This window comes from Jiella avicenniae, assembly GCF_021390325.1.
Lineage (GTDB): Bacteria > Pseudomonadota > Alphaproteobacteria > Rhizobiales > Rhizobiaceae > Jiella > Jiella avicenniae.
In genome coordinates this window covers 1-55,098 of record NZ_JAJUWU010000015.1, presented here as the reverse complement: position 1 = coordinate 55,098, position 55,098 = coordinate 1, and the positions used below count along the sequence as shown (strand labels likewise).

Genomic DNA, 55,098 nt, shown 5'->3' with positions numbered 1-55,098 from the left:
ATCCTGGACCAGCGTCTCGATCTCCCGTTCCTGACCGACTGTCGTCGCCATGGTGGCCTCCTCGCTTGGACGTCTCGACAGTCAATCACCAGTCGAGACGACCGTTCCCTTCGCCGCCCGATGTATTGCTTCGCCGTCTACCCGTCATCCTTTCGTCACAACTGTCTTCCGGCAGATATTCACCTGGATTGCTTTTTCGAAATCTTGCTTCTCGCCGGCCGCAGCCCGGCAATCGCGGGGCGATCGCGCGAACGGGAGGGCATTCCGGCATGCGGCTTGCCGTGATTCCCGGGGGGGCCTCGAATCCGTGAGGTTTGCCATGACCGGCTCGTCGCTTCTCGGTCATGTCTCCGCACTCGAAGATCCACGCCAATCCCGGAAGGTGGTCCATCCGCCGCCGGAGATCCTGCTGACCTTGCTTTGCGCTTCCTGCGCCGGCTTCTGCCCTTCCAGACGAACATTCCTTCCCACGAGACGCTCAACGACGCGGGGCACATCCCGGCCGGTCGAGGTCCAGGACGACGAGGGGCATCCATAGCGGAGATCATCGCGTCTCGACGGTGCCCGGCCACTTCCCCGTCTCGACCAGCTCGCGGCAGGTCTCGACGACGAGTTGCGCAACGACGAGACTTGCGCGTGGCCGATTGACGTCGTAGCGGGCCGCCAGATGCGCGGTCCACTCCATCTGCGGCTTGGTGATCTCGATGGCAACGATGCTGCCGTCGGCGATCTGCTCGGCCACGCGGTATGTCGACATGATGGTGGCACCGCCGGAACTGACGAGACTGACGATCCCCGAAAGGCTGTCCACGTCGGCGACGACGTTCAGCCTCAGTCCCTCGGCGAGGCAGGCGGCGTCGACGTGCTGGCGGATGGAATGACGGTCGCCCGGCATGACCACCGGATGGTTGGCGATGTCCATGAGGCTGACCTCCGTCCTGCCGGCGAGCGGATGATCGGGATGAGCCAGAAACTTGAGCTTCTCCCTGAGGATCGCTTCGCTGCGGAGCCCGGCCATGGGCTCGACGTCGTAGAGGATGGCGAGGTCGAGATGTCCCAGATGCAGGTGTTCGGCGAGAGCGCCGCTCATTGCCTCGAGGACGTATAGCTTCACTTGCGGGTAGCGGTCCCTGACCCGCTTCAGCAGGTCCGGAACCAGACCGCCGGCCACCGTGGTGGGAAGGCCGAGCCGGACCTTTCCGACAGGCGACTGCGCGAGGTCCGAGGCGACGGAGGCGATCTCCGCCATCTTGTGAGTGATCTCGTAGGCCCGTTCGACGACGAGACGTCCTTCGTCCGTCAATTCGGCTCCGCGCGAGTGGCGCTTGACGAGCTGCACCTTCAGCTCGTCCTCGAGCCGACGAAGTCCGGCGCTGAGGGCCGGCTGCGTCATGTGCAGCTTGCGGGCGGCAGCCGAGATGCTCCCCACCTCGGCGATGCAGATCAGCGCCTTGAGCTCTCGCAGCTCCATTCGAACCCCGCCCATAACCGCAGTCTATAGCATCTATACATTTTTTCCCGGTTGTGCTTGCCAGGGATATGCAAAAATATCGTTCACAAATGACGACTGATTATATCTTCATCACAAGGAGAATCGGATGCCTCGTTCCCTCGCATCGACACTGATCGTGTCGGCAAGTGTCGCCGCCCTCTCGACGTCTCTCGCCCGGGCCGACGAGTTCACGCTCCGGATGGGATCGGGCCATCCGATCGGACTTCTCGCCTACACCGAAACCGCCCATGAATGGTTTGCGCCCGAACTCAAGAAGCGGGTGGAGGAGCGCACCGATCACACGATCAACATTCAGGAATTCCACGCCGGACAGGTCGCCAAGGTGACCGAGGTCCTCGAGGCGACGCAGGACGGCGTTCTCGACGTCGGCTTCATGAGCCTGATCTTCGAGCCGTCGAAGGCCTTCCTTCAGACCTTCACTCTCTACCTGCCCTTCGGCTCTCCCGACGCCGTCGAGACCACGAAAGCGGCAAAGGCGACCTTCGCCGAGTTTCCGGAGATGGCGGAGGCGTTCGAGAGCCAGTACAATCAGGTCTATCTCGGTGGAGCCTGCGCCGAAAACTACGGGCTCGGCACGAATTTCGGCTGGGAAAACTTCTCCGACCTCGAAGGACACAAGATCGCCGGGGCCGGTACGAACCTCGAATGGATCGTCGGCGCGACCCCCGTCGCCTCGAACCTCAACGAGGCCTATCAGTCGATCCAGTCGGGCGTCTACGAAGGCTACATCAGCGCCTCGGCCTGGTGGCACACCTTCAAGCTCAACGAGGTGGCCCCCTTCTTCAAGAGCGTCGATTTCGGCGTCCAGTATGTCAGCGCCGTGACCATCAACAAGCAGACCTACGATGCGCTTCCCCCCGAGATCCAGGAGATCCTGGTCGAGATGGGCGAAGAGTGGGGCATGGTCACCGCCGAGGTCTGCGACCGCAACAACCGCGAGGGCCTCGACAAGCTGAGGGAACTGGGTGTCGAGGTCAGCGAGGTGTCAGGCGCCGCTCAGAAGGAATGGGCGGGCGCGCTCGCCGACTTTCCGCAGCGCATGGCCGAAGAGCTGAACTCGCGCGGCCTTCCCGGCTCCAAGGTCCTGAACTTCTACATGGATGCGCTGGCCGAGGGCGGCCACGAATGGCCGCTGCGCTATCAGGTCAAGTAATCAGCCTCCCCGCCACGAAATCGATCGGACGCCGGACATGCGGACCTTGTTCGTCATGGAGCGGATCGTCGACGGCATCAGCCAACTGCTGAAATACGCCGCCGCCGTCCTCCTCATCCTCGTCTCGCTGCTGATTGCGGCGGATGTGGTCCTCCGCTTCTTCTTCAACAGCCCGATCGACGGCGTGGCGGAAATCGTCGCGAACGGCATCGTGGTCATCGCTTTCATGCAGCTGGCCTATGCCGTTCGCATCAACGGGATGCTGCGCTCCGAATTCGTTCTGGATCGCCTGGGTCCGCTGGGCCGGCGCATGCTCGAAAGCCTCAACGCCCTTCTCGGTGTCCTGCTGTTCGCGCTGATCGCCTGGGCTTCCTGGTCGCCCATGGCGCGGTCGATCGCGACCGGGGAATTCGCCGGTTACGCCGGCTTCCAGATGCCGGTCTGGCCCATCCGCCTGGCCATCGAGGCCTGCTCGATCCTGGCGGTCGTGGCCTATCTGCTCATCGCCCTGCGCAGTCTGCTCGTCGGTGTCGACCACCCCGAGCGGCCGGTCGTCGGCTGATCCAACTCCAAGTCAGGAGGCGTCCCGTGGGCGGACCCGAATTCGCTTTCGCCATCATCGCGCTGCTGCTGACCATGGTCGTGCTCAGCGTGCCGGTGGTCATCGCACTCGGCCTTTGCAGCTTCTTCGGGCTCGCCTATCTGACGGGCAGTTGGGGCGTACCGGGATCGCTTCTCTCCAACACGGCCTATGAGGCGATCCGGGACTACGTTTTCGCCGTCATTCCGCTTTTCGTGCTGATGGGCGAACTGATTTCCAGGTCGGGCGCGGCCGACGATCTCTATGCCGTCATCAACCGCTCTCTGCGGCATCTCCCCGGACGGCTCGCTCTCGCGACCGTCGGCGGCAACGCCGTCTTCGGCGCGGTCACCGGGGTCAGCATCGCATCCGCCGCGGCGTTCTCGCGCATCGCCTACCCCCAGATGGTGCGGCACGGATACGACAAGTCGGCGGCGCTGGGCTCGATCGCCGGAAGCGCCTCCCTTGGCATGCTGCTGCCGCCGAGCGTGCTCATGATCGTGTGGGGGGTGATTTCGGAGCAGTCGATCGGCCGCCTCTTCGTGGCGGGCATCCTGCCCGGCATCCTTCTGGCGACGATGTTCTTCCTCTTCATCGTCGGCTACGGGCTGCTCCGCCCGGCGATCTTCGGCGGACACGGCCCGGCGAGCGAATTCGACGACGCGTCCGAAGGCACGAGGCGGGAAACGCTCGGCGCGATTTCCGTCGGCTGCCTCATCCTCGTCGTTCTCGGCGGGATCTGGCTCGGGGCCTTCACGCCGACCGAGGCCGCGGGCGTGGGCGTGCTCTTTGCCGTCGCCCTGGCCGTGGCGAAGGGCGTCGGCCTGCGTGGGCTTGGCGACGCCGTCCTGGAAACCGGCCGGGTGTCCGCGCCCCTGCTGTTCCTCCTCATCACCGCGCAGATGTACTCTCGTCTGCTGGCGCTCGGCGGCATCATCGACATCATCCAGGATCTGTTCCTGGCCGTGGGCGATACGCCGATCCTCATCCTCTCGATGATGATCGCGATCTGGTTCGTCCTCGGCATGATCATCGACTCGACCTCGATCATCCTGCTCACCGTGCCGATCTTCGCGCCCCTGTCGCCGACCATCGGCTACGACCCGATCGCCTTCGCGATCATCGGCATCGTGGCGATCGAGGCCGGCCTTCTGACCCCGCCCCTCGGACTGTGCGTCTACACGGTGAAGGGATGCGTCACCGATCCGGATGCGACGCTCACCCGGATCTTCAAAGGATCGATCCCCTACTGGATCATCTTGCTTCTCCTGGTCGCGCTCATCGCGCTGTTTCCGCAGATCGCCACCTGGCTGCCCTCACGAATGTGAGCCGCCGCCGTTTCCCAAGCATGAAGAAGGAACTGACGATGTCCAAGCGTATTGTCGATCTCAGCCTTGCGATCGAAGACAACATGCCCGCCCACAAGCTGTTTCAGAGCCCGATCTACCTGAATGCGCTGACGCACGAGAGGACGAAATCCTTCGGCCTCGGCGTCGAAGGCGACCCCATGACCTTCCAGACCAACTATATCGGCATGCTGGATCACGTCGGCACCCATGTCGATGCCTTCCTCCACGTCAATCCGAACGGCGCTCCGATCGACGAGATGCCTCTCGACATGTTCATGGGCAAGGCCGTCTGCTTCGACCTGCGCCACATCGGCGACCTGGAAGACATCACGGCGGACCACATGGCCGAGGCAGAGGAGAAGGCCGGCGTCAAGGTGGATGGACACATCGTGCTTCTGTGCACCGGCTTCCACCAGCGCAACATCGACGATCCGAAGCAGCTCGTCTGGGGCAATCCGGGGCTGACGGTCGAGGCCACGCAGTGGCTCTACGACAGGGGCTCGAGGATGCACGGCGTCGAGGGCCCCTCCACCGACAAGCCGTCGAACGACATCTTCGCCCAGCACCGGCTGTGCCGCGATCTCGGCATCTCTCACTACGAATGGCTGGTCAACCTGGAATCCCTGATCGGCTCGAAGGAGTTCGAGTTCTACGGGTTGCCGATCAAGTTCAAGGGCGGCTCCGGCTCGCCCGTTCGCGCGATCGCGATCGTCGACGCGTGACGGACCGGGCGCCCGTTCGCCGGACCGGCGCCCTCACCTCGTTGCATTCAGTGTGAAAGCGCCACGATCCCTTCGGCCCGTGCGGCGCCATGCGAGCGGGAGAACGAGCCGATGTCGACCGACCTTGCCTATAGGACGATCCGCGACCTTCAACGGGCCTTCTCCCGTCGAGAGCTGTCGCCCGTGGAGCTTCTGGACGATGTGATCGCTCGCTACGAACGGCTGGAACCCAGGCTGAACATGTTCGTCCATGTCGATTTCGAGACAGCCCGCCAGCAGGCGAAGGCGGCCGAACAGCGGGCGATGCGCAATGAGATGCTCGGACCGATCGACGGGATTCCAACCGCCATCAAGGATCTGATCGCGGCGAAGGGCATGCCTCAGCGGTCGGGCTCCAAGGCTTCATCAGCCGAGCTGGTAAACGTCGATGCGCCGTCGTCCGCGCGGCTTCGAGCCTCCGGAGCCGTGATACTCGGCAAGTCGACGACGAGCGAGTTCGGCTGCAAGCCGGTCGGCGACTCGCCCCTGAGCGGGGTGACGCGCAATCCCTGGAATCCGCAGCTCACGCCCGGTGGCTCCAGCGCCGGTGCCGCGGCCATGGTCGCGGCGGGCCTGGTGCCCTACAGCATCGGGACCGATGGCGGAGGCTCCGTGCGTATTCCCTCCGCCCTGACCGGCCTGTTCGGCATCAAGGCGCATTTCGGTCGTGTCGGGGTCTATCCGGTTTCGGCGACGCCCACGCTCGCGCATGTCGGGCCCCTCGCCCGAACGGTGGAGGACGCGGCGATCGCTCTCTCCGTCATCGGCGGCGTCGACAAACGCGATCCCTTCACGATCGTCGCGACGCAGCCGGACTATGTAGAATCCATGCGGCGCCAGCGGACGCTGAAGATCGCCTGGAGTCCGACGCTCGGCTACGGCCGGGTGGATCCGGAAGTCGCGCACATCGTCGCAAAGGCGGTCGATCGCATCGTCGAACTCGGCTACGAGGTCGACCTCGTCGAGACCGTCATGGACGATCCCATCGGTCTTTGGATGGCGGAATTCTACGCCGGCGTCGGCACCCGGCTGCGCGACACCATCGAGAGCAATCCGGAGCTCATCGATCCCTCGGTGCTTGCCGTCCTCGAGCCTGCGCTCGCTCAGTCCATGCGAGACTATTACGAGACGGTGTTCCAGCGCTACGCGTTCCGCGATCGGATGCGCCAGTTCTTCGATCGTTACGACATCCTGCTGACGCCGACGCTCCCGGTGGCGGCCTTTCCAACGGGACAGGACAAGCCGGTCGGCTACGAAGACAAGACCATCGTCTCCTGGGCGACCTTCACCTATCCCTTCAACCTGACCGGCCAACCGGCCGCCTCCATGCCGGCCGGCTTCACCAAGGACGGACGCCCGGTCGGGCTCCAGGCGGTGGCGCCGGTCTACGAGGAACTTTCCATCTTTTCCCTGGCGGCCGCCTATTCCGACGCTTCCAGGGACGTCTGGTCGAGACGTCCGGACATGGCCGAGACAGCGGCTTGATCACCCCCCCATCTGCCGAGCAAAGGAACGAGACAGACGGTGTCGTCCTTGAAGAAAGCCCGCCAAATGGCGGCGGGGCTCTGGCTGCAGCAGATGGGCTGATGATCGCTGGTTCATGAAGGGGGCGCGTTCGGACGCGACGGCTTCATCGTTGCGCAGACAGTATCGGCGTTCCCGATTCCCGTGCCGCCATCAGGGCATAGTCGAAGAGCCTGTTGCGTTCCTCGGCGCTTTCCGATTGGCCGAGATTGGTGACGGTCGTCATGACGCAGGCGATCTCGGCTTGTGCGTCCAGTATCGCCACGGCCCGTCCCGTGACGTCGGGGAGGAGATGGCTGTTCAGCTCCGCGCGGCCGCTGGCCCGGATCTCCGCCAGCCGCTCTTGCGAAGGCGGACGGCCGCGGAACTGATCCGGCTGCAGCGCCCGCGCATGTTCGATCCGGCTTGCCGGCAGGAAGGCCTGGAAAACCAGCCCGCAAGCGCTGTTGTCCAGCGGCAGGACATCGCCGAGCCCGACGGACGAGATTGAGAAGACGGCACTGCGATACCATCTGACGACAGTGGGGCCGCGCTCTGTCCAGATGGCTACGCCGCCACTCGCAGACGAAACGCTGGCGAGATTCTTCATATGCCTCGCAGCGATATCGACCGGCTCGATCCGCCTGAGCGCGGCGATCCCGATGCTCAGCGCCGCCGGCCCCAGATCGTACATCCCGGTCCCTGAATCCTGGGCCGCCAGACCCTCCTTGACCAAGCTTTGCATGTACCGATGAGCCGTCGAGCTGCCGGCATCGGCACGCCGCGCGACGGCACCCAGGGTCAGCGGTCCCTCGGCATTGGCGAGGATCTCGAGAAACCGCGCAGCGAGGGAAACCGATTGGATCGTCGCGGTGCGTTTTTCGCGACCTGGCTGCGAACTGTCATCCGACTCCATCGTCATCCTCGAAACACTCGTCCTTTTCCTTCGACTTCTTCTCGCGGTGGCAAAGCCGGACGCTGGGAACTTCCGCGCCCCCACGCGCAGATGGGAGCCGCGTGACGGTCGGCGAGAGACGCTCAGGCGGGGCGATGCTTGCCACGGTTAACAATGGGTACTCGACGGCAGGTTCATCAGCGAGGGAGGCGATTCAACAAGTTACCGAGAAGAAGAGAGTCTTTCGAACGACATATATGTGGCGATTTTGCAACAAATCCTCATCGCACCCTCTGCTTGATATTGCATCGTGGAGAGCGCTCTGTAATGTGGAAAATTATGACATTTTCGATCATGTTTGGGGGCAAGGATGAGATCGCGTAGGCTTCTCAGGCTGCAGGGGGGCGTCAGCGCCGTATCGATTTCGGCAGCGTTGATGTTCGGGGCGCATGCGCAGGACGCCACGCCCGGCGAAACACTGCCGATCGAACTGGACACCGTGGTGATCACCGGCGAGAACTTCACCCGCAGCCTTGCCAGCACGTCGAGCTCGGTGTCGGTGCTCACCGAGGACGAGATCGACCAGAAAGTCGAGGCCGCGACGGTCGACGAAGCGATCGTCAATCTCCCCAACGTCGTCATTCCGGCCGAATACGGTCAGGGCTCGGCACCGAGCATCCGCGGCCAGGACAGCGAGGGGCCGAACTCCGGCGCCAGCGCCTTCTTCGGCGGGACGACGCCGCGCGCGACCGTCAGTCTCGACGGTCACAATCTGAGCTATTACGAACTCGTCTACTCCTCGACGCCGATCTGGGACGTCGAGTCCATCGAGGTGTTTCGCGGCCCGCAGACGATCAATCAGGGCGCAAACAGCATCGCCGGCGCGATCGTCATCAACACCAAGGATCCGGTCTTCGAACGCGAGGCCGCCGCGCAGGTCGAGTATTCGAGCCTCGAGACGCGCCGCGGGTCGATGATGCTGAATTCGCCGCTGCTCCAGGACATGGCCGCGCGCGTGGCCATCGACTACTATGCCCGCGACAACTTCATCGACTATACCAATCCGGCATTCGCAAGCAGCGGCGACCAGGATCTCGAAACCCGAAACGCCCGCGCCAAGCTGCTCTTCCGGCCTTCGGAGATCCCGGGTCTGGAGGCCAAGCTGACCTATCAGCACATCGGTTCGGACCGCCCCACCTGGGAAGCCGCGACCGAACCCTTCGAAGACCGCGACAGTGAAACGCTGACCAACCCGACCTGGGACCAGTCCACGAATACGGTGATCGGCGACATCACATATGATTTCGGCAACGAGCTCGTCTTCACCAACCAGATCCAGTATTCCGATCTCGAAACCTCGCGCTTAACCGAGCCGCTGAATGGCGGCTCCGCCGATATCACGTCGCAAGATTTCTCCAACGAGTCGCGGCTGACCTTCGGCACCGAGGATTCCGCGTGGAGCGGCGTCGCCGGGGTCTATTATCGCAACACCGAAGAATCGGACACGCTGTACCTGTCGGATCGGACGTCCGTGCCTACCTATGTCAGCGAGTTCGACGACCAGCGGAACAGTCTCGGTGTCTTCGCCGAGGTCAATTACCGGTTCTGGGACCGCTGGGTTCTGACCGGTGGTCTGCGCTACCAGCGCGACGAGCTGCAGCGCAACGGCTATGCGGAACTCGCTTCGCGCATCCCGGGCGCATCCGTCACCACGCCGATCGACTACGACGAATCCTTCGACGCCCTTCTGCCGAAGCTGTCGCTTGCCTACGAGGTCACCGAAGACGTCACCGTCGGCGGCCTGATCAGCCGCGGCTACAATCCCGGCGGCGTGACGCTGAACCTCGTGACCAACACCTTCGTGCCCTACGACAAGGAAATGGCCTGGAACTACGAGCTGTTCACCAGGGCGAATCTCATCGATGACACGCTTTCGGTCAACGCCAACGTCTTCTACACCGATTTGACGGACGCCCAGCGCTATCTCGTCAGCGACATCGATCCATTCTTCGCGCAGACGGTCAATGTCGACGATGCCCATTCCTACGGCATGGAGTTCGGCGCCGAATACAAGCCCCTGGATTATCTGACGCTCAACGGGTCGGTCGGCCTTCTCAAGACCGAGATCGACACGGTCACCGACCCGGCGGCCGCCAGTCTCCAGGGCAAGGAGTTCGGCCGCGCGCCGGACTACACTCTCGCCTTCGGCGCGCGATGGGACGTTCTCGACAACCTTGCATTGACCGCCGACGTCCGTCATACCGACGGATACTTCTCCGATGACGTGAACGACCGGGCGGCGTTCGTCGACTCTTTCACGGTCGCCAACGCCAAGATCCAGTTCAAGCCGCGTGAGGAGGTCGAAATGTTCGGTTACGTCAAGAACATCTTCGACGAAGAAGGACCGACCTTCTTGCGCTACAGCCGAACCATCCTGGGATATGAAGGCCCCGTCGTCCCGCCGCGCGAGTTCGGCGGCGGTCTGAAGGTCTCTTTCTGAGCCCCAGCCACCAGTGGCCCTCCAGCCTTCGTGCCGCGCGATCTGGTGATTGCGCGGCACATTTCGTTTGCGGGTCTGCGACCCGGTCCGAACCACGAGTGATGCAAGGGAAATATCTCGATGCGCTTTGCGACCTTCGTCTGCCTTCTGATCGTCAGCGCTTGGAGCGCCACGGCCGCCGAGCGAACGGTGACCGATGATACGGGACGGACAGTCGTGATACCGGACGAGCCGCGACGAGTCGTCGTCATGCACGAACCGCTGCTCGGCCTGCCACTGATCGATCTCGGGCTCATGCCGGTCGGCAGCTACGGGCGCGGCGACGACGGCTCTGTCCTTTCGGCAGTCGATTTCATCGACACCGTCATCGGCGCGGACCGGGACAAGCCGCGAGGCATCGGCCCCTTCGGCCGCATCGACCTGGAAAAACTGCGGGCGCTCGATCCCGATCTCATCATCGGCACCGAACGGGATGTGGACAAGGTCGAGCGGCTCTCGACCGTCGCACCGACCTATCTGCAGAGTGTCAGCGCGGAGCGCGTCGGCGGCTTCGGCGTCGAAGCGGAACTTGCCGAACTCGTCGGCAGGCGGGACGCCTATGCCGAGCGCCTCGAGACCTATGACAGGCGCCTGGCGGAAGTTGCGGCTCTGTTGCCGGATCAAGGGAACGAGACCTATCTCGCCGTCGTCACCAATGATCAGCTCAATCTCGTGGGAGGATTGTCCGGCGCGATCCAGGCGATCGAGGATCTCGGCTACGAGCGTGCTGCGCTCGAAGGTTCCAAGCTGGGATCGGGTCCGGGCTCGATGTTCTCGGCTCCGCTCAGCTCCGAACTTCTGGGAACGGTCGATCCCGACCTCTTCGTGATCATGAACAGCTACGCGGTCGATGACCGATCGGCGGAAGCGACCATGATGCGCCTCGACATGATCATGCCAGGCTGGCGAACGTTTCTGAAGCCGGCGCGCGAGGGCCGCGTTCTTTTCATCGACTCCGCCCGCGTCGCCACCCCGACGATCGCCAGCGCACTGCATATGCTGGATGCGATCGAGGCGTGGGCTCGAGCCCGCTGAACGGCCGCGTCGTCCTTGCTCAGGGCGCCCGCAACCGGCGCAGGCTTCGCAGGCGCAGCGTGACCATGAACAGCGGCACGCCAATGAGCGTCAGTGCCAGGCCAATCGGCAGCGAGACCGTCGCGGGAAGCCCCCGGATGAGGCAATCGGACGCGATCACGAGGCAACCTCCCGTCAGGCCGGCGAGGATCAGCCTGGCCCTCCCCGTCGCCGGAGAGGCAAACGCCGCCAGATGCGGGGCAAGAACGCCGAGAAAGCTCAATGGCCCGACCGCGCTGACGGCGGTGGCGCTCATCAGGACGGCGAAGACCAGCAGCAATGGGCGTGTCCGTGCGACCGGTTCGCCGATCGCGCGCGCCATGTCGTCACCGAGTTCGTAGCTCGTCAGGCTTCGACCGAGGATCGCGGTGCCGACCAGCCCGATCGCAAACCACGGCGCGTAGTTCGCCGCAGCGGCCCAACTCGCCTGGAAAAGCGACCCGGCCAGCCAGTCCGACACGGCGTAGGAGGTTTCGCTCGGCGTATAGAGGACGAGGATCGAGGTGACGGCGGAGAGGATCGTCTCGACGGCGATGCCCATCAGAAGGATCGCCAGCCCGCTCGAGCGGGCCGCGCCGACGAGCCGGATCAGCAGAAGACCGACACCGAGCCCGCCGAAGAGCGCCGCGAGCGGCACGATCTCGCGCGGCGCCGCCGGCCAGAAGACGAGAAGCAGCATGATCGTCACCATGGAGCCCTGATTGATCCCGAAGAGGCCCGGGTCCGCGAGCGGATTGCGAGCGAGCGACTGAAGGACCGCGCCGGAGAGGCCGACCGCCCAACCCGCCAGGAACCCGATGACGACACGCGGAAGGCGAACCGTCCAAAGCGCATAAGCGTCGGCCGCGTCGAGCGACCCACCGAGAACAGCCCGGACGAGATCTCCGGCATCCGTCGCCTGAGTGCCGATGCTCGCCGCGAGCCCGGCCAGACCGATCGCGGCGAGTGCCAGCAATGTGGCGGTGACCAGATTGCCGAGGCGGATCTGCAGTCCCCCCTGAAAGCGCAGGACCGGTTTACCGTCGCTCGCGCGACCGCGCTCCATCATCCGGTCCTTTCAGCCGTGCCGAGATAGTATCGCTTGACGATGACGAAGAAGGCCAGACCACCAACGAGGTCCAGAAGGATGCCGGTGTTGAGCACGTAGGGTTGAAAGGCCTGACGCGCCGCGAGATCGGCGACCAGACAGGCCGACGCTCCCGCGAGCGCGCAGGCGGGAAGTCCGGCGATCTGCCCCTGCCCGACGAATGGGCGGACGAGATGCGGCACGACCAGGCCGACGAAGGCGACCGGCCCGCAGATCGCGACGGCCGATCCCGAGCCGAGCATCACCGCAGCAAGGGAGAGACGCGTGACCCGCTTGACGTCCACACCGGCCGAGGCCGCCTGTTCCGGACCGAGGGACATCAGCGTGAGCGGCCGCGCCAGCACGGCGAGAACGAAAAGCGACAGGACGCCGATCCACCAGAAACTCGTCAGGCGGTCGGCATAGACATGGTTGATGTTGCCGCTCATCCAGCTCAACAGGTCCGTGCGACGCGAAGGGTCTGCGAGGAGAAAGGCGTTCGCGATCCCGACCAGCAGCATCGAGACCAGCGCGCCGGACAGGATCAGCGACAAGCCGCGCGGATCGCGTGACAATCCGGCGAAGCGCGCGACCGCGACGCAGACGAGGAAACCGAGAACCGCACCGGCCAGCGCGGCGGCACCCTGCGCTGCGAGCCCGAGATCGAGGAGATGGATGCCGCCAACGACGAAGGCGGCGGCCCCCGCATTGATGCCGAGGGTCGACGGTGCGGCCAGCGGATTGCGGGTGAGGCCCTGGAGGACGGTGCCGCCACAGGCCATCAGCGCGCCGACATAGACCGCGATCAGCGCCCGCGGCAGACGCTGGTACAAGACGACATTGTGCTCGTAATTCTGCGGATCGAAGCTCCAGAATGCCGCGAAGACGTTGCCCATCGGGACCGTGATCGCTCCGATCGAAAGCTGAGCCAGGAAAGCCACGACGAGCAGAAGGGTCGCCGCGCCGAGAAAGACGACGCGGCGCGTCATGCCGCGATCGTCTCGCGGCCTTTCGCGCCCGGCAGGCAGACGAGCCGACCGTCGCGCTCGAAGATGTCGGCATCGAGATCGAAGACCTGCGCGACCGTGTCTTGCGTGACGGTCTCACGAACGGAACCGGACGCCACGATCCGCCCGTCGCGCATCATGACGACGTCGTCGGCAAAGGCGGTCGTCAGATTGAGGTCGTGGAGAACGGTGACGACGGTCTTTCCCCGGTTCCGCGTGAGGTTTCCGATGAGGTCCAGCGTCGCGTATTGGTACTTCATGTCGAGATGGTTCACCGGCTCGTCCATCAGCACGATCTCGGCGTCCTGGGCGAGAATCATGGCGATGAAGGCGCGCTGGCGCTGGCCGCCCGAAAGACGATTGACCTGGCGATGGGCCATGCCGGCGAGGCCCACGATGTCGAGGGCGTCGTGGAAGAGTTCGCGGTCCTTCGCCGAAGGCCCGCCGAAGAGCGAGTAGCGCGCGAAACCGGCCAGTTCGACGAGTTCGCCGAGGGTCATGTAGTCCGGACAGTGACTCTCCTGCGGCAGATAGGCGACGCGTCTGGCGAGCTTGCGTCGCCCGATCGACCTGATTTCCTCGCCATCGAGCGTTATCGTCCCGCCGGTCAGCGGCACGAAATCCATGATCGCCTTCAGCAAGGTCGACTTGCCGCAACCGTTTGGCCCGACGAGTGCCGTCAGCCTTCTCGGCGTAAAACGGGCCGTGACGTCAAAGAGGATTGGCGTGTGGCCATAGGCGACACTGACGCGCGATGCTTCGATCATGGGTCTGTCGTCCCTGCCTCGAAATCCATGCATAGGGCGCGGGGATTCACCTCGCCGGCCACGGCTTCGAGCAGTACGGAAACGGACTTTAAAAGTCGACTATTCTTGTCATAAATATACCCCCAGGGCGAGAGGCTCACCAAAGAGAACGGGACACTTTCCAGCATGCGGACGAAAACGCGCTTTCATATCGGCCTGTCGCTCTCGCCGACGTGGCTGGGTGGCGATGCATGGCGGCGCTCGGACAGCGCGATCGAGGATATGTTCGAGAGCGGCTTTTCTATCGACGTCGCGAAACGCGCGGAAGCCGCCAAGCTGGATTTCGTCTTCCGCCCCGACAATCTCTATCTCGATCGCGCCGCGCTCGAAAAAGGGCCGGGTTTCGCGAGCCTCGATCCGACGATCCTTCTTGCCTCGATCGCCCGCGAAACCTCGCATATCGGGCTTCTGACGACGGCCTCGACGACGTTCTATCCACCGTTTTTGATCGCGCGGCAGCTGCAGTCGCTGAACTGGCTGAGCCGGGGCCGCGCCGGATGGAACGTGGTGACCTCGCTCGACGGCAATCAGAATTTCGGCCTCGACGAAATGCCCTCGACGGACGAGCGCTACGCCCGCGCTTCAGAGGCTGTCACAGCCGTGAAGAGCCTCTGGAGAAGCTTTCCGAACGAGGCCCTCGAATATGATCGCGCGTCCGGCCGTTTCGCCGATCCGGAGCGCATCGAGCCGATCAATTTCGAAGGCAGCTACTACGAGATCGCCGGCCCCTTGAACACGCCGGAATTTGCCGCCTCCCGCATTCCCATCGTACAGGCCGGCGCCTCGCCGACGGGTCGGGACTTCGCCGCTTCGATCGCCGATGCGGTCTTCGCGTCGACGCCCGACAAAGACGCCGCGATTGAACTCAGGAGCGATCTGAAACGCCGGGCGGAAGTTCACGGCCGGGGAGCAGACGCGGTGCGGGTTCTCCCCGGGCTCAGCCTGTTTCTCGCCGAAAGCCGAGCCGAAGCGGAGGACCTGTTTGCGGAGACGCATGCGAGGGTCGACGGTGTCCGCAAGCTGGCTTCCATCCGCGAGATGACAGGCCTCGACCTCGCCGAATGGCCGAAAGAGAGGCAAATCAAGGCGAGCGACCTGCCGCCGCCGTCGAGCACGGTGCGCAGCCGCACGCACTCCGATCTTCTTCGTCGCCTCATCGCGCGGGACGAGCCGACCTTGTCAGATCTCCTGCGGCGCCCGGAAGTCATCGGCTCGGCACATTGGCGCATCGTCGGAACGGTCACGGATGCTGCGGCCGAGATCGCGGAATGGGCCGATGCCGGCGCGATCGACGGCTTCGTCGCCGTACCAGGCGGCTCGGTCGGCTCGATGCATCTCTTCCTCGAAGGCCTCGTTCCCAGGCTTGCCGAGAGCGGACTCTTCCGGCGAGACTATTGCGGACCGCACTTCGCCGACCATCTCGGTCTGTGACGGTGCTCGAACCATCTCCCGTAGCCGAGAATCACGGCAAGCCGCATTCCGGCGTCCCCCTTTCGTTCGAGCGATCGCCCTGGCCGGCAACCCGGAGGCTTGCGTTGCAACGCGATTTCGGCAAGGACATCGCCATGACCCGGACGCACGCGCTCTTCCGTTCCATCCTCTACGTCCCCGGTGCCAATGCCCGCGCGCTGGAGAAGTCGGACGGTCTTGCCGCCGACGGCATCGTCTACGACCTCAAGGACGCCGTCGCTCCCGAAGCGAAGGGCGCGGCCCGGGAAAAGCTGCGGGAACATCTTGCGGTCTCACGGTTCGCCGGCCAGAGGATCGTCCGCGTCAATCCGATCGAGACCGGCGACGGCACTGAAGACCTCCTGATGGCGCGTGGTGCGGGGGTGGATGCCGTACTCCTGCCCAAGGTCGAGGACACCGATACGCTGAAGGACGCGGCCCGCGCCCTCGACGAGATGGACGCGCCGGCCCGCTTGCGGCTCTGGGCGATGATCGAGACGCCGCGCGGCATCGCCCGGGCGGAAAAGCTCGCCAGGAAGGGCGTGAGCGGCCGGCTCTCGTCGCTCGTCGTCGGGACCAACGACATTCGTCTCGCCACCGGCATCCGGCCGGACGCGGCCCGCACCGAATTGCTGCCGTGGCTGATGCAGATCGTCCTTGCCGCGAAGGCGAATGGCCTCTTTGTTCTCGACGGCGTCTACGGCGATTTCCGAGACGTCGACGGGTTCGAGCGGGAATGCGCCGCCGGCCGGCGCATGGGCTTCGACGGCAAGACGCTGATCCACCCCGCCCAGATCGCTCCGGCCAACGCCGCCTTCGGTCCCGGCGAGGCCGAGATCCGCGACGCCGAAGCGATCGTCTCGGCCTTCGCCCGGCCGGAAAACGCCGCCGCCGGCGTCATCCAGATCGACGGCCGGATGGTCGAGCGGCTGCATCTGACCGAGGCGCGACGGGTCCTCGCCATGCGCGAGGCGATCGCCGCGCGATCGTCCGAACCGTCCTCCAGAGACCCGTGACCGATGAAACTCTACCGCATGCTCACCGGGCCGGACGATGCCGGCTTCTGCCACAAGGTCTCGCTCGCCCTGTCGAAGGGCTGGGAACTCCATGGCTCGCCGACCTATGCCTTCGACGCGGAGACGAAGACCATGCGCTGCGGCCAGGCGGTGACCAAACAGGTGCCGGGCAAGGACTACCATCCGGACATGAAGCTCGGCGAGCAGTAACCGAGGCCCTGCGCCTGCCGTGCTTCCACCGCGGCGGCGTGCCGATGTCGCGGGAAGATGCCAAACGGCCGCGTCCCCCTCGTCGGCGGACCGGGCCGCCATCCGATCGTGGCGGGCGAGCCGCCGCGTTCCGGGCAGACCGGACACCTGCCGTGACACCTGGGACCCGCTGCGATGATCCGCCCGCGGTCAGGTCCATCGGCGGCACCAAGCCGAACGAGGAGCCATGCTGAAGCGACGCCCGCGACGTCTCTTTCGTGGTCTGCGCGTCGCCGGGCTGCTCCTGCTCCTCGGGCTCGGCAGTCTCGTGCTCGGCGTCGCGGTTCCACGCGGCGATGCGCCCGCCTCCGGCGGGACCACCACCGCCGAGCCTCGCCGGATCCTGCTTCTTGCGGGACCGATCCACAGCGACATCGCCCTTCCTGCCGACACACAGACGCGCCGCGACTTCGCGTTTCTCGCAAAGGCCGGACTGCCCGTCGATCGGCCGGACGTCCGCTGGATCATCGTCGGCTGGGGCGGCCGGAGCTTTTATACCGAGACGCCGACATGGGCGGATCTGAAGCCGATGCCGCTTCTTCGGACGCTCACCGGCGACGCTGCGGCGCTGCACGTCGGTCTGGCCGGATCGATCGACGCGACGAGCCCCGACGTCGAGGCGCTCGAGCTGACGCAACGAGGCTATGCCGACCTGCGATCGTCGGTGATGGCAAGCTTTTCACGGGGTGCGGACGGCCGGCCCGTCGAGATCGCCGGCACGGCCTATGGCGCGTTCGACCGGTTCTACGAAGCGGACGGCCGCTTCCACATCATCGGCAACTGCAATGGCTGGGCCGCGGCGATGCTGCGTCGCGCGGGCATCACGACCGGTTGGTGGACGCCGCTGCCGCAGCTCCTTTTCCTGTCGCTCGACCTGCATCACGGGTCATGACCGGCGCCGGCTCGCCTCACTCGGCCTCGCGCTCCAGCTCTTCCATGTCGTCGTCCGACAGGCCGAAATGGTGGCCGATCTCGTGGATCAGCACGTGCCGGACGATCGCCTCCAGCGTCTCGTCGTGTTCGGCCCAATAGTCGAGGATCGGCCGGCGATAGAGCAGGATGCGGTTGGTCATCTCGCCGGTGATCGGCACGCCCATGTCGCCGACCGGCCGCCCCTCGAACAGGCCGAGAATGTCGAACTCGCTTTCGAGCTCCATCGCATCCATAACGTCCTCGTCGGGAAAATCCGCGACGATGAAGCGGATGTCGCCGCAGAGCGTCCGGAATTCCTCCGGCAGGTCGCCATAGGCGGCGACCGCCATCTCCTCGATCTGTTCGAGGCTCGGCGCCCGGCCCTGCCCCGGCGCTCCATTCGGCGTCCCGCTCATGTCGATCCTTCCTCGCCCGGTCGTCGTCGGCGGATGGCAGATAGGATCGGTGCGCGATGGATGAAAGAGCCCGGCACGACGTCGGTGCCACGCGAGCGGCTCGGGGCCCGCGGCCTCGTCGCGGAACAAAAAACGCCGCCTGGGCGGTCGGCCCGGCAGCGTTCCTTGAAACGATCGTCGCACCATGGGTATCCGAGGCCGACGTCACCTGAGGGTCAGGGCAGAACGCCTCGCGAGCTTCAGCCGCGCGGCGCCAGCACCATCATCATCTGACGGCCTTCGAGCTTCGGTTCGGCCTCGACCTTCGAATATTCCGCCGTCTCTTCGCGGACGCGATTGAGCAGCTGCATGCCGAGTTCCTGGTGCGCCATCTCGCGGCCGCGGAAGCGGAGCGTGACCTTCACCTTGTCGCCCTCGTCGAAGAAGCGCCGCACGGACTTCATCTTCGTCTCGTAGTCGTGCTCGTCGATGTTCGGCCGCATCTTGATCTCTTTGACCTCGATGGTCTTCTGGCGCTTGCGCGCCTCGGCCGCCTTCTTCTGGCTCTCGTATTTCAGCTTGCCGAGATCGAGGATCTTGCAGACGGGCGGATTGGCGTTCGGCACGATCTCGACGAGATCGAGACCGGCCTCTTCTGCCATCGAAAGAGCGTCCTGCGTCGAGATCTGACCGCGATTCTGCCCTTCGTGATCGATGAGCTGAACCTCCGGGACACGGATTTCACGATTCGAGCGGGGGCCCTCCTTTTGAGCCGGCGGTGCGCGGAATGGTCTGCGAATGGTCGTATTCTCCAGTTGTTGACGACAGGTTTGATCGCTCCGGAACGCACGAGGTCGAGGATCGGTTCGATCGTCGGCCACCCCGCACGCTCGAAGCGGCGGAAGGCACGTCGGTCCGTCTTATAGCACCGATCGTCGGGCTTGACACCTGCGCAAGCCGCATTCGGCGCGAAGTCCTCCGATCGGCGACATCCGCCGGACCGACGAATCGTGCCTCCGAAAGGACACATGGTGAACCGGATCCGGATTTTCACCCCCTCCTTCCCGGTCGAGCGCTCCCGTCGCCCCTGCGGCATGCGCAGGCCGCGGCGTGGCGCCGGGAGACCGCGCGGACTTGCATTGGCGTCCCCGCCATGAGACCCCATCCCGACGCGAGATTTCGGTGATCGACATGGCCCAAGACGTCACATCCACGGAACAGGCCGCCGGCGCGGCAGACGAGATCGCCGGGCGGCTCGCCGTCGGCGAAGGCACGGCCGGGCGCGAGATCGCCTATCGTCTTCGTCGGAGCCGGACACGTCCGAACGCCCCGACGATCGTCTGGCTGGGAGGCTACCGTTCCGACATGCGCGGCACCAAGGCCGAGCATCTTCTCGCCTTCGCGGCCCGGCACGACTACGGATATTGCCGCCTCGACTATTCCGGCCATGGCGAATCCGGGGGCGCCTTCGAAGACGGCACGATCGGGCGCTGGACGGAGGAGGTCGCCAGCGTTCTCGAGGAAATCGGCGACGGCCCGCTCGTTCTCGTCGGCTCGTCCATGGGGGCCTGGATTGCGCTCAACCTCGCGCGGCAGGCGGGCCGTTTCGCCGTCGCCGGCCGGATCCGTGCCCTGCTGCTTCTGGCGCCGGCGCCGGATTTCACCGAGCGTCTGCTCCTGCCGAAGCTTTCCGCCGAGCAGCGCGCGGAAATCGAGACGAAGGGCCGCCTCCTCGCACCGTCCGACTATTCGGACGAGCCGGACGTCTACACGAAGGCGCTCATCGAGAACGGCCGGGCCAACCTCGTGCTCGACGGGCTGATCGACCCGAAATGCCCGGTCACCATCGTCCAGGGCATGGCGGATCCGGACGTACCCTACGAACACGCGCTGACCCTCGTCGAACACCTGCCGCACCATGCGGTGATCCTCAGCCTGGTCAGGGACGGCGACCACCGTCTTTCCCGCCCGCAGGACCTCGATCTGATCGCCCGCAGCCTCTCCGAACTCCTCGGAGCGGCTGACGAGATGGGCTGAAGCCGGCCGCCGTCGAGGCGTCGTCCCCCGTCTTTGCCGTCGGTGTGACCGGATCGTCACACCTTTCGAGCCGACACTGAAAATCCCTTTTTATCCAACCCCTTGCGTGGGCTGACAGATCGGCTTCCGCGCCACCTGTCCGCGCAACTTGCGCCGGGCCGTCGCCAATCTTGTGTCTGGCTATCGGCAGCCCCCGTTCGGCACTGCACAAGCAATTGACTCACCCGGCCATTGCATAGAACATCGGCAGATCAGCAAAATTAACCTGCGATCGAGGGGACGCATGGTGGGATTTCGCGCAATTGGCGCCACGCTCGTGCTTTGCCTGACGGCAGCTTTCGGGCCCGGCAGTGCCCAGGCCATCGAGGCCCGCGGGCCGTTCATGCAGATCGGCGTCGAGGCGCCCCGTCCGATCGGGCAGCAGGGCCTGTGCAAACGCGATCCCGCCGAATGCCGCCCCGTCGCGAAGCGGAGCCCGAGCGCGCCCGTGGCGCTGAACCCGAAGCTGATCCACGCCATCGCCACCATCAACGTCTCGGTCAATTCCCAGATCAAGCCGGAATCGGACGAAGACCTCTACGGCGTCGAGGAATACTGGACCTATCCGAAGACCGCCGGCGACTGCGAGGATTTCGTGCTGCGCAAGCGCAAGCGGCTGCATGACGAGGCCAGGATCGACCTCGGCAATCTGCTGATCACGGTGGTGAAGAAGACCAATGGCGAGGGCCACGCGGTCCTGACGCTCCATACCACCGACGGCGACTTCATCCTCGACAACCTCAACTGGCGCGTCCTGCCCTGGAACCAGACGCCCTATGCGTTCCTGAAGCGCCAGAGCACGGCCGATCCCGGCAAATGGAACCGCATCGCCAACGGACGGGACGTTCTGGTCGGCTCTCTCGATCGTTAGATCCGCGCCCTTTCCATCGAGCGATCCGAAGCCTCTGCCGCCCCTGCGGCGTAGGCATTTCGTGCCGGCAGGTCACCTCTGAACCAGCGAGGTTTGCCGAGTTCTTCTGCCATGGCGAGTATTCCCCCAGCGAAGATTTTGGCGGTTGTTTAAATGATTGATATTCGCCCGAGCCAAGGCGGTCTAGATTGACGCGTGGAGGAGACGGAGAATTGCCGCTCACCGCCGCAGTGCATGCGACAGCCGCAAACCGACCCGGCGTCGCGACCAGCGGATATTTCTCGGATGAGCCCGGCTCCGTCGCATCGGACGGTCGCGCCCAAGCGATCGAAGCTGGCTGGTCCATCCCCAACGTCGTTCCAACATCGAGGCATTCATGCAGATCGATGACGACAGAGACCTGGCAGAACAAGTGGAGAGCGCGCTTCGTGCGCTCGGCATCGCGACGACGCGATCGAATTCCGAGCCTGCGCCACGCATGGTCGATGTCGTGTCGGCCCTGCGCCACGACGGCAGCCTGCCGCGGATCGAAACGCGCCACGCCACGCTGCAGGAAGGCGACGAGCGGCGTTGACCCGCTCGGTCGCCACGGCGGCGGCGCTTCCGCCTGGGGATGCACGGCTTTTGTCGACGTCGGGGCCCTGATCAGGCCACGTCGATCACCAGCTTCCCCGTAACGTGTCCCTCGGCGCTGAGCGCCTGCGCCTCGCCGACCTGCGTGAGTGGGAATCGCCGCTCCACCCGCAGGCGCAAGGTGCCTTCGGAATAGAGCCGGGCCGCCTCCGCCAGGGCCTGCTCCGGATCGTCCTGCGGTTTGGTCGAGAACTGCGCACCGTGGTCTGGCGCCGAGAAGTCGGCGATGGAGAGCACTCGCGACGGATCGCCGACGATCCCGATCAGCTCCGGCAATATGCCCGAGCCGACAATGTCGAGGGCGGCGTCGATGCCCTGAGGGGCGAGTGCCTCGACGCGCTCTGCCAGCCCCGGCCCGTAGGTCGTCGGGATGGCGCCGAGACCGCGCAGATAGTCGTGCTTTCGTTCGCTCGCCGTGCCGATGACCGTCATCCCGCGATGGCGGGCCAACTGGATCGCCGTAGAGCCGACACCGCCCGCAGCGCCGCTCACCAGAAGCGTCTCGCCGGCTTTCGTGCCGAGCTGATCGAGGCATCGCGTCGCCGTCTCGACGACGACCGGAAGGCCGCCCGCCACTTCGAAGGGCATTGTTTCCGGCTTTCGGGCCCAGCTCGTGAGCACCGCATATTCGGCCATCGTGCCGGTACCGAGGCCGAAGACGGCGTCTCCGACCGACACGCCGGATACCCCCTCGCCGACTTCGTCCACGACCCCGGACGCCTCGAAGCCGAAGGTGAAAGGAAATTCGAGCGGCATGAAATCGCGGAAATACCCGTCGCGTCGCTTCCAGTCCGCAGGATTGACTCCCGCCGTCCGGACGGCGATCCGCACCTGTCCGGGGCCGGCATGCGGCTCGTCGATCTCCGCCACCTTCAGGACCTCCAGTCCCCCGTATTCGCTGAACTGAACCGCTTTCATGGCGTTCCCCTTTTGCTTCCGCCCTGGTGATCCCGAACCCGGCCCACACTGCTGCGACTTGCCGGAGAATGGCTGCCGCCGACGCTCCGTCACGACGTCATTGCGGATAAACGCCGAGCTTTTGCAGGGTCTTCAGCATCTGGCTCTTGTCCATGCTGACGTAGTCCTCGTGCGCCGCATGGGGATCGGCGGCGATGCCGACCGTGACCAGCCCGACCTCCTCGTTCGAAACCCAGTTGGGGTCGACGCGGCGCCGTGCCCGAGTGGCGACCGGCCCCAGGATCTGCGCGGCGACACGGTGCCGATCGCTGGCTTCGGCGGACAGGACACGGCGCATCATCAGAAGCGCCGCCTGCTGCATGTTGATGATCGAAGCGCCGGGAACGGGCTCCACGGCGCTGCCGCCGAGGATCAGCTGATAGCTGCCCGTGCGAGGCAGGCGCGGAATCCACGCCCTCGCCGTCGCGGCATGCGCCGTCGTCATGTCGACGAAATAGCGCTGCCACTCCTCTGGCGTCACCTCCCACAGGGACTTGCCCTGCCACCATCCGCCGATCGAGGCGACGACATCCGTCACGGGGCCATGATCCGCGGTGATGCGCTCGGCCATCGCCTGGGCCTCGTCGAAACCGGCGTAGCTGCCGACCACGAAATGCAGGGCCTGCGGCTGGCCGAGATCGGACAGAACCTGCCGAAACTCCTCGACCTTGCTTTCCGTGCGCGATGGCACGATCACCTGCGCGCCGGCTTTCAGCCATGCGCGGACGATGCCTTCGCCGACGTCTCCCGTCCCCCCGGCGATGACGACACGCCGATCATGAAGATCGGGATGGCGGGCCTTCTCGAGGTCGATGATCTCGCTCATGTCCGTATTCCTCACTCATGGCCGACGGGTTTGCGCTCTGCTCACCTCGGCAAGCCGGAACGCCTCACAGTCCTTCGCTGCGGACATAGTCGGCGACGGTCATCGGCTCGACGTGCGGATACCGGTCGTTGGCGATCGAACGAAGCTTGCCCTTCCCGGAGAGCATCGCGCGCCAGTACATGAGCGGCAGCCACGCGACCATGTTCCCCGGCTCTGCCCGTCGGCGTTTGTCGATCTCGGCGTCGAGGTCGGACAGCGATCCCAGCTTGACGACCGTGATCGCCTTGCCCGAGGCATCTTCATAGGCCTTGACGAGGTCGTGAAAGGTCAGGCTGTCGCCGGCGACTTCGAACACGCTCGGCACGGGCGCATCGTCGACCGCCGCCTCGGCCGTGAACCGGGCCGCGTCGGCATAGGTCGTGAAATCCATCACCGCGTCGCCGTCGCCCCACAGGAATGCGCGGCTCTCGCCGAGATCGAAGGCGCCGAGAAAGCCGAACAGGACCTTGCGATCGAGGAAGGCGCCGATCTGGATCTGGACCACCTCCACGTCGCCTCGAGCCCCTTCGGCCTTGCGGGCGAAGGCGCGGCGGGCGTCCGAGTTGATGTTGTCGCCCTCGTCGAGACCGAAGATGTCGTAGGAGAAATTCGAGGGGATGAACCGCTTTACGCCCGCCGCACGGGCGGCTTCGAGCATGCGAAGCTGGGCGTCGACGATCATGTCGGGACCGCCCTGGACCGCAGAGACGACCGAGAAGGCGCCTTTCATGGCCGCTCCCAGGCGTTCGGCCTGACCCGGATCCGCCAGGTCGACTTCCACGATCTCCGCGCCCCGGTCCTGCAGGGCTTGCGTCTTCCCGACGCTTTCGGGACGCACGAGCAGCCGAAGCCGCACCCCCGCCTTGTCGAGAAGGGATTGCGCGATCAATGATCCCAGATCGCCTGTCGCGCCCGCCAACACGACCACCTTGCTTGATTCGGACATGGTCTATCCTCTTCCGTCTGTGGGTTGTTTCGCCGAGAGTGACGGACACCATCCGTCAGGACGCGCGATCGGCACGGCAAGCGTTCCGAGGGACGAAGTCGACGTCTTCGAAGGCGCAAGCGCCGGGACTTCGTTCCCTATCGGAACTTGGTTTTGGTTCGTAACCTCGAGCGACATATGAATCCGCCCCCGGACGCGGCAAGACGGCACAGCCCTGATACCGAGGTCACATCGAGGGAACCGTTCCGACGGACCCGTCACACGCACGGCGACGCCATCGATCCCGCCGGGGATCGACGACGAACCGACCGCTTTTCGGGAAAATCGCCGGAGGGCACCGTTCAGGGCGCCGGTCTATGGGCGTTCGACCATCTGCGGGAGGCCGAGGCTGCGCAGGCCCGTCACCATGCAAAAGCGGAACGCATCGGCATCGTCCGGCAGGCTGCGGCGCGGCCCATGCCTTCACCGAGGACGGTCAGGCGAGAGGACGCATCTGGTGGCTCTGGAGGCGCGGGGCCGGTCTTCCTGCGATTTCGCACGCCCTTCGGCGGCGGTTCGGGGTCCGGACTTCACGGGTGATCGTCGCCCGTGAAGGCTGGTCCCGACCGGCCGACGACGTCAGCGCTCGCCGTCCTCCGAGGCTTCGTCGAGCGGTGGGCCGGGAATGACGTACCGCCCCGAGAGCCAGCGGTTGAGGTCGACCGCCTGGCAGCGCGGCGAGCAGAACGGAAAGGTCTCGCGCCGCGAAGGCCGGCCGCATTCGGGGCATTTCCGGGTCGGGCGCATCGGGGTCGGAGGCGTCGCCTCGCTTGTCATCGCGCCTCTCCTCCGGTTTCGTCCTCGCGCTTCCCCCTGGTTGGGAGCCTGCCGTCGTCCGAGGCTTCCTCGGCGCGCGAGGCCGCCGCATCCGGGTCACCCGACGCGTTGTCACCTCCGGTCTCGTCGCGGCGCACGGCTTCGGTAAAGCCGGCCTCAGTCTCGTCAGCCGGGCCGGCCGGCTGCCGAGAGGGCTGCATGTCGGGCGCCGGCGGCCGAGCACTGGTCGTCGTCTCCGGCTCCGAGGCCGGGGCGGCCTTGGGTAGCGACGTCACGGGGAATCGGCGACGCGCGTCGTTCTGCGCCCCGCCGCGCCGCTCGGCACGCTCCGCGTCGTCGAAGCGGTCGTCATCCTCCGCAGGCGTTTCGGTCTCCGCCGCCAGAAGCTCGTCGGCGTCGATCAGAGGCGCGTCCGCGTCTTCGCGCAGAGAACGCCGATCATCCGCCGAGTTCATCTCGCCGTCGTCGTCTTCCGGCTCGCTCTCCTCGTCCCCGACGCGCATTTGCGGCGCCCGCCAGGAGGCGTGGATGTCGTAGCCCTCGCCCGACAAGAGGGCCAGCGTCTCCGCCAGCGGCAGGCCGACGACGTTGGTATAGGAACCGACGAGGCGGACGACGAAGGCGCCGGCGAGCCCCTGGATGGCATAACCGCCGGCCTTGCCGCGCCATTCGTCGGAGGCGAGATAGCTCTGGATGTCGAGCCGGGAGAGCCGCTTGAACCTGACGCGCGTCTCGATCAGACGCTGGCGCAGGGCGCCGGTCGGGCCGATGACGCAGACGCCGGTATAGACCCGGTGGGTGCGGCCGGAGAGCGTCCGGAGATTGGCGAGCGCATCCTCTTCCAGTTCGGCCTTCGGCATGATCTGGCGGCCGACGGAGACGACCGTATCGGCGGCGAGCACGGTCGCCGGGCCGTAAACAAGCTCGCGCAGCCGCCGGGCGGCGACCTCGGCCTTGCCCTTCGACAGACGCTTGGCCAGCGAGCGCGGATGCTCGCTCTTCTGCGGCGTCTCGTCGATGTCGGCCGGCATCAGCCGGTTCGGCTCGACGCCCGCCTGCTGGAGGAGCGCCAGACGCCGCGGCGAAGCGGAGGCGAGAACCAGGCGTTGGGGGAACGACATTCCGGCGCGGCTGCGGGCTTACTTGAAACGGTAGGTGATACGACCCTTGGTCAGGTCGTAGGGTGTCATCTCGACGAGCACCTTGTCGCCGGTCAGGACGCGGATGCGGTTCTTGCGCATCCGGCCGGCGGTGTGGGCGATGATTTCGTGATCGTTCTCGAGCTTGATCCGAAATGTCGCATTCGGCAGGAGCTCGGTCACGACGCCCGGAAATTCGAGAACTTCTTCTTTTGCCATACGCTGTTCGATCCTAGACTTCGTTCTGAGGCGGCCCGCTTGCGGCGGCCGCGCTTCGTTTGGATGCTCGCCATCGGCGAAGGCGTCGCCGTGTCGATCGTTCATTTCGTTTGGACGGCAGGCGATCTCGGCGACGGATCGTCCCTTTGAACTGTCCTTGCGGCAGGCTGCCGTTCGGCCAGGCGCGCGCCGCGCCGGGCGCGATCGGCTGGAAAGCGCCCCTTAAATCGGCGCAAACGCCGCAAAATGCAAGCCTGCCTGCGCGCAATCGCCGGCCGGCCGAAGGCCGATGCCGCCGGCCTTTGCGATCAGCCGGAGATGCGCTCGATCTCGGCGCCGCAATTGCCGAGCTTTTCCTCGAGCCGCTCGAAGCCGCGATCGAGGTGATAGACGCGGCTGACCAGGGTGTCGCCCTCGGCGGCCAGCCCGGCGATGACGAGCGAGACCGAGGCCCGAAGATCCGTCGCCATCACCGGCGCGCCCTTCAGCTTCTCGACGCCCTCGATCCGCGCCACCTGCCCGGACAGGTGGATGTCGGCGCCGAGCCGCGCCAGTTCCTGAACGTGCATGAAGCGGTTCTCGAAGATCGTCTCGGTAATCTCGGCGGTGCCGTTGGCCCGGGTCATCAACGCCATGAACTGCGCCTGCAGATCGGTCGGAAAGCCGGGGAACGGATCGGTCCTGACGTCGACCGGCGCGATGCCGCCGCCGTTGCGATAGACCCGGATGCCGCCCTCGACCGGCGTCAGCGTGGCGCCGGCCCGTGCCAGCGTCTCCACTGCGGTCGGCAAGAGATCCGCGCTCGTGCCGGTCAGCGTCACGTCGCCGCCGGTCATGGCGACGGCCATGGCGTAGGTGCCCGTTTCGATCCGATCCGGCAGCACCCGGTGGCGGGCGCCCGACAGCGAACGCACGCCGTCGATGCGGATCGTCGACGTGCCGGCGCCCTCGATCTTCGCCCCCATGGCGGTGAGGCACTCGGCGAGGTCGACGATCTCAGGCTCGCGCGCGGCGTTTTCGAGGATCGTCTCGCCCTTTGCCAGCGTCGCCGCCATCATCAGCGTATGGGTCGCCCCGACCGAGACCTTCGGCATGCGGTAACGGTCGCCGACAAGGCCGCCCTTTGCCCTCGCGACGACATAGCCGGCCTCGATGTCGATGTCGGCGCCGAGCGCCCGCAGCCCGTCGATGAAGATGTCGACCGGCCTCGTGCCGATGGCGCAGCCGCCGGGCAGCGACACCTTGGCCTCGTGCATGCGGGCGAGCAGCGGCCCGACCACCCAGAAGCTCGCCCGCATCTTGGAGACGAGTTCATAGGGCGCGGTCGTATCGACGATGTTGCGGGCGTTGAAATGGATGGTCCGGCCGATGCCGGCATCCTGGCCGAAACGCTTGCCGGCGACCGAGAAGTCGACGCCGTGATTGCCGAGAATGCGCGTCAGAAGCTCGACGTCGGCCAGATGCGGCACGTTTTCGAGCGTCAGCGTGTCGTCGGTCAGGAGCGAGGCGATCATCAGCGGCAGCGTGGCGTTCTTCGCCCCGGAGATCGGGATGATGCCGTTGAGTTCGTTACCGCCTCTGATGCGAATGCGATCCATGAGCGCTCCTGATGGCCGGTCGTCGGCCGAGTTCGTCGGGTTCGGGTGGGGATCCGTGCGGGGAACCGTTTCTCGCCACTGTGGCGGCAGGAAGACGCGGCCCCTCCCGACGAGCGATCCGCAACGCCGTCATTTCTTCGCGGGTGTCTCTACACCAGCGAGTGCAACCTTACAAATCGGTCGACAAACGAGCGCTCGGCGGCGGCTGTGGTCGGCGGACGCCGACTCGGCCGCCTGCCCATCGGGCGCCCCGGCGGTGGCCTACCCCCCTCTGCCCTGCCGGGCATCTCCCCCGCAAGGGGGGAGATCGGGCTGGCGTCAACGCCCCGCCACACCCATCAATCGATCGTCTCGCCCATATCGTCGCGCCTGCCGCTCATCGGCATCCGATCGTGCCACTCGTCAGCAGGAGAGGTAGCGGCCCGCCCAGCTGCCGATCTCCCCCCTTGCGGGGGAGATGTCCGGCAGGACAGAGGGGGTGCCTCGCGCAACCCGTCCGCCTTTGCACCTGCAGCCTCAGCGCTTGACCTCCCACGTCGTCACCCGCTCGCCCGTCGCGGGATCCTTGCCGTCCTTCAACTGGATACCCTTCGCGGCGAGGTCGTCGCGGATGCGGTCGGCTTCGGCCCAGTTCTTGTCGCGGATGAGGGCGAGGCGATTGGCGACGGCGGCCTCGACTTCGGCAGGATCGATGCCCGCGTCTCCTTCGGCTGCGGTTTCCGCCAGCCGCGTCTCGAAGCCCGCGAGATCGACCCCGATGAGATCCAGGCAGGCGACCAGCGCCGCCGGGTCGGAGCGGCGCAGCGCGTGCAGTTCGGCGATGGCCGCGGCGCTGGCAAGATCGTCCAGAAGAGCGGCGACGAAGGTTTCGCTCGGTGCGCTGGCCGCGACGTTCCGGCCGGCCCGGGCAAAGCCCGTCAGCGCTTCTTCCGCCTCCTCCAGCCGCTTCACGGAAAAGTCGATCGGCTCGCGATAATGCGTCATCAGCATGGCAAGCCGCAGCACTTCGCCCGGCCATTTGCGGCCGCCGAACTTTTCCGTCTCCAGAAGCTCGCGGATGGTGACGAAGTTGCCTTCCGACTTCGCCATCTTCTTCCCCTCGACCTGGAGGAAGCCGTTGTGCATCCAGACTTCCGCCATCGACCCGCTGCCATGGGCGCAGCGCGACTGGGCGATCTCGTTCTCGTGGTGCGGGAAGATCAGGTCGAGCCCGCCGCCATGGATGTCGAAGGTCTCGCCGAGCAGCGCTTCCGACATCACCGAGCATTCCAGATGCCAGCCCGGCCGGCCCCGACCCCAGGGCGAGTCCCAGCCCGGCTCCTCGGGAGACGAAAGCTTCCACAGGACGAAATCGGCCGGCTTCTTCTTATGGGCATCCACCGCGACGCGGGCGCCGGCCTTCTGGTCGTCGAGCCGGCGGTTCGACAGCCGGCCGTAGTCGGACATCGAGGTGACGTCGAACAGCACTTCGCCACCGGCCCGATAGGCGTGGCCCTTGTCGATCAGCGCGGTGATCATCGCGATCATGTCGTGGCCGTCGCCGCGGCTGACATAGGCGGTGGCGCGCGGTTCGAAGGTCGGCTCGAGGCAGCCGAGCGCCGCGACGTCGGCGTGGAACTGTTCGGCGGTCCAGGCCGTCAGCCGGCCGATCGCCTCGTTCAGCGGCACGCCCGGATAGTCCCGCGCCGCCCGCGCGTTGATCTTGTCGTCGACGTCGGTGATGTTGCGGGCATAGGCGACGTGCTCGGCGCCATAGAGATGGCGGAGCAGCCGAAACAGGACGTCGAAGACGATGACCGGCCGGGCATTGCCGATATGGGCATAGTCGTAGGCCGTCGGACCGCAGACATACATGCGCACCCGCCGGTCCTTTTCGGCAACCGCGCCGTTCCGCCAGTCGAGAGGCCGGAACGCCTCCTTCGTCCGCGTCATGGTGTTGTAGAGTTTCAGCCCGCGAAAGCCGTCGTCTTCGCTCATGTCCTGCCCCATTCCGCGACGGTTTCGCCGCAGCCGGTTCGCCGTTTTCGGTTTCGCCACGCCTTACAGGATGTCGCTCGCGATGGCGATTCCGACCATCACCGGCGACACCCGGGATGCACCAGCAAGCCACGCCACGTCCCGTTCGCACTCCCGATCCGCATTTCACCAAACCGTCACACGGGATCCTCGCGGGCCTGACGATTCGTGTCGGTTCGACACAGAAATTGAGTCCGAAAGGCCCTGCGAAACGAAACCCTCATCTCAGCCGATTCAGTGGAAAATTCTGCTCGTTTTCAGCGCCTTGGCTGTCGCAGCGAGGTCACGTTCGCAGCCTCCGTCGCGCCGCTGGAATCAGCGGCAAGAAAGTGTAAGCGAATGTCTTCAATCTGGCGCAATCGACGGTCTGAGATTGACCGGTCAACCCCGAAGATGCGAGCAGCATGACATGACGACCCAGGACAACCTGCAATTTCGCTCCAAGCGAGAACGCGAGAACGAGATCGACCTCGCCCGCAACTACCGCGCCATCGCGATCCCGGCGATCGCCGCCGCCAGCCATGCCAGCCGCAAGGTCGCTCCGGCGAAACGCCGCCCCGTCGAGGCCGAGACCGTTTCGCTGATCGCGGCGGAATAGCCGCGTTAGAGCGATCCGCCACCGATCGGGCGCCCGACGTCTTCGGCGCCCTACGACGACAGGCGGCGGACCGCGAGATCGGTCGTCGCTCCTACCCCGCCGTTTCGACGGAGAAATCGGCCGCGCAAAACGGCCGGAAGAGGTCGGCGACGTCCCCCGGCTCCCGGTGCCGGCAGTCCAGCCAGCGGCCGAAATCCTCCGGCCGCAGGATGACCGGCAGCCGGTCGACGAGCCCCGCGTCCGGCGCGCGGGCCGGCACGGTGAGGATCGCCGCCGTGTCGATCTCGCTTCCGTCCGGTGCCATGTAGGGCTCCATCAGCCCCGCCATCGCAAACACCGGCATGTCCTCGATGCTGAAGCGGGACAACGGTCCCGTCCGGCTCCTGCCGCCCGTCCGGCGATAGAACGCGGTCGCCGGAACGAGGCAGCGGCGATGGCGCATCGCACCGCGAAACGCCGGGTTGCCTGCCGCCGTCTCCGCCGGGGCGTTGAACATGGCCGGCAACCGGTCCGTCGCCTTGAACCAACCCGGGATCAGCCCCCAGCGCACCAGTTGAGCCGCCGGCCCGTCGGCAAAAGCTTCGGCCCTTTCCGCCCTGCCGCCGAGCACCACCATGATCGGCTGCGTCGGCAGGATCGCCGGGCGCGGCGGAAAATCGTCGATCGCCGCAAGGCCGAAGCATCGGGCCACGCTTTCCGGCGCCGCGGTCAGCGCGAAACGGCCGGGCATCCGTCAGGTCCTCCGTTCGTCGCGTCGCCGCCCGAGCGGGCGACCTCGCGGCAACGAGCATGGAGAAAGCCGGTATGGAAGGCCACGAAAGACCATTGCTGGGCGTTTCCGTCTGTTTGTCGAAGGACGACGCCGTCCTTCTCGTCAGGCGCGGCAAGGCGCCCTATCGTGGCCTGTGGAGCCTGCCCGGCGGCGGGGTGCGCTTCGGCGAGGCGCTGCAGGCGGCGGCCCGGCGCGAACTCGCCGAGGAAACCCGAATCGTCGCCCACGACCTCGACTTTATCACATGGCACGAAGCGATCGGGGAGCGGTCGCATGTCGTCATCGCGGTATTCGGCGGAGATCTCGCCGCGGACGCGATGCCTTGCGCCGGCGACGACGCCGAGGATCTGGAGATCATGAGCCTCACGGAAATCGCCCGGCGCGAGGCGGCCGGCGGGACGACGCCGGGTCTCGTCGCCGTCATCGAGCGCTGCCTCGCCCTGCGCCGCGACCGATCCGGCGAGACCTGAGCCGTTCAGCACAAGGCGCGTTAGCCCTGTTGGCGCATCGGCTGTTGCCATCGGGACGCAGGGCTGGGAATAACGCCTCTCTCCGATGGCTCGCGCTTGCAGCAAGGTTAGCGAATGGTGAATTCTGCCGTCATGTCCGCGCTCCGAATCTTCGCCGTCGCATTCCTGGCCCTGCTGGTGCCGACCCTGGTTTCGGCCGCGGCCGCGCAGTCGGCGACCGAGGCGGCTCCGGAACCGCCGGGCGAGGCCGCCTACATGCAGCCCCTCGGCCGGCTGGCGATGATCCTCGGCTCGATGCACTTCCTGCGCAAGCTCTGCGGCGATCCGCAGGCCGACGTCTGGCGCCAGAAGATGCAGGAGCTGATCGCGGCCCAGGATCCGGCGGAAGCCGAACGCAAGCAGCTCATCGCCAGCTTCAACAACGGCTACCGCACCTTCGCGGCGACCTACCGCAGCTGCACCGGCGCGGCCCGGATCGCCGTCAACCGCTACCAGCAGGAAGGCGCCTCCCTCGCGCGGGAGATCGGCTCAAGGTACGGCAGTTAACCTTCGATTAACGATCGCTTGGGTTTCGCCCGCTCCAGCGCGTCGGATCATGCTAGGTCTTAACGACTGGTGAAAACGGGGCCGGAAGTTTTATGGGGGTCACATGATCGATGTACAAGGCGCCGAGCTGGACGAGATGATCCAGGCGGAAAAGAAGCAGGTTGCCCTCGAATATCACAACGAGGCCTGGGCCGACGGCATGTCGGACGGCATCGAGGCGGAGATCCTCGCCGAGACCGCCATCACCACGGCCCTGACCGAACTCGTGCGCCTGCATGGGGAGGACGACGTCGTCGTCATGATGGACAGTTTGAGGAAGCGCCTGGAATACGGCGAATTCCGCCCCGACCGGACAATCCAGTAACGAGACGCGCGCCGCTCGGCACTTTTCCGGCAGGCAAGATGTTCGGGGCGCATTTTGCCATCAAGACCCGTTCGCAGCAGAGGCAGCCGCAACGATGCGCCCTTCCCTGAACCGGCTCTTACACGTCGCCGCGATCTGCCTGTCGCTCCCGGCAGCCGATCGGGCTGCGGCGTTTTCGCAGTTCGAGGGTGACAGCGGCCGGTTCGGCGGCAGCAAGGATGGAATCATCGCCGTGCCGCTTCCGCCGCTGCCGGGGACGGTGCGGCAGCGTTCCGGCCCGAACCTGCCTGCCGACGATCCGAAGAACGATGCGGCCCCGCCGCAGGATCGGCACCGGGGCGGTCCGGCACCGGCGAACGGTGCCACACCCGGCAATGGCGAGACCGAAGGCACCGATCAGGGTGAGGTGCCGATCTCTCCGGAGGACGAGGAAACAGGCGGCACGACGCGACCGCGGCCCGAAGCGCCCAAAGAGGCCCCCGAGGGCGACGCCCCACCCTCCTCGCCGGTGCGCTATCAGGCAGAGCCGGCAGCGCCGCTGCGCGACGGAACCGGACCGCGCGTCGGCAAGCCTTCGCTCGAAGAGGGCTCCGCAGCCGCCGGAGATGCCGATTCGGCGGTTCCGCTCGCCGCCGAGATCGGCCATGGCGAGGAGAAGCTGCCCGCAGCCGTGAAGGCCGCCCGTCAGAAGCTGATCGAGGCGGCCCGGACCGGCGACGTCGAGCGGCTGCGTCCGCTGATCGAGACCGGCGACGACGGCACGGTGCTCAGCTTCGGCGATGCCCCGACGGACCCGATCGCGTTTCTCAAACAGAATTCGGGCGACGGCGAAGGCGTCGAGATCCTCGCGATCATCCTCGATCTGCTTCATTCGGGCTATGCCCGGATCGAACCGGATTCGTCCGACGAAATCTACGTCTGGCCCTACTTCACGCAGGTCGACGTGGCCAAGCTGACCAAGCCGCAGCTCGTCGAGCTGTTGCAGATCGTCACCGCCGGCGACTACCAGTCGATGGTGGAGTTCGGCGCCTACAATTTCTACCGCATCGGCATCACGCCCGACGGAAAGCTGCAGTTCTTCGTCGCCGGCGACTGACGAGGGCCCGACGGGTGGCGACCGGCTTCGTTCGACCGGTCACACCGTTGCCGGCGCTCTGACGGCGAGAGCCTCACCCAGCACCGGTCCGATCCGTCCACGGCCGGCCAGCTTCGCCTCGTAAAGCGCGGCGTCCGCCTGCGCGACGACGTCCGCCTCGCGCAGACCGGTTCCCCGATCGACATGGGCCACGCCGGCGCTGACGGTCACGCGCCGCTCCCCATCGGGCCGCGCCGCATGCGGGATCGACAGCGCGCCGATGGCGGCGACGAGATCGTTCGCCCGCTGCAGCGCGACGGGCCGGCCGACCCCCCGCAGCAAGACGACGAATTCCTCGCCGCCGTAGCGGGCGACGACGTCGGTCTCCTGCCGGGCAAACCCGGCAAGGGCGGCGCCGATCTGCCGCAGGCACACGTCGCCCGCCTGATGACCGTAGCGGTCGTTATAGGCCTTGAAGTGGTCGACATCGATCATGACGAGGGCGAACGGCATGCGGCCCGACCGGGCCTCCGCCAGCCAATGGGGCAGCACGTCGTCGAGGCAGCGCCGGTTGCCGAGTCCCGTCAATGCGTCGGTCATGGACAGTTCGGCAAAGCTCTGCCGCGCCAATTCGAGGCCATGGGAGCGTTCCGTTTCGCGCAATTTGGCCAGATAGGCGCGGCGATGGCTGCGCTGCATCAGCCAGCTGCTCAGGAGCAGGAAACAGCTCGCCATCATGAGCTGCATGGAAAGGGCGAGACGCGCGTCGAAGGTCAGTTCCGGCCGAAATGCCACGACCGATTGACCGGCCGCCCAGCACACCGCCATCATCACGATGGCGGCGGGAAAGCGGAGCTGCAGGATCGCGATGCCGAAGACGATGGTCAACAGGAAGTCGATGAAGCTGAGCGCACCGTTCGGCGCCCGCGTCGCCGCGAACAGATAGAGCGGCACGGAACAGGCCGCCAACATCGCGCCGAGAAGCAGCATTTCGCGCCCGAAGGCTGTCATGCGCGGAAGCCAGAACCAGACGGCGCCGGCAAGCGCCGTGATGACGAGGCGAAGGACGATCGCCTGCTTGGCGACGTCCGGGAAGGTGAAGAAGCTGATCAGATCGTAGCTGTTGTAGCTGATGATCCCCGCCAGGATGGCGATGCGCAGGTGGCGCACCCGCTCCGGCCGCGATTCCGCTTCGTAGCGCCAGGCGACCTCGGCCGGGAACCCGAGAAGCGGATCGAGCCTCTCCTCGTCTTCCCGCGGCGCCGCTGGCGCTCGATCGTCAAAGATTTGGGAATCCCGATACAAGCCCGACCCGCAGCCCATGAAACTCTTCGGCCATTGGTACATCCGGATGCTTTAAAATTCGGCAATATTCGCCTGTACTTCTTCGGCAGCCAACAATAAGTGAGAAGGACTTATCTTCTGCCAGATCGCGCAAGGCGAGGTGCCGACGCGGCAATCACTCATCTGTCCGCGGGTCTCGCATCTCCGCGAGTCTCGCAGCGGTCAGGATGTCGCCGCCCTCGCAGCATTCAACGAAACCGCAATGCCGCCCGGCCATGGGCCTCGCGCAGCGCCTCGAGGTCGATGCCGAGGGGCACGCCGCTCTCGACGCGCCAGCGCCCGGCAACCATCACGCGGTCGGCGCCCTGCGCGCCGCAGAGGACGAGCGCGGCGATCGGATCGTGGGCGCCGGAAAAGCGCAGCTCGTCGAGCGTGAACAGCGCGAGATCGGCCTGTGCCCCGACGGCGATGCGGCCGAGTTCGGGCCGCCCGAGGCAGGCTGCCGAGCCGGTCGTCGCCAGGGCCATCGCGTCCCGCGCGGTGAAGGCCGAGGCGGAGCGATAGTTCAGGCGTTGCACCATCAGGGCGCTGCGCAATTCGGCGATCATGGTCGAGCCGTCGTTCGAGGCCGAGCCGTCGACGCCGAGCCCCACCGGCGCCCCCGCCTCGGTCAGTTCGCGAACCGGGCAGAAGCCGGAGGCGAGAACCGCATTGGAGGCCGGGCAGTGGCAGACGCCGACCTTGTGACGGCCGAGCTTCCGGCATTCGTCGGTGGTGAAATGAATGCCGTGGGCGAGCCAGGTGCGCGGTCCGAGCCAGCCGACTTCTTCGAGATAATCGAGCGGCCGGCAGCCGAAGGTCTCCTCGCAAAAGCGGTTCTCGTCCTCGGTCTCGCCGAGATGGGTGTGCAGCCGGCAGTCGTGCCGCTCCGCCAATTCGGCAGTTTCCCGCATCAGACGCTTGGTCGCCGAAAAGGGCGAACAGGGCGCCAGCGCGATCTGCACCATCGCGGCGTAAGACCGGTCGTGGTAGCGCCCGATGAGCCGCTCGCTGTCGGAAAGGATCGTGTCGGCATCCTGGACGACGTGATCCGGCGGCAGACCGCCGTCCTTCTGCGAAAGGTCCATCGAGCCGCGCGTGAGCGTCACGCGGATGCCGAGCGCTCTCGCCTCCTCGACCTCGATGTCGATCGCCTCGTCGAGACCGTCGGGGAACAGATAGTGGTGGTCGGCGGCGGTCGTGCAGCCGGACATCAGGAGTTCGGTCAGCGCCAGCCGGGCAGCGAGCCGCAGGCTGTCGGCATCGAGCCGGCCCCAGATCGGGTAGAGGCTCTGAAGCCAAGGAAACAACTCCTTGTCGATCGCCGCCGGATGAGCGCGGGTGAGCGTCTGGTAGAAGTGGTGGTGGGTATTGATCAGCCCCGGCAGCACGACGTGGCGCGCGGCGTCGAAGGTCTCGTCGACGGGCGCCTTCGGCGATGCGCCGGCCGGCACCAGTTCGGCGATGCGACCGGCCTCGACGACGATGCCGCCCTCGGCGCCCTCGGCAAGAATCGCCAGCGGCTCCTTCAGCCAGAGACGGCGGGAACGGGAGGCAGCCCCCTCGCCCGCGTCATGTGCCTGCTCGGCCATAGGCTGATCTCCTTTCGCCGGTTCGCTCCGGCCGGACTTCGCTCAGGGAGCCAGATCTTCCAGATCGAATGCCAGAACGTCGCGCAGAAAGACGATGAAGGCGTCCGCCTGGTGCTCGGCGATCGCTCGGCCGATATCCGCCGTCGCCAGTCGCGCGTCGCCGACGGCGCCCCGGCGATTGAGGTCGCCGGCCATCCAGCCGAAGCCGAGGCGCCCGTGGGCACGCAGATGGGTGTGTCGCTCGGCGAGCCGCGCCTGCAGCGTCTCGAAGCGCTCGATCTTGTCCCGCCGCACGAGGTCGGGCCTGAAATGCAGCATCAAGGCCGTTTCGACGGCGCCGCCATGGATGCCGTGGTCGATCTCCTCCTGCGGCAGGAGCCCTGCCGGATAGCCGAAGCGCAGCCAGGACGAGGTTCCGACCAGCATTTTCCTCCGCCGCCGCAGTTCCAGAGCCGCCGTGTCCATCACCGGCGTGTTGCCGCCATGGGCGTTGACGATGACGAGCCGCCGGAAGCCGCTGTCGGCAAGCCCCTCGCCGATCTCGATCAGCGCCGCGGTCATCGTCCGCCAGTCGAGGCTGAGTGTCCCGAAAAAGCCCGTGTGCTCACCGGACGTGCCGATGCGGAAGGTCGGAAGGAAGGTGGCGGGCAGATCGTCCGGCAGCCGCGCCAGCACCGTCCCGACCATGGCGTCGGCGAGAAGGGCGTCGGTGCCGAGCGGCAGATGCGGACCATGCTGCTCGATCGCGGCGATCGGCAGGACGGCGACCATGTCGCCGAGCCGGGGCGCGAGCGCCTCGAGATCCGGGCTCGTCAGCTCTTCGAAGCGGCGAGGCGTTTTCATTTTGATCCGATCATTCGAACTGGTAGTGCTGCCGCCATGCGTCGTCGCCGGTTCAGATAATGCGGCAAGCCATTCCCCGACATCTCGACGGGCGATCGTCCACGGATTTCGTCCGACCCTGACAGACACCGGATGCTGGATCAATCTGCAACCGATTTTGACGATCGAGAGGCGCGATGGCTCGAAAGAAGAAGAAGGGGTCGGTCACGGGCCAACTGGTTCTCGCCGCGCGCAGCGCACGAACCGCCCTCTTGCACAGCCTCGACGCGACGGAAATCTATCCGGGCCAGGACAACGTGCTGATCGCCATCGGCAAGAGCGACGGGATCACGCTGCGGGATCTGGCGGAAAAGCTCGCCGTCCGGCCGCCGACGGTGACGAAGACGATCAACCGCCTCGTGGCCCAGGGTCTCGTCGAAAAGCGATCGTCGGAGACCGACCTTCGCCAGAGCCGGGCGTTTCTGACCGACGAGGGCGCCGCCCTCGTCGAGAAGGTCCAAAAGGCCCAGAAGAGCCTGGAGCGTCGAGCCCTGTCCGGTTTCACCGACCGCGAGCGCAAGGCGTTTCGCCGCTATCTCATCCGCGTCCGGCACAATCTCGCCGAAGAAGGCGCCGAGGCTGAGCCGGACGACGGCGGCTGATCCCGACGGCCGCGCCGCCCCGTCTTCGGGGCAGCACGTCGCCGGAAAGCGGCCTCAGCCGAGCTGCGACTTCACGAAATCCTTGACGATCGAAACGATCCCCCTGGAGAGCAGATCGTCCAGCGCGTCGCAGAACTGGTCGACATGCTCCTCGCCGCAGATCAGCGGCGGCTCGAGGCGAATGACGTTGCGATTGTATTCGGTGAAGGCGACGAGGACGTCGTAGTCGCGCAGAAGCAGCGCCCCGATGAAGCCGGAAAGCGAGCCCTTCAGCTTGTCGTCGAGGATCGCCACCATCGGCCGGAGGGCGAGCGGCAGGGTCCGCGAGAAGTCCTGGAACTCCAGCCCGACGAACAGGCCCTGGCCGCGCACGTCCTTGATGATCTGCGGATACTTCGCCTGGATGGTCTTCAGCCGCGACAGGAGATAGGCGCCGGTGTCGGCGGAATTGCCGATCAGGTCCTCGTCATAAAGGACGTTCAGGCCCTCGATCGCCGTGACGCAGGCTTCGCCGATGCCGCCGAAGGTCGCCTGGGCGTGGATCATCGCCGTCTTCGGCGTACCGTAGGCCTTCATGTAGACGCTGCGCTTGGCGATCATCGCGCCGACGGCTGCCTTGCCGCCGCCGAGCGACTTGGCGAGAGCGGTGACGTCCGGCACCACGCCGTGATGCTCGAAGGCGTAGAACTTGCCGGTCCGCCCGTAGCCGCACTGCACCTCGTCGGCGACCCAGAGAACGTCGTGGCGATCGCAGAGCGTGCGCACGCCCTGCCAGTATTCCGTCGGGGCGCCGATGATGCCGCCGCCGCCCTGCACCGTCTCGAGCACGACGACACCGATGTCGCTGTCGTTCTCGATCGCGCGCTTCAAGGCTTCGAGATCGCCGAACGGCACCTTCACCCGGTTGTCGACCAGCTTGAACTCGCCCTGATAGAGGTTCGAGTCGGTGATCGACAGGACGCCCTTGGACTTGCCGTGGAAGGAATTCTCGGCGTGGACGATTTTGCAGTTCTTGCGTCCGCTGGCGCGCTCGGCGACCTTGATCGCCGCTTCCATCGCCTCCGAGCCGGTGGAGCCGAGGAACACCATGTCGAGTTCGCCCGGCGAGCATTCGGCGAGGTTCTTGGCGAGTGCGGCGGCATATTGCGACAGGAAGGCGATGGCGATCTCGTGCCGCTTCTCGTCCTGGAAGCGCTCGCGCGCCGCCAGCACCCGCGGATGGTTGTGTCCGTGGGCGAGCGAGCCGAAGCCGCCGAAGAAGTCGAGGATCTTCCGACCGTTCTGGTCGGTGTAGAACATGCCCTCGGCGCGCTCGATCTTCACCTTGTGGAAGCCGAGCAGCTTCATGAAGTGGAACTGGCCGGGATTGATGTGATCCTTGAAAAGATCGGCCATCGTCTCGACGGGCATCGCCTTGGCGTCCTCGACGGAGAGGAGCGGAGGCTTCTTCGGGCCGCGCCGCTGGGCGTCGAGCGCAGCGGCGGACGTGACGGGGCGGTCTAGCATCGTCTTCTCCTTCACTCGGCCGGCTGGGCCTGGCGGGCGACCTGACCGGTCTTGCCCGCGAGCTTGTTGCGATATTCGCTGTAGGCGGCGATCAGCATGTCCTCGTCCCGATATTGCGGCACCCAGCCGAGCTGGCGCTCGCCCTTGGACACGTCGAGGACGCATTCCTCGTCGGCGATGAGATACTGTTCGGGGTCCATCAGCGGCATGTTGAGCGCGTCGAGGAGATCGAGCGTCCTCTTCACCGCCCAGCCCGGCGTCGGGATGAGGATCGACTTCGAGCCGGCATGCTTGATGAGGTCGCCGAGAAGCTTTTTCACCGGCGGCGGATTGAGCGAGCCGAGATTGTACGCTTCGTTCGGCACGCCCGCCTTCCAGGCGAGACGGGCCGCCTCGGCGCAGTCGAAGACCGAGATGAACTGGTACGGGTTCTTGCCCGAGCCGATCATCGGAACCGGCAGGTTGTGGTCGATCAGCTTGAACAGCTTTTCCAGGATGCCGAGGCGCCCCGGGCCGATGATCAGGCGCGGGCGGAACAGCGAGATGTTCATCCCCTTCTCGCGCCACTTCGCGGCGAGGATTTCGGTGTCGAGCTTCGACTGGCCGTACTCGCCGAGCGGGGAGACCGGATGCTCCTCGGTCATCGGATAGGTGACCGTATGGCCGTAGATCATGTCGGTGGTGAAGTGGACGAGGTTCGGCGCGCCGGCATCGTCCATGGCATGGATGATGTTCTCGGTGCCGAAATAGTTCACCGGGTAGAAGAAGTCGTGGCGCTTCGCCCGCACCTGGATCGGCGACAGCATCTTGGCCGACAGGTTGTAGACCATGTCCTCGGGCGCGATGTCGACCGCGCCCACAGAGGCCGGGTCGGTCACGTCGCAATGGACGAAGCGGGCGCTGGCGTAGTGCGGCAGCTCGCTCCTGACGATGTCGGCGACGACGACCTCCTCGCCGTCGGCGACGAGCTTCTTGGCGAGATGGCGGCCGACGAAACCATCGCCGCCGAAGATGACGTGTTTCATTGCGAAACCTCTGAAGCGTTATGCAGGTCGGAAGGTGTGGCGACGGCGTCGGCGACTTCGCGGCCGGCGCTCTCGGCATGGGTCGGGCCGCCGCTCTGGGCGATGAAGACGGTGCCGCCGCAGATCAGGGCGATGCCGAGGATGCGCATGGCGTTCACGTCCTCGCGGAAGACGAAATAGGCGAACACCGCGACGACGACGTAGGCGAGCGACAGGAAGGGGTAGGCGAAGGACAGATCGACCTTCGACAGCACGAAGAGATGCGAGGCCATCGAGATCACGAACGTGCAGAGACCGAAGAACACCCACGGGCTGAAGACGATCTGCAGGATCTTCACGATCGGGTTGACCCCGACGAAACTGAGGGCCCCAAGCTGCATCATGCCGTATTTGAGCATCACCTGCGCTGCCGCGTTGGTGAGCACGGTGAAGAGAATGAACGGGATATATTTTGTCATCGGCCTGATCTTTTCGTCCGAATTTCGGAAGGCGACTGAACTGACGGAAAGTCATAGCGCCTGAAGTTCAGTGATGGGTTAAGACGCGGTCCGCCTCAGACACCCGCGCCGACTATTCCGCCGGCAATGGTAAAAGAAGTTTCCTTCGAAACGGTCGACTTGTCCGTATCGGCGCTGAAAGCGGCGTCGCCGTCCCGAAGACGCATCGCCGTGCGCCGCCAGAAATCCGACATCATCGCGGGATCGCGCTGTGCCTCCAGCCTCCGCCAGTTGGCAAAACCCGCCGCGAACGTTCCGGCCGACATGCGCGCATCCTTGTAGGGATTGACGGCCCCGCCGGCCCGAAGGGTGATCCGGTCGAGTTCGGCGAGGAGCTTCAGCGTCCTTTCGCCGCGATGGGGAAAATCGAGGGTCAGCGTGTAGCCGGGCCGCGGAAAGCTGGTGAGCCCCGGGCTCTTCAGGTCGCCGAAGCGCTTCAGCACCGTCAGGAACGAGCCGTGGCGATGGCTTTTCGCGCATTCGATCAGCGCCCGCACCACCAGCTCGGCGTCGGCGAAGGGCACGACGCTCTGATGCTGGTGCAGACCGCGCGGACCGTAGAGCCGGTTCCAGCCGCCGATCCGGTCGAGCGGATAGAAGAAGCCGGCGAAGGGGACGGTGCGCTGGTGCGTGCCGGGCTTCGCCTTGCGGAAATAGGCCTCGTTGAACGCTTTCAGGAAGGGACCCGCGAGCGGGCTCACCGGCGGCGTGAACGGAACGCCGGCGAGCTGGCGGGAGGCCTCGCCCGTCCGGTCCCCGGTCTCGGCGTGATCGCCGCAGATGAGGTGGCCGCGGCCGAGACTGCCGCCCCCGGCGAGCGAGTCGATCCAGGCGACGGCATATTCGTGCCGCGCGTCGACTTCCTCGGCGAGCGCGAAATAGTCGGACAACCGGTCGAAACGCGTCGTCGTCTCGACGATCGAGAGCGACGGCACCTTCATCAGCCGGATCGTCGCCCGGCGGATCAGTCCGGTCAGCCCCATGCCGGAAATCGTCGCGGCGAAGAGTTCGGGATTCTCGCTCGGTGAAAGGGTGAGGACGCCGCGGTCGGAGCGCTCCAGCTCGATCGCCTCCACCCAGCGGCCGAACGTGCCGCGGCGATGGTGGTTCTTGCCGTGGATGTCGTTGGCGATCGCCCCGCCGACGGTGACGAATTGCGTGCCGGGCGTGACGGGCAGGAACCAGCCCAGCGGTGCGACGTGGCGGGTGATCTCGCTGAACAGCACGCCCGCCTCGGCCGTCAACAGGCCGGCCTCGGGATCGAAATGGAGGATCCGCGGCGCCCCGCCGATCCGCGCATCGAGAAGGACACCGGCGTCGTTGTGGCAGCTGTCGCCATAGGAACGGCCGTTGCCATAGGGCAGAAAGCCGCCCTCCTCCTCCGCCCGCGCCAGCCATCCGCCGCCCGGAGCGGACATGGCCGCGCGGTCCCGCCGCTTCAGCCGGCCCCAGCTGTCGTGGCCGCCGTCTTCGTTCCGGATGTTCGAAGCGTCACGCATAGGCGGCCAGGAGGAACATCAGGCCGCCGATGGCGATCATCATCTGGCTGCGCCAGTCCTGCAGGATGAACACCACCGGATCGTCGTGCATCTGGTTGCGGCGGGCGAGGACCCAGATCCTGACGATGAGGTAGAGAAGGATCGGACAGAGCGGCCAGACGAGCCACGGCACGTTGTAGTGGGTCAGCACTTCCGGGCTGTTGATGTAGAGCGCCAGCACCATCACCGCGGCAAAGCCCGAGGTCATGCCGGCCTGCGCCAGGGTTTCCAGATCGGCGTCGACGTAGCCGCGGCCGGTCTTGGATCGCTCGGCGCCGGTGCCGAAATCCATCAGCTCGGTGTAGCGCTTCACCAAAGCGAGAGACAGGAAGAAGAACAGCGAGAAGGCGAGCAGCCAGAACGAGACTGAGACGTCGGTCGCCGCGACGCCGGCCATGATGCGGGTGGTATAGAGCCCCGCCAGCGTCAGGACGTCGATCAGGAGCATGCGCTTGATGAACAGCGAATAGGCGGTCGTCGCGACCAGATAGCCGGCGAGGACGCCGAGGAACGCCCAGGGCAGGAGCAGGCTGAGCAGCAGGGACGCGCCGAACAGCCCGCCCGCGAGCTTCAGCCCGTCCGGGATCTTCAACGTGCCGCTTGCGAAGGGCCGATTGCGCTTGGTCTTGTGCTTGCGATCGGCGGTGAGGTCGACGAGGTCGTTGAGGATGTAGACGGCCGAGGCCGCGAAAGAAAAGGCGAAGAAGGCGGCCAGAGCCTCGAACAGCATGCCGAAGTTGAGGAACTCGTGGGTGAGCACCATCGGCACGAAGATCAGCACGTTCTTCGCCCATTGATGCGGCCGCATCGCCTTGAGGGCCGCCCTCGCCGGATCGCCGCCGGCGGTGATCAGGTCTGCGCCGCTCTTCTGCTGCCACCTGCGCGCCACCCGGTCCGGAGCGACGACCGTCGCCTCGGCGGCGGCGTCGAGAAGACAGATGTCGTCGTGGGAATTGCCGAAATAGTCGAAACCGTCCTCGCCGCAGGTGGCGACGATGCGCTCGAGCTTGCGGCTGGAGGTGAGGTTGACGTCGTCGCAGGAGGCCATGACCTCGTCGAACAGGCCGAGATGATCGGCGACCGCATGGGCGAGCCGTTCGTTCGAACCGGTGGCGAGCACGATGCGCCGGCCATCCGCCTTCGCCCGGCGCAGCGCCGCGACGACCTCTTCGCGATAGGGCAGCAGCGCCGCGTCGAACTCGATGCCGCCGGCGAGCCCCGCCTTCAGCCGCGCCTTGCCCTCCGCCCGCCAGCCGAAGACGTGGCGCAGCCGTGCCGGCGACTGCCGTGCCGTGAGAAACAGCGTCTCCCACAACAGATCGGTCTTGATCAGCGTGCCGTCGAGATCGACGAAGATCGGACGGTCTTTCTGGTCGACGCGCGCGTCCAATGAACTGTCTCCCATTCGCAGGCGAGACATCGTCCCGGCTCCTGTCTTTGAGCCATTCTGGACGCTTACGGTTTCGAGGTCGTTGAAGCCGCCGCTACGGCAAGCGATTCGCGGGATCTATCGCCGGCCGTGGCAAACGAAGGGTGAAGAAAGCGCAACCATTTCGAGGCACGGCCGAGCCCGTACGAGCCCTGCGGCGGAGATCAGCCGTTCCCACCCTCGGCGTTACCGCCATGCGCGGCGTCGGCGCGACGCGCCTTGCGCGTCTTGCGCCACTTTGCGAACCGGACCTCGCCGCGCCGCCGCCAGCGCCGGACCAACGGCGAATCGACCGACAGGACGAAGAGACCGAGCGGTAGCATCCAGAAGCCCAGGACCGGCAGGAAGCCGAGGACGCCGCCGCCGACCAAGGAAGCGCCGAGCGCGATGCGCCATGGGCGGGAGGCCGGCAGCGGCACCTGCCGGCCGAACAGTCTGAGCCGCGGACGCGGTTTCGGAGCCGCCGCATCGTCGGCGGACGCCCCACCGTCGGACGCCTCCCCGGCAGGGGCCGAACGCCCGCCGGAGAGAGGCCGGTCGACATCGTCCGAACCACCCTTCGTCCCGCCCGGGCGCCGCGCGCCGCTCGACGTCATGATCATTCGTCGTCTCCGATGGATCGCCGGACCCGTTCGGGCGAAGATGGGCAGGCCGTGGAGCGCCGGCAATCTTCGCACCTTCGGCTTCGGCTCGGCTGGGCAGTCGCCGGACGACCTTCTCACGGTCACGATGCGCTTTTTTGCATCGAAGGCTTGGCAAAGCCCGAATGGCTTTGCTATAGGCCGCGTCAACGTCGTCAGGCGTATTCCCCGGTAGCTCAGTGGTAGAGCACTCGACTGTTAATCGATCGGTCGCTGGTTCGAATCCGGCCCGGGGAGCCACATCCCAGATTTTTCGACCTTCACCATCGGCCCGGCGTCGACGCCGGTCTGGTTGCGTTCGCCGCCGATGGGACACGGTCCGCGTCACCGGCTGCGTGAATGATGGCGGCCCGCGTGAAGGCATCGCGCTCCGGTTTGCCGATCGGCCCTCCCGCCCCACCTCTTTCCTCCGAACGATCGAACCCCGCCGTTCCCGGATGGAGCCGTCATGAGCGTGACCCCCGCCGTCCTCTTCGTCTGCCTCGGCAACATCTGCCGGTCGCCGCTCGCCGAGGCCGCCTTCAGGGCTGCGGCCGAGCGGGAGGGGCTGGACGTCCACGTCGAATCGGCCGGGCTCGGCCACTGGCATCTCGGCTATCCGCCGGATCCGCGCGCCCAGGCGGTGGCGCGCAGGAACGGCATCGAGATCGGCGAACGCCAGGCTCGGCTCGTGACGCAAGAAGATTTCGATCGCTTCGATCACGTCATCGGCCTCGACGCCGAGAATCTCGCCGGGCTGCGCCGCCTCGCCCCGCCCGACGGCAGGGCCGAAGTGAGCCTTCTCCTCGACCACGTCCCCGGCCGCGAGGGCCAGTCGGTCACCGACCCCTATTACGAAGAGGACTCGGCCTTCGACGACGCCTGGCGCGACGCCTGCGCGGGCGCCGATGCGCTGGTCGCAAGGCTCAAGGCCGAAGCGGCGGGAAGATGAGCGCCCTGGCCGAACGGGCGGCGGGTCTTCTCGGCGGCAAGCTCGCGAGCGCGGCGGATTTCGCCGGCGGCTCGCTGTCCAGCGTCGAATTCGTGCGGCTCGAGGACGGTCGCGAGATGCTGGTGAAGTCCGGCCCCTCGCCCAAGGCCGAGGCGCGGATGCTCCGCGCGATCCGGGCGGCGGGCGTGCCTGCGCCGGAGGTCTTCGCCGCCGACGACGCGGTGCTGGCGATCGAGCGGCTTGCGGACGACGGCGGGCTCTCGACCGCCTGGGCGGATCTCGGCCGGGTCGTCCGCAAACTCCACGAGACGACGGGCGAGGCCTATGGCTGGCCGGACGACTACGCCTTCGGCAGACTGGCGATCGGCAATGCCTCCTCCGACGACTGGCCGCGCTTTTATGCCGAAAACCGGCTGCTCGCAGCGGCCCGCGGCACCGGAGCCGATGTCGAGCGGCGGGTCGAGGCCCTGTGCGGAAGGCTCGGCGACCTGTTGCCGAGCCGGCCGAAGCCGTCCCTTCTCCATGGCGACCTGTGGAGCGGCAACGTCCTCGCCTCGAACGGCCGGATCTCCGGCCTGATCGACCCGGCCTGCTACCATGGCGACGGCGAGGTCGACCTCGCCATGCTCGGCCTCTTCGCCAGCCCGACGAGTGCGTTCTTCGACGCCTACGGCCCGCTCGCCGCCGGCCACCGCGAGCGGGCGCCCGTCTATACGCTCTGGCCGGCGCTGGTTCATCTCAACCTCTTCGGCCCCGGCTATCGCGGCATGGTCGAGGGCTGTCTGGCAAAGGCCGGCTTTTGAGGCCGCACGCCCTCCCCGGGTGGCTGCTTCGCCACGTCGCGCCCGCTCCAGTCTTTTCCTTCCCCGCGACGAGGCCAGTTACCGAGGGATGAGTCAGCCCTGCATCATCACCGTCGCCATCACCGGATCCCTGCCGACGAAGGCGAACAACCCGGCGGTGCCGATCACCATCGCCGAACAGATCGAATCGACCCACGAAGCTTTCGAGGCCGGGGCGAGCCTCGTCCACTGCCACGTCCGGAACGCCGACGAAACGCCCTCTTCCGATCCGGAAAAATTCGCCCGGTTGATGGAGGGAGTGCGCAGGCACTGCCCCGGCATGATCGTACAGGTCTCGACGGGCGGGCGCTCCGGCAACGGCCGGGAGCGCGGCAGCATGTTGTCTTTGAGGCCCGACATGGCCTCGCTGTCCACCGGCTCCGTCAACTTCCCCACCCGCGTCTACGAAAACGCGCCCGACCTCGTCGACTGGCTGGCCGCGGAGATGCTGAGATACGGCGTCAAGCCGGAGATCGAGGCCTTCGACCTGTCGATGATCTTCCAGGCCGCCGCGATGGCGAAGGACGGCCGCATCGCCGGGCCGCTGCACGTCCAGTTCGTCATGGGCGTCAAGAACGCCATGCCGGCGGATCGGGAGAGCTTCGCCTTCTTCGCCGGGACGCTGAAGCGCCTTGCCCCGGACGCCACCTTCACCGGCGCGGGCATCGGCCGCCACCAGACGACGGTGATCGACTGGAGCCTCGAGGAAGGCGGCCATTGCCGGACCGGGCTCGAAGACAACGTCCGCCTGTCCCGCGCCGAACTGGCGCCCTCCAACGCCGCACTGGTGCGCCTTGCCGTCGAGCGATGCGAGCGCCGTGGCCGGCGGGTCGCGACGCCCGCCGAAGCGCGGCGGCTGCTGTCTCTTCCCGCTGCCTGAGACGGTCGGCGCCTTGTCCTTCATCCCCCTTCACCCGATGGCGCATTCTTCATGATCGACACTCGCGACGCCACCCGGCGGCTCCGCCGGCTCTCCCTCTGGCTCTGGCAGAAGGTCGAGATCTGGACGCTCATCGGCGCTCTCGTCACGGCCGGGGCGATCTGGGCCTTCGTTTCCATCGCCGGCGAGGTGGTCGAGGGCGACACCAAGGGCCTCGACCGCGAAATCCTTCTGGCCTTGCGCTCCAGCACCGACGTTTCCGATCCGATCGGCCCGCGCTGGGTGGAGGAATTCGGCCGCGACGTCACCGCCCTCGGCGGCACCGGCATCCTGATCATGCTGACGACCTTCGTCGCGATCTATCTGTGGATCTCGGCCAAGCGCCGATCGATGGTGATGGTCGTGGCGGCGATCGCCAGCGGGTTCCTGATGGGCCAGATCCTCAAGCGCACCTTCGACAGGCCGCGCCCCGATCTCGTTCCCCACGGCGACTACGTCTATACGGCGAGCTTTCCGAGCGGCCACGCGATGATGTCGGCGGTCACCTATCTGACCCTCGGCATCCTGCTCGCCCGCGTCGAGCCGCGCCGCCGGGTGCGCGCATTCCTGCTCGGGCTCGCGGTCTTCCTGACGATGATCATCGGCATCAGCCGCGTCTATCTCGGCGTCCACTGGCCGTCGGACGTGCTCGCGGGCTGGACGGCGGGCGCCGCCTGGGCGCTGATGTGGTGGCTGCTCGCGACATGGCTCGAAAGCCGGGGCGCCGTCGAGCCGAGCCCGCAGGAGGTCGCCGGACCGGAGGTCATCGGCCTCGTTCGGGCGAAGGAGCGCACGGCAATCGAGCGGGATCGCGCCAGCCGCCAGAGCAAGGCGCAAGGCCGTGATTCGCCCTCGCCCTGACGGCGGGGCCTCGCCCGGAGGCACATTTTCACGCCCGTCCGATAAGACTTTCGTCTCATGACGTGACGGGAGCGGTCGCCTGATCCGCGGCCGCCTCCGCCACCTCGGACGCACCCGCCCGTCGATCGGGCCGAAGTGCGACGGGAAAACCGCCGCATCGTCCGCTTCAGGACGCCGCCGCCCGGCACGCGGCGAAGACTTTTTTCACGGGCGTGGCTTGCCACGGCCGTCCCTGCTATGGAATTCATCATGCACACGGACGCGGCGCACCTCGAAACGACGCCGCGCCGATCCTGACCAAAAAGAACCGGCACAAAGGCGGTCGATGGAATATTTTCTGCAGCAGTTGATCAACGGGGTCACCCTCGGATCGATCTACGGATTGATCGCCATCGGCTATACGATGGTCTACGGCATCATCGGCATGATCAATTTCGCCCATGGCGAGATCTTCATGATCGGCTCCTTCATCGCGCTCGCGGTGTTTCTCGCCCTGGCGGCGATCGGGATCACCTTCCTGCCCCTCGTGCTTCTGCTCATGGTCGTCGTCGCGATGCTCTGCACGGCGGCCTGGGGCTGGACGATCGAGCGCGTCGCCTACCGGCCGCTGCGGGGGTCGTTCCGCCTCGCGCCGCTGATCACCGCGATCGGCATGTCGATCTTTCTGCAGAACTTCGTCCAGGTGACGCAGGGCGCCCGCGTCAAGCCGCTGCCGCCGCAGATCCAGGGCGGCATCACCCTGATGGATTCGCCGAGCGGCATCGTCGTCCAGATTTCCTGGATCCAGATCATCATCATCCTGATGACCGTCGTCCTGATGGCGGGCTTCTCCCTCCTGATTTCCAAGACTTCGCTCGGCCGCCAGCAGCGCGCCTGCGAACAGGACCGGAAGATGGCCTCGCTGCTCGGCGTCAACGTCGACCGGACGATCTCGCTGACCTTCGTCATGGGCGCCGGCCTCGCCGCCGTCGCCGGCATGATGTTCCTGCTCTATTACGGCGTCATCGACTTCTACATCGGCTTCATCGCCGGGGTGAAAGCCTTCACCGCGGCCGTGCTCGGCGGCATCGGGTCGCTTCCCGGCGCGATGCTCGGCGGCCTTGCCATCGGCCTCATCGAGACCTTCTGGTCCGGCTACTTCTCGGTCGAGTACAAGGACGTCGCGGCGTTCTCGATCCTCGCCGTCGTCCTGATCTTCATGCCCTCCGGCCTGCTCGGCCGGCCCGAGGTCGAGAAGGTCTGATCCGATGGCAAATACCACCACTTCCGCCAGCGCCGACCGACCGGAAGGCGCAGAGCGGCTGTCCGAGGATCGTCGCGAGGCGATGCGGGGCGAGCCGCCCTTCGTCGAGGCGCCGAGCGAGGACACCCGCCTCGTCCGGGCTCTGAAGGAAGCCGGCGTCACCGCCGGGCTCGTCGCCGTCCTGACGCTGTTCTTCTTCTTGTTCCGGACCGACATCGCCGTCGGCGGTCTCGATCTGTCGCTCGATCCCAAGAGCTGGATCATCGCCATCGCGATCGCCTTCGCCGGTCGGTTCCTGCTCACCTACTTCGTCTTCGGAGGCGAGCGACCGACGGTCGGCGGCTGGAAGAAGGTGGCGGCGAAGACCGCCCGCTGGCCGATCGGCAAGGTGATCGGCGTCGTCCTCCTCCTCGTCGCGCTGACGCTGCCCTTCCTCCTGATGACGCTGCTGCCGAGCCAGGACCGCTATCTCCTCGATCTGTCGATCCTGATCCTCACCTATGTGATGCTCGGCTGGGGGCTCAACATCGTCGTCGGCCTCGCCGGCCTGCTCGATCTCGGCTACGTCGCCTTCTATGCGGTCGGCGCCTATTCCTTCGCGCTTCTGGCGACGAATTTCGATCTCGGCTTCTGGATCTGCCTGCCGATGGCGGGGCTGTTCGCGGCGCTCTGGGGCGTCATGCTCGGCTTTCCGGTCCTGCGGCTTCGCGGCGACTATCTCGCCATCGTGACGCTGGCCTTCGGCGAGATCATCCGGGTGGTCCTCCTCAACTGGTACGACTTCACCGGCGGTCCCAACGGCATTCTCGGCATTCCGAAGCCGACGCTCTTCGGCCTTGAGTTTTCCCGCGGCGAAGGGTCCTTTTCGGACTTCTTCGGCCTGGAATATTCCTCGATCCAGCGCTTCGTCTTCCTCTACTACATCATCCTGGCGCTGGCGCTTCTGACCAACTTCGTGACGATGCGCATGCGCAAGCTGCCCGTCGGCCGGGCCTGGGAAGCGCTGCGCGAAGACGAGATCGCCTGCCGCTCCCTCGGCATCAACACGGTCAACGTCAAGCTGACGGCGTTCGCCACCGGTGCGATGTTCGGCGGCTTCGCCGGCTCGTTCTTCGCCACCCGCCAGGGCTTCATCTCGCCCGAGAGCTTCACCTTCATCGAGTCGGCGATCATCCTCGCCATCGTCGTTCTCGGTGGCCTCGGCTCGCAGCTCGGCGTCGTCATCGCCTCGGTGGTGATGATCGGCGGCATCGAGCTCCTGCGAAACCTCACCGGGCTCCAGGCGATCTTCGGCGCCGGCTTCGATCCCACCCAGTACCGCATGCTGATCTTCGGTCTCGCCATGGTGCTGATCATGGTCTGGAAGCCGCGCGGCCTCGTCTCGACCCGAACGCCCTCGGCCATCTACAAGGAAAAGAAGACGATCGGCGCCGATCTCGTCGCTCAGGGCGAGGGTCACTGATGAACCAGCAGAATCGCAACTGGACGACCGATCCGGTCCTTTCGGTCGAGCATCTGACGATGCGCTTCGGCGGCCTCCTCGCCGTCGACGACCTGTCCTTCGACGTCGGCCGCGGCGACATCACCGCCCTCATCGGCCCGAACGGCGCCGGCAAGACCACCGTCTTCAACTGCGTCACCGGCTTCTACAAGCCGACCGAGGGGCGGATCGCCCTGCGCCGGGAGGGCAGCGTCTCCGACGCAGCGCTCGCCGAACTGACGCGAGGCGGCCAACAATACCGCCGGGCCGACGACGGCTCGGTCTTCCTCCTCGAGCGCATGGCCGACTTCAAGATCACCGAGATCGCCGGCGTCGCCCGCACCTTCCAGAACATCCGCCTGTTCGGCGGCATGACGGCGCTGGAAAACCTGCTCGTCGCCCAGCACAACGAGCTGATGCGCGCCTCCGGCTACACGATCGGCGGGCTGCTCGGCCTTCCCGGTTATCGCCGCGCCGCCGAGGCCGCCAAGGAGAAGGCCGTCGAGTGGCTGCGCCGCGTCGACCTTCTCGACCGTGCCGACGATCCGGCCGCCGATCTGCCCTATGGCGCCCAGCGCCGGCTGGAGATCGCCCGGGCGCTCTGCACCAACCCGGTGCTTCTGTGCCTCGACGAGCCGGCTGCCGGCCTCAATCCGCGCGAGTCGGCCGAACTCAACACGCTGCTCAAATACATCCGCGACGAGCACGGCGTTTCGGTGCTCCTGATCGAGCACGACATGGGCGTCGTCATGGAGATCTCCGACCACGTCATCGTGCTCGACTACGGCAAGAAGATTTCCGACGGCACGGCGAGCGAGGTGCGCAACGATGCGAAGGTCATCGCCGCCTATCTCGGCGTCGACGACGAGGAAGTCGACGAGGTGGAGCGCGATCTCGACGTGAAGACCGCTCACACCCCCGCCCCGGGAGGTGCCCTGTGAGCGCCATACGACAGACGGAGACTCGCCCCGCCACCGACACCCTGCTTTCGGTGCGCGGCGTCGAGACCTTCTACGGCAAGATCCAGGCCCTGCGCGGCGTCGACATCGAGGTCCATCGCGGCGAGATCGTCACCCTCATCGGGGCGAACGGCGCCGGCAAGTCGACGCTGATGATGACCATCTGCGGCAATCCGCAGGCCCGCTCGGGCCAGATCGTCTACAACGGCCAGGACATCACCAACCTGCCGACCCACGACATCATGTCGATGTCGATCGCCCAGTCGCCGGAAGGCCGTCGCATCTTCCCGCGCATGACGGTGATCGAAAATCTCCAGATGGGCGCGATCCTCGAGGACGAGGCGAATTTCGACGAGGACCTGCGCAAGGTCTTCACGCTGTTCCCCCGCCTGAAGGAGCGCCGCGGCCAGCGCGGCGGCACGCTGTCGGGCGGCGAACAGCAGATGCTGGCGATCGGCCGCGCCCTGATGAGCCGCCCGAAGCTGCTTCTCCTCGACGAGCCCTCGCTCGGCCTCGCGCCCCTCGTCGTCAAGCAGATCTTCGAGGCGATCCGCGAACTCAACACCAACGAGGGCCTCACCGTCTTCCTCGTCGAGCAGAACGCCTTCCATGCCCTGCGTCTCGCCCATCGCGGCTACGTCATGGTCAACGGCTCGATCACCATGTCCGGCACGGGCCGGGAACTCCTCGCCCGGGAAGAGGTCCGCAGCGCCTATCTCGAAGGGGGAGCACACTGACATGACGCCGGAAATGGGCCTCGTCTGGGAAGTCACCTTCTGGGAATTCCTCTTCGTCACCGTCATTCTCGGCGGTGGCGGCGCTTGGATGGTCGGCCGGTCGACCGCTCTCACCTGGAGCGGCTGGGGTCTCCTCGCCTTCTACATCGTGCTGTTGGCGCTGGCCGTCCGCTTCATCCATTTCGCACTGTTCAACGGCTCGTTTCTGTTGCCGGCGTCGACCTTCGGCGTCGGCCTCTACTACGGCATCGTCGATTACGTCGTTCTGTTCGCCATTGCCGCTTGCGGCCGTGTCTTCGTGCGGAACCAGCAGATGGCGCGACAATACGGCTTTCTGCAGCGGCAATCGGCCTGAGGCGGGAAAAGCTGTCGACATGCGGCCCGTTTCTGCTTCCATAGCGAGGAGATCCGGGCTTTAATCCCCGTCAGGTAGGGGGAGATTTGCTACCTGCTGCGGCGCTCGCGTCGCAGAAACGATCAACACAGGGAAGGTTCGTATGAAGAAGGCACTTCTTGCAGGCGCAGCGCTCAATCTCGTTTTCGCGAGCGCAGCCTTTGCCGACATCACGATCGGCGTCGCCGGCCCGATGACGGGCCAGTATGCGAGCTTCGGCCAGCAGTTGAAGATCGGCGCCGAACAGGCGGTCAAGGACATCAACGAGAAGGGCGGCGTCAACGGCGAGATGCTGAAGCTCTCGGTCGGCGACGATGCCTGCGATCCGAAGCAGGCCGTCGCCGTCGCCAACAATTTCGCCTCCGAGGGCGTCTCGTTCGTCGCCGGCCACTTCTGCTCGGGCTCCTCGATCCCGGCCAGCCAGGTCTATGCCGACGAGCAGATCGTCGAGATCTCGCCGGCCTCGACCAATCCGGACTTCACCGACAAGCGTCCCGGCGAAGGCATCTTCCGCGTCTGTGGCCGCGACGACCAGCAGGGCGAAGTCGCCGGCGCCTACATCTACGAGAACTTCCCGGACGCCAAGGTCGCGATCATCAACGACAAGACGGCCTATGGTAAGGGCCTGGCCGATCAGACCCAGAAGTATTACGAGGAAGCCGGCGGCAAGCCGGTTCTCGTCGAGGCCTACACCGCCGGCGAGAAGGACTACACCTCGCTCGTCACCAAGATGAAGCAGGCGGGCGTCACCCTCGTCTACATCGGCGGCTACCACACCGAAGCCGGCCTGATGGCGCGCCAGATGCGCGAGCAGGGCATGGACACGACGATCATGTCCGGCGACGCGCTGGTCACCGACGAATACTGGGCGATCACCGGCGACGCCGGCGAAGGCACCTTGATGACCTTCTCGCCCGACCCGCGCAAGAACGAGGCGGCCAAGCCGGTCGTCGACGCGCTCGAGGCCGAGGGCAAGACCGCCGAGGGCTACGTCCTCTACACCTACGCCGCGATCCAGGCCTGGGCCGACGCCGTCGATAAGGCCGGCTCGACCGACTTCGACCCGGTCGTCAAGGCGCTCGACGAAGGCACCTTCGACACCGTGATCGGCGACCTCTCCTTCGACGACAAGGGCGACGTCACGCTGCCCGGCTACGTCGTCTACGAGTGGAAGGACGGCAAGTACGACTACGTCGAGTCGGCCGACGCCGGCGGGATGATGAAGGACGACGCCATGGGCACGGAAAAGAAGAGCAACTGATCGCACGCCACGCGATTTCGCAGCGCCGGACGACCCGGCGCTGCGGTTCTGCCTGAGATGTCCGCAAGACCGAGGCGACGATTTCGCTGATCTCGACCGAGGCAGCGGAGCTGGTTGTCCGTGAAGAAGGCTCCCTAAGCGGCGGCGGCGGTTTGGCGGGTGCCGAATAGGCTGATGATCGCGGCCTGGATGAAGGCGACAAAAAGCT

55 protein-coding genes, 1 tRNA gene and 2 pseudogenes (1 of these 58 only partly in view) are annotated in these 55,098 nt (G+C 66.1%); 32 read left to right on the top strand and 26 right to left on the bottom strand.

Annotated elements, in window-relative coordinates:
• Positions 1 to 51 carry the 5' end (the start) of a DUF2383 domain-containing protein gene (locus LZD57_RS14685; protein WP_233720234.1) on the bottom strand. The gene continues 399 nt to the left of window position 1, outside the view, so only the first 51 of its 450 coding nucleotides appear in the window; it begins with the start codon at positions 49 to 51; its stop codon lies beyond the left edge, outside the window.
• Positions 52 to 319: 268 nt separating this feature from the next.
• Between LZD57_RS14685 and LZD57_RS14680 the strand changes: the two are divergent.
• Positions 320 to 486: pseudogene (locus tag LZD57_RS14680) on the top strand (ISAs1 family transposase); the annotation flags it as partial.
• A 58-nt stretch (positions 487 to 544) separates the two neighbouring features.
• Here LZD57_RS14680 and LZD57_RS14675 read toward each other — a convergent pair.
• Complete coding sequence (locus LZD57_RS14675; protein ID WP_233720233.1) at positions 545 to 1,471, bottom strand: LysR family transcriptional regulator; 927 nt, start codon at positions 1,469 to 1,471, stop codon at positions 545 to 547.
• A gap of 127 nt (positions 1,472 to 1,598) precedes the next feature.
• On the opposite strand from LZD57_RS14675, the gene LZD57_RS14670 reads away from it, so the two are divergent.
• The 5 genes from LZD57_RS14670 (at position 1,599) to LZD57_RS14650 (ending at position 6,841) form a co-directional block, all read left to right on the top strand.
• Positions 1,599 to 2,666 (top strand): C4-dicarboxylate TRAP transporter substrate-binding protein, encoded by a 1,068-nt coding sequence (locus LZD57_RS14670; RefSeq protein ID WP_233720232.1) that lies wholly within the window; start codon positions 1,599 to 1,601, stop codon positions 2,664 to 2,666.
• A gap of 55 nt (positions 2,667 to 2,721) precedes the next feature.
• Positions 2,722 to 3,228, top strand: a complete 507-nt coding sequence (locus LZD57_RS14665) for a TRAP transporter small permease subunit (protein ID WP_233720231.1) — start codon at positions 2,722 to 2,724, stop codon at positions 3,226 to 3,228.
• A 26-nt stretch (positions 3,229 to 3,254) separates the two neighbouring features.
• Positions 3,255 to 4,574 carry a TRAP transporter large permease gene (locus LZD57_RS14660; protein ID WP_233720230.1) on the top strand — a complete coding sequence of 440 codons (1,320 nt, stop codon included), beginning with the start codon at positions 3,255 to 3,257 and terminating at the stop codon, positions 4,572 to 4,574.
• A gap of 38 nt (positions 4,575 to 4,612) precedes the next feature.
• On the top strand, positions 4,613 to 5,317 hold the full coding sequence (locus LZD57_RS14655; RefSeq protein WP_233720229.1) for a cyclase family protein: 705 nt from the start codon (positions 4,613 to 4,615) through the stop codon (positions 5,315 to 5,317).
• 111 nt (positions 5,318 to 5,428) lie between these two features.
• Entirely contained in the window at positions 5,429 to 6,841 is a 1,413-nt protein-coding gene (locus tag LZD57_RS14650; RefSeq protein ID WP_233720228.1) for an amidase, read from the top strand.
• 145 nt (positions 6,842 to 6,986) lie between these two features.
• On the opposite strand, the gene LZD57_RS14645 is transcribed toward LZD57_RS14650, so the two are convergent.
• Complete coding sequence (locus tag LZD57_RS14645) at positions 6,987 to 7,781, bottom strand: IclR family transcriptional regulator (protein WP_233720227.1); 795 nt, start codon at positions 7,779 to 7,781, stop codon at positions 6,987 to 6,989.
• A gap of 343 nt (positions 7,782 to 8,124) precedes the next feature.
• On the opposite strand from LZD57_RS14645, the gene LZD57_RS14640 reads away from it, so the two are divergent.
• Together LZD57_RS14640 and LZD57_RS14635 are read left to right on the top strand one after the other, a co-directional pair.
• A complete protein-coding gene (locus LZD57_RS14640) occupies positions 8,125 to 10,254 on the top strand; it encodes a TonB-dependent receptor (RefSeq protein ID WP_233720226.1) in 2,130 nt (709 codons plus the stop codon).
• Positions 10,255 to 10,503: 249 nt separating this feature from the next.
• On the top strand, positions 10,504 to 11,328 hold the full coding sequence (locus tag LZD57_RS14635; protein ID WP_233720225.1) for an ABC transporter substrate-binding protein: 825 nt from the start codon (positions 10,504 to 10,506) through the stop codon (positions 11,326 to 11,328).
• A gap of 19 nt (positions 11,329 to 11,347) precedes the next feature.
• Here the strand turns inward: LZD57_RS14635 and LZD57_RS14630 are convergent, their stop codons facing one another.
• From LZD57_RS14630 to LZD57_RS14620, 3 genes are read right to left on the bottom strand one after another with little or no spacing between them, the layout of a single operon-like run.
• Positions 11,348 to 12,412: a FecCD family ABC transporter permease gene (locus LZD57_RS14630; RefSeq protein ID WP_233720224.1), complete on the bottom strand. Its 1,065-nt coding sequence runs from the start codon at positions 12,410 to 12,412 to the stop codon at positions 11,348 to 11,350.
• On the bottom strand, positions 12,412 to 13,422 hold the full coding sequence (locus tag LZD57_RS14625; protein WP_233720223.1) for a FecCD family ABC transporter permease: 1,011 nt from the start codon (positions 13,420 to 13,422) through the stop codon (positions 12,412 to 12,414). Before LZD57_RS14625 ends, LZD57_RS14630 begins: the two co-directional genes overlap by 1 nt.
• Positions 13,419 to 14,207 (bottom strand): ABC transporter ATP-binding protein, encoded by a 789-nt coding sequence (locus LZD57_RS14620; protein WP_233720222.1) that lies wholly within the window; start codon positions 14,205 to 14,207, stop codon positions 13,419 to 13,421. The genes LZD57_RS14625 and LZD57_RS14620 overlap by 4 nt, the downstream gene beginning before the upstream one ends.
• 165 nt (positions 14,208 to 14,372) lie before the next feature.
• On the opposite strand from LZD57_RS14620, the gene LZD57_RS14615 reads away from it, so the two are divergent.
• From LZD57_RS14615 to LZD57_RS14600, 4 genes are all read left to right on the top strand, one after another.
• On the top strand, positions 14,373 to 15,677 hold the full coding sequence (locus LZD57_RS14615) for an NtaA/DmoA family FMN-dependent monooxygenase (RefSeq protein WP_233720221.1): 1,305 nt from the start codon (positions 14,373 to 14,375) through the stop codon (positions 15,675 to 15,677).
• Between the two features lie 134 nt (positions 15,678 to 15,811).
• On the top strand, positions 15,812 to 16,711 hold the full coding sequence (locus LZD57_RS14610) for an HpcH/HpaI aldolase/citrate lyase family protein (RefSeq protein ID WP_233720220.1): 900 nt from the start codon (positions 15,812 to 15,814) through the stop codon (positions 16,709 to 16,711).
• Positions 16,712 to 16,714: 3 nt separating this feature from the next.
• Positions 16,715 to 16,921 (top strand): DUF1737 domain-containing protein, encoded by a 207-nt coding sequence (locus LZD57_RS14605; protein ID WP_233720219.1) that lies wholly within the window; start codon positions 16,715 to 16,717, stop codon positions 16,919 to 16,921.
• A gap of 226 nt (positions 16,922 to 17,147) precedes the next feature.
• Positions 17,148 to 17,852 (top strand): TIGR02117 family protein, encoded by a 705-nt coding sequence (locus tag LZD57_RS14600; RefSeq protein ID WP_233720218.1) that lies wholly within the window; start codon positions 17,148 to 17,150, stop codon positions 17,850 to 17,852.
• A 16-nt stretch (positions 17,853 to 17,868) separates the two neighbouring features.
• Here the strand turns inward: LZD57_RS14600 and LZD57_RS14595 are convergent, their stop codons facing one another.
• Positions 17,869 to 18,288: a metallopeptidase family protein gene (locus LZD57_RS14595; protein ID WP_233720217.1), complete on the bottom strand. Its 420-nt coding sequence runs from the start codon at positions 18,286 to 18,288 to the stop codon at positions 17,869 to 17,871.
• A 239-nt stretch (positions 18,289 to 18,527) separates the two neighbouring features.
• Complete coding sequence (infC, locus tag LZD57_RS14590; protein WP_233720355.1) at positions 18,528 to 19,067, bottom strand: translation initiation factor IF-3; 540 nt, start codon at positions 19,065 to 19,067, stop codon at positions 18,528 to 18,530.
• A gap of 391 nt (positions 19,068 to 19,458) precedes the next feature.
• Here infC and LZD57_RS14585 point away from each other — a divergent pair, with 391 nt between their 5' ends.
• The 3 genes from LZD57_RS14585 to LZD57_RS14575 all read left to right on the top strand — a co-directional run bounded on the left by LZD57_RS14585 (position 19,459) and on the right by LZD57_RS14575 (position 21,788).
• The gene (locus LZD57_RS14585; RefSeq protein ID WP_233720216.1) at positions 19,459 to 20,304 is read left to right on the top strand and encodes an alpha/beta hydrolase; all 846 of its coding nucleotides are present in this window, start codon (positions 19,459 to 19,461) and stop codon (positions 20,302 to 20,304) included.
• Positions 20,305 to 20,587: 283 nt separating this feature from the next.
• On the top strand, positions 20,588 to 21,214 hold the full coding sequence (locus tag LZD57_RS14580) for a transglutaminase-like cysteine peptidase (RefSeq protein ID WP_233720215.1): 627 nt from the start codon (positions 20,588 to 20,590) through the stop codon (positions 21,212 to 21,214).
• A 376-nt stretch (positions 21,215 to 21,590) separates the two neighbouring features.
• Positions 21,591 to 21,788, top strand: a complete 198-nt coding sequence (locus LZD57_RS14575; protein ID WP_233720214.1) for a hypothetical protein — start codon at positions 21,591 to 21,593, stop codon at positions 21,786 to 21,788.
• Positions 21,789 to 21,859: 71 nt separating this feature from the next.
• On the opposite strand, the gene LZD57_RS14570 is transcribed toward LZD57_RS14575, so the two are convergent.
• The 8 genes and pseudogenes from LZD57_RS14570 to cysS form a co-directional block, all read right to left on the bottom strand.
• On the bottom strand, positions 21,860 to 22,765 hold the full coding sequence (locus LZD57_RS14570; protein ID WP_233720213.1) for an NADP-dependent oxidoreductase: 906 nt from the start codon (positions 22,763 to 22,765) through the stop codon (positions 21,860 to 21,862).
• Positions 22,766 to 22,862: 97 nt separating this feature from the next.
• Complete coding sequence (locus tag LZD57_RS14565) at positions 22,863 to 23,630, bottom strand: SDR family oxidoreductase (RefSeq protein WP_233720212.1); 768 nt, start codon at positions 23,628 to 23,630, stop codon at positions 22,863 to 22,865.
• Positions 23,631 to 23,694: 64 nt separating this feature from the next.
• Positions 23,695 to 24,615, bottom strand: coding sequence for an NmrA family NAD(P)-binding protein (locus LZD57_RS14560; RefSeq protein ID WP_233720211.1), 921 nt, complete (start codon positions 24,613 to 24,615; stop codon positions 23,695 to 23,697).
• 618 nt (positions 24,616 to 25,233) lie between these two features.
• The gene (yacG, locus tag LZD57_RS14555; protein ID WP_233720210.1) at positions 25,234 to 25,431 is read right to left on the bottom strand and encodes a DNA gyrase inhibitor YacG; all 198 of its coding nucleotides are present in this window, start codon (positions 25,429 to 25,431) and stop codon (positions 25,234 to 25,236) included.
• A 515-nt stretch (positions 25,432 to 25,946) separates the two neighbouring features.
• A pseudogene (locus LZD57_RS14550) lies at positions 25,947 to 26,552 on the bottom strand (Maf-like protein); the annotation flags it as partial.
• A gap of 18 nt (positions 26,553 to 26,570) precedes the next feature.
• Positions 26,571 to 26,789 (bottom strand): translation initiation factor IF-1, encoded by a 219-nt coding sequence (infA, locus tag LZD57_RS14545; RefSeq protein WP_019994787.1) that lies wholly within the window; start codon positions 26,787 to 26,789, stop codon positions 26,571 to 26,573.
• A gap of 308 nt (positions 26,790 to 27,097) precedes the next feature.
• Positions 27,098 to 28,387 (bottom strand): UDP-N-acetylglucosamine 1-carboxyvinyltransferase, encoded by a 1,290-nt coding sequence (gene murA / locus LZD57_RS14540; protein WP_233720209.1) that lies wholly within the window; start codon positions 28,385 to 28,387, stop codon positions 27,098 to 27,100.
• A 516-nt stretch (positions 28,388 to 28,903) separates the two neighbouring features.
• A complete protein-coding gene (gene cysS, locus LZD57_RS14535) occupies positions 28,904 to 30,364 on the bottom strand; it encodes a cysteine--tRNA ligase (protein WP_233720208.1) in 1,461 nt (486 codons plus the stop codon).
• Positions 30,365 to 30,812: 448 nt separating this feature from the next.
• Here cysS and LZD57_RS14530 point away from each other — a divergent pair, with 448 nt between their 5' ends.
• Positions 30,813 to 31,001, top strand: a complete 189-nt coding sequence (locus tag LZD57_RS14530; protein WP_233720207.1) for a hypothetical protein — start codon at positions 30,813 to 30,815, stop codon at positions 30,999 to 31,001.
• A 91-nt stretch (positions 31,002 to 31,092) separates the two neighbouring features.
• Here the strand turns inward: LZD57_RS14530 and LZD57_RS14525 are convergent, their stop codons facing one another.
• Positions 31,093 to 31,731, bottom strand: a complete 639-nt coding sequence (locus tag LZD57_RS14525; RefSeq protein WP_233720206.1) for an SOS response-associated peptidase — start codon at positions 31,729 to 31,731, stop codon at positions 31,093 to 31,095.
• 95 nt (positions 31,732 to 31,826) lie between these two features.
• Here LZD57_RS14525 and LZD57_RS14520 point away from each other — a divergent pair, with 95 nt between their 5' ends.
• The 4 genes from LZD57_RS14520 (at position 31,827) to LZD57_RS14505 (ending at position 34,249) form a co-directional block, all read left to right on the top strand.
• Complete coding sequence (locus LZD57_RS14520) at positions 31,827 to 32,243, top strand: NUDIX hydrolase (RefSeq protein ID WP_233720205.1); 417 nt, start codon at positions 31,827 to 31,829, stop codon at positions 32,241 to 32,243.
• 132 nt (positions 32,244 to 32,375) lie between these two features.
• Entirely contained in the window at positions 32,376 to 32,789 is a 414-nt protein-coding gene (locus LZD57_RS14515; protein ID WP_233720204.1) for a TIGR02301 family protein, read from the top strand.
• A gap of 103 nt (positions 32,790 to 32,892) precedes the next feature.
• Positions 32,893 to 33,153, top strand: coding sequence for a hypothetical protein (locus tag LZD57_RS14510; protein WP_233720203.1), 261 nt, complete (start codon positions 32,893 to 32,895; stop codon positions 33,151 to 33,153).
• A gap of 94 nt (positions 33,154 to 33,247) precedes the next feature.
• Positions 33,248 to 34,249 carry a hypothetical protein gene (locus tag LZD57_RS14505; RefSeq protein ID WP_233720202.1) on the top strand — a complete coding sequence of 334 codons (1,002 nt, stop codon included), beginning with the start codon at positions 33,248 to 33,250 and terminating at the stop codon, positions 34,247 to 34,249.
• Between the two features lie 39 nt (positions 34,250 to 34,288).
• Here the strand turns inward: LZD57_RS14505 and LZD57_RS14500 are convergent, their stop codons facing one another.
• The 3 genes from LZD57_RS14500 to LZD57_RS14490 form a co-directional block, all read right to left on the bottom strand.
• On the bottom strand, positions 34,289 to 35,575 hold the full coding sequence (locus LZD57_RS14500; RefSeq protein ID WP_233720201.1) for a GGDEF domain-containing protein: 1,287 nt from the start codon (positions 35,573 to 35,575) through the stop codon (positions 34,289 to 34,291).
• Between the two features lie 185 nt (positions 35,576 to 35,760).
• Positions 35,761 to 37,143, bottom strand: a complete 1,383-nt coding sequence (locus LZD57_RS14495; RefSeq protein ID WP_233720200.1) for an 8-oxoguanine deaminase — start codon at positions 37,141 to 37,143, stop codon at positions 35,761 to 35,763.
• A gap of 42 nt (positions 37,144 to 37,185) precedes the next feature.
• Positions 37,186 to 37,986, bottom strand: coding sequence for a creatininase family protein (locus tag LZD57_RS14490; RefSeq protein ID WP_233720199.1), 801 nt, complete (start codon positions 37,984 to 37,986; stop codon positions 37,186 to 37,188).
• 176 nt (positions 37,987 to 38,162) lie between these two features.
• Between LZD57_RS14490 and LZD57_RS14485 the strand changes: the two genes are divergently transcribed.
• On the top strand, positions 38,163 to 38,627 hold the full coding sequence (locus LZD57_RS14485) for a MarR family winged helix-turn-helix transcriptional regulator (RefSeq protein WP_233720198.1): 465 nt from the start codon (positions 38,163 to 38,165) through the stop codon (positions 38,625 to 38,627).
• A 54-nt stretch (positions 38,628 to 38,681) separates the two neighbouring features.
• Here the strand turns inward: LZD57_RS14485 and LZD57_RS14480 are convergent, their stop codons facing one another.
• The 6 genes from LZD57_RS14480 to LZD57_RS14455 all read right to left on the bottom strand — a co-directional run bounded on the left by LZD57_RS14480 (position 38,682) and on the right by LZD57_RS14455 (position 45,056).
• Positions 38,682 to 40,133, bottom strand: coding sequence for an aspartate aminotransferase family protein (locus tag LZD57_RS14480; protein ID WP_233720197.1), 1,452 nt, complete (start codon positions 40,131 to 40,133; stop codon positions 38,682 to 38,684).
• A gap of 11 nt (positions 40,134 to 40,144) precedes the next feature.
• Positions 40,145 to 41,158, bottom strand: coding sequence for an NAD-dependent epimerase/dehydratase family protein (locus LZD57_RS14475; RefSeq protein WP_233720196.1), 1,014 nt, complete (start codon positions 41,156 to 41,158; stop codon positions 40,145 to 40,147).
• The gene (locus LZD57_RS14470) at positions 41,155 to 41,616 is read right to left on the bottom strand and encodes a DMT family transporter (protein WP_233720195.1); all 462 of its coding nucleotides are present in this window, start codon (positions 41,614 to 41,616) and stop codon (positions 41,155 to 41,157) included. Before LZD57_RS14470 ends, LZD57_RS14475 begins: the two co-directional genes overlap by 4 nt.
• 95 nt (positions 41,617 to 41,711) lie before the next feature.
• Complete coding sequence (locus LZD57_RS14465) at positions 41,712 to 43,073, bottom strand: FAD-binding oxidoreductase (protein WP_233720194.1); 1,362 nt, start codon at positions 43,071 to 43,073, stop codon at positions 41,712 to 41,714.
• 73 nt (positions 43,074 to 43,146) lie between these two features.
• The gene (locus LZD57_RS14460; protein WP_233720193.1) at positions 43,147 to 44,613 is read right to left on the bottom strand and encodes a UbiA family prenyltransferase; all 1,467 of its coding nucleotides are present in this window, start codon (positions 44,611 to 44,613) and stop codon (positions 43,147 to 43,149) included.
• A 173-nt stretch (positions 44,614 to 44,786) separates the two neighbouring features.
• The gene (locus LZD57_RS14455) at positions 44,787 to 45,056 is read right to left on the bottom strand and encodes a hypothetical protein (RefSeq protein WP_233720354.1); all 270 of its coding nucleotides are present in this window, start codon (positions 45,054 to 45,056) and stop codon (positions 44,787 to 44,789) included.
• 372 nt (positions 45,057 to 45,428) lie between these two features.
• On the opposite strand from LZD57_RS14455, the gene LZD57_RS14450 reads away from it, so the two are divergent.
• The 11 genes from LZD57_RS14450 (at position 45,429) to LZD57_RS14400 (ending at position 54,890) form a co-directional block, all read left to right on the top strand.
• A tRNA-Asn gene (locus LZD57_RS14450) sits at positions 45,429 to 45,503 on the top strand.
• Positions 45,504 to 45,711: 208 nt separating this feature from the next.
• Positions 45,712 to 46,194: a low molecular weight protein-tyrosine-phosphatase gene (locus LZD57_RS14445; RefSeq protein ID WP_233720192.1), complete on the top strand. Its 483-nt coding sequence runs from the start codon at positions 45,712 to 45,714 to the stop codon at positions 46,192 to 46,194.
• On the top strand, positions 46,191 to 46,997 hold the full coding sequence (locus tag LZD57_RS14440) for a fructosamine kinase family protein (RefSeq protein WP_233720191.1): 807 nt from the start codon (positions 46,191 to 46,193) through the stop codon (positions 46,995 to 46,997). The genes LZD57_RS14445 and LZD57_RS14440 overlap by 4 nt, the downstream gene beginning before the upstream one ends.
• A gap of 88 nt (positions 46,998 to 47,085) precedes the next feature.
• The gene (locus LZD57_RS14435) at positions 47,086 to 47,916 is read left to right on the top strand and encodes a 3-oxoadipate:acetyl-CoA acetyltransferase (RefSeq protein WP_233720190.1); all 831 of its coding nucleotides are present in this window, start codon (positions 47,086 to 47,088) and stop codon (positions 47,914 to 47,916) included.
• A gap of 51 nt (positions 47,917 to 47,967) precedes the next feature.
• Positions 47,968 to 48,816 carry a phosphatase PAP2 family protein gene (locus tag LZD57_RS14430; RefSeq protein WP_233720189.1) on the top strand — a complete coding sequence of 283 codons (849 nt, stop codon included), beginning with the start codon at positions 47,968 to 47,970 and terminating at the stop codon, positions 48,814 to 48,816.
• Positions 48,817 to 49,141: 325 nt separating this feature from the next.
• Positions 49,142 to 50,059, top strand: a complete 918-nt coding sequence (locus LZD57_RS14425) for an ABC transporter permease subunit (protein WP_233720188.1) — start codon at positions 49,142 to 49,144, stop codon at positions 50,057 to 50,059.
• A gap of 4 nt (positions 50,060 to 50,063) precedes the next feature.
• A complete protein-coding gene (gene livM, locus LZD57_RS14420; protein ID WP_233720187.1) occupies positions 50,064 to 51,521 on the top strand; it encodes a high-affinity branched-chain amino acid ABC transporter permease LivM in 1,458 nt (485 codons plus the stop codon).
• Positions 51,521 to 52,480, top strand: a complete 960-nt coding sequence (locus LZD57_RS14415; protein WP_233720186.1) for an ABC transporter ATP-binding protein — start codon at positions 51,521 to 51,523, stop codon at positions 52,478 to 52,480. The genes livM and LZD57_RS14415 overlap by 1 nt, the downstream gene beginning before the upstream one ends.
• Positions 52,477 to 53,235 (top strand): ABC transporter ATP-binding protein, encoded by a 759-nt coding sequence (locus LZD57_RS14410; protein ID WP_233720185.1) that lies wholly within the window; start codon positions 52,477 to 52,479, stop codon positions 53,233 to 53,235. The genes LZD57_RS14415 and LZD57_RS14410 overlap by 4 nt, the downstream gene beginning before the upstream one ends.
• 1 nt (position 53,236) lies before the next feature.
• Complete coding sequence (locus LZD57_RS14405; RefSeq protein ID WP_233720184.1) at positions 53,237 to 53,590, top strand: DUF6867 family protein; 354 nt, start codon at positions 53,237 to 53,239, stop codon at positions 53,588 to 53,590.
• A 142-nt stretch (positions 53,591 to 53,732) separates the two neighbouring features.
• Complete coding sequence (locus LZD57_RS14400; protein WP_233720183.1) at positions 53,733 to 54,890, top strand: branched-chain amino acid ABC transporter substrate-binding protein; 1,158 nt, start codon at positions 53,733 to 53,735, stop codon at positions 54,888 to 54,890.
• Positions 54,891 to 55,098 lie beyond the last annotated feature (208 nt).

Coding starts and splice junctions, on each gene's coding strand:
- LZD57_RS14530 (WP_233720207.1), top strand. CDS start 30,813: ATGACGACCCAGGACAACCTGCAATTTCGCTCCAAGCGAGAACGCGAG.
- murA (WP_233720209.1), bottom strand. CDS start 28,387: ATGGATCGCATTCGCATCAGAGGCGGTAACGAACTCAACGGCATCATC.
- LZD57_RS14515 (WP_233720204.1), top strand. CDS start 32,376: ATGTCCGCGCTCCGAATCTTCGCCGTCGCATTCCTGGCCCTGCTGGTG.
- LZD57_RS14475 (WP_233720196.1), bottom strand. CDS start 41,158: ATGAAACACGTCATCTTCGGCGGCGATGGTTTCGTCGGCCGCCATCTC.
- LZD57_RS14580 (WP_233720215.1), top strand. CDS start 20,588: ATGGTGGGATTTCGCGCAATTGGCGCCACGCTCGTGCTTTGCCTGACG.
- LZD57_RS14465 (WP_233720194.1), bottom strand. CDS start 43,073: ATGTCCGCTCCGGGCGGCGGATGGCTGGCGCGGGCGGAGGAGGAGGGC.
- LZD57_RS14625 (WP_233720223.1), bottom strand. CDS start 13,422: ATGACGCGCCGCGTCGTCTTTCTCGGCGCGGCGACCCTTCTGCTCGTC.
- LZD57_RS14600 (WP_233720218.1), top strand. CDS start 17,148: ATGCTGAAGCGACGCCCGCGACGTCTCTTTCGTGGTCTGCGCGTCGCC.
- LZD57_RS14505 (WP_233720202.1), top strand. CDS start 33,248: ATGCGCCCTTCCCTGAACCGGCTCTTACACGTCGCCGCGATCTGCCTG.
- LZD57_RS14435 (WP_233720190.1), top strand. CDS start 47,086: ATGAGTCAGCCCTGCATCATCACCGTCGCCATCACCGGATCCCTGCCG.
- yacG (WP_233720210.1), bottom strand. CDS start 25,431: ATGACAAGCGAGGCGACGCCTCCGACCCCGATGCGCCCGACCCGGAAA.
- LZD57_RS14510 (WP_233720203.1), top strand. CDS start 32,893: ATGATCGATGTACAAGGCGCCGAGCTGGACGAGATGATCCAGGCGGAA.
- LZD57_RS14440 (WP_233720191.1), top strand. CDS start 46,191: ATGAGCGCCCTGGCCGAACGGGCGGCGGGTCTTCTCGGCGGCAAGCTC.
- livM (WP_233720187.1), top strand. CDS start 50,064: ATGGCAAATACCACCACTTCCGCCAGCGCCGACCGACCGGAAGGCGCA.
- LZD57_RS14400 (WP_233720183.1), top strand. CDS start 53,733: ATGAAGAAGGCACTTCTTGCAGGCGCAGCGCTCAATCTCGTTTTCGCG.
- LZD57_RS14445 (WP_233720192.1), top strand. CDS start 45,712: ATGAGCGTGACCCCCGCCGTCCTCTTCGTCTGCCTCGGCAACATCTGC.
- LZD57_RS14665 (WP_233720231.1), top strand. CDS start 2,722: ATGGAGCGGATCGTCGACGGCATCAGCCAACTGCTGAAATACGCCGCC.
- LZD57_RS14585 (WP_233720216.1), top strand. CDS start 19,459: ATGGCCCAAGACGTCACATCCACGGAACAGGCCGCCGGCGCGGCAGAC.
- LZD57_RS14655 (WP_233720229.1), top strand. CDS start 4,613: ATGTCCAAGCGTATTGTCGATCTCAGCCTTGCGATCGAAGACAACATG.
- LZD57_RS14595 (WP_233720217.1), bottom strand. CDS start 18,288: ATGAGCGGGACGCCGAATGGAGCGCCGGGGCAGGGCCGGGCGCCGAGC.
- LZD57_RS14650 (WP_233720228.1), top strand. CDS start 5,429: ATGTCGACCGACCTTGCCTATAGGACGATCCGCGACCTTCAACGGGCC.
- LZD57_RS14525 (WP_233720206.1), bottom strand. CDS start 31,731: ATGCCCGGCCGTTTCGCGCTGACCGCGGCGCCGGAAAGCGTGGCCCGA.
- LZD57_RS14430 (WP_233720189.1), top strand. CDS start 47,968: ATGATCGACACTCGCGACGCCACCCGGCGGCTCCGCCGGCTCTCCCTC.
- LZD57_RS14620 (WP_233720222.1), bottom strand. CDS start 14,207: ATGATCGAAGCATCGCGCGTCAGTGTCGCCTATGGCCACACGCCAATC.
- infA (WP_019994787.1), bottom strand. CDS start 26,789: ATGGCAAAAGAAGAAGTTCTCGAATTTCCGGGCGTCGTGACCGAGCTC.
- LZD57_RS14605 (WP_233720219.1), top strand. CDS start 16,715: ATGAAACTCTACCGCATGCTCACCGGGCCGGACGATGCCGGCTTCTGC.
- LZD57_RS14635 (WP_233720225.1), top strand. CDS start 10,504: ATGCACGAACCGCTGCTCGGCCTGCCACTGATCGATCTCGGGCTCATG.
- LZD57_RS14500 (WP_233720201.1), bottom strand. CDS start 35,575: ATGTACCAATGGCCGAAGAGTTTCATGGGCTGCGGGTCGGGCTTGTAT.
- LZD57_RS14405 (WP_233720184.1), top strand. CDS start 53,237: ATGACGCCGGAAATGGGCCTCGTCTGGGAAGTCACCTTCTGGGAATTC.
- LZD57_RS14415 (WP_233720186.1), top strand. CDS start 51,521: ATGAACCAGCAGAATCGCAACTGGACGACCGATCCGGTCCTTTCGGTC.
- LZD57_RS14670 (WP_233720232.1), top strand. CDS start 1,599: ATGCCTCGTTCCCTCGCATCGACACTGATCGTGTCGGCAAGTGTCGCC.
- LZD57_RS14630 (WP_233720224.1), bottom strand. CDS start 12,412: ATGGAGCGCGGTCGCGCGAGCGACGGTAAACCGGTCCTGCGCTTTCAG.
- LZD57_RS14560 (WP_233720211.1), bottom strand. CDS start 24,615: ATGTCCGAATCAAGCAAGGTGGTCGTGTTGGCGGGCGCGACAGGCGAT.
- LZD57_RS14645 (WP_233720227.1), bottom strand. CDS start 7,781: ATGACGATGGAGTCGGATGACAGTTCGCAGCCAGGTCGCGAAAAACGC.
- LZD57_RS14615 (WP_233720221.1), top strand. CDS start 14,373: ATGCGGACGAAAACGCGCTTTCATATCGGCCTGTCGCTCTCGCCGACG.
- LZD57_RS14495 (WP_233720200.1), bottom strand. CDS start 37,143: ATGGCCGAGCAGGCACATGACGCGGGCGAGGGGGCTGCCTCCCGTTCC.
- LZD57_RS14575 (WP_233720214.1), top strand. CDS start 21,591: ATGCAGATCGATGACGACAGAGACCTGGCAGAACAAGTGGAGAGCGCG.
- LZD57_RS14640 (WP_233720226.1), top strand. CDS start 8,125: ATGAGATCGCGTAGGCTTCTCAGGCTGCAGGGGGGCGTCAGCGCCGTA.
- LZD57_RS14610 (WP_233720220.1), top strand. CDS start 15,812: ATGACCCGGACGCACGCGCTCTTCCGTTCCATCCTCTACGTCCCCGGT.
- LZD57_RS14570 (WP_233720213.1), bottom strand. CDS start 22,765: ATGAAAGCGGTTCAGTTCAGCGAATACGGGGGACTGGAGGTCCTGAAG.
- LZD57_RS14460 (WP_233720193.1), bottom strand. CDS start 44,613: ATGTCTCGCCTGCGAATGGGAGACAGTTCATTGGACGCGCGCGTCGAC.
- LZD57_RS14480 (WP_233720197.1), bottom strand. CDS start 40,133: ATGCTAGACCGCCCCGTCACGTCCGCCGCTGCGCTCGACGCCCAGCGG.
- LZD57_RS14425 (WP_233720188.1), top strand. CDS start 49,142: ATGGAATATTTTCTGCAGCAGTTGATCAACGGGGTCACCCTCGGATCG.
- LZD57_RS14675 (WP_233720233.1), bottom strand. CDS start 1,471: ATGGAGCTGCGAGAGCTCAAGGCGCTGATCTGCATCGCCGAGGTGGGG.
- LZD57_RS14565 (WP_233720212.1), bottom strand. CDS start 23,630: ATGAGCGAGATCATCGACCTCGAGAAGGCCCGCCATCCCGATCTTCAT.
- cysS (WP_233720208.1), bottom strand. CDS start 30,364: ATGAGCGAAGACGACGGCTTTCGCGGGCTGAAACTCTACAACACCATG.
- LZD57_RS14490 (WP_233720199.1), bottom strand. CDS start 37,986: ATGAAAACGCCTCGCCGCTTCGAAGAGCTGACGAGCCCGGATCTCGAG.
- LZD57_RS14485 (WP_233720198.1), top strand. CDS start 38,163: ATGGCTCGAAAGAAGAAGAAGGGGTCGGTCACGGGCCAACTGGTTCTC.
- LZD57_RS14470 (WP_233720195.1), bottom strand. CDS start 41,616: ATGACAAAATATATCCCGTTCATTCTCTTCACCGTGCTCACCAACGCG.